Genomic DNA, 55,345 nt, shown 5'->3' on the forward strand with positions numbered 1-55,345 from the left:
GGGAGTCGAACCCCTCTTTTCAGAATGAAAATCTGACGTCCTAACCGATAGACGAAGGGCGCGTGCGCTTGTGGTGTGGCGCCCTTATAGTCAGGCTCCGGTTGGTCCGCAAGCGGAAAAATTGATTTTTCTTGCTTCGTGACGAGTTTTTTTATGGAGGCCGGAAGGGCTGTGGAAAACTGCGCCCGAACTGGCCAAGGCCTTGACATATCGCCCCTATCGCTGCGCGTCAGTAATGTCCCATGCCTTGCGGGAGGGCCGGGGACACAGTTTCCCAACCCTTAGCTGGCACAGGCTGCCGGCTGGATGAAACGGATGCTGTGGTCGGCTGAAGGGGAAAGGCAAGCCGGTCGATTTGCCTGTTGGCGTTTCGTCCGGCTTGCCTTCCATCGGGGGGACAGCACTCTAACGTGCCCGGCGGGAATCGGTTCCGGCGCATTGAACACGCGTGACGAATTTGCGAGTTGATGCGATGTGGTCATATTTTGAAGGGGGAGAACACGAAGGCAAGTGGCACGCCCTAGGGGAGTCGAACCCCTCTTTTCAGAATGAAAATCTGACGTCCTAACCGATAGACGAAGGGCGCGTGCGCTTGTGGTGTGGCGCCCTTATAGTCAGGCTCCCGAAGGTCTGCAAGCGGAAAAATGCATGATTTGACAAAAAAATGACATGGGCCGCCAGAAGCCCTGAAAAACAAGGATTCCTGTTTCGTAACAATTGGTTAAACTGCGACGCCGGGCCCATTTTTGTGCTCTTGGCGTCTCGAGAGCGGTGGAATCACGGAATCGAAATCGTCGCGCTCGTGCATGGAGATAAAGATTTCAGCAGGTCTCCGGAAACGAAAACGGGGCCGAAACGGCCCCGCTCGATATAGTTGTCGATCGCAGTCTCAGTGCAGAATCTGGCTGAGGAACAGACGGGTGCGCTCGTGCTGCGGATTGTCGAAGAATTCGGCGGGCGAGTTCTGTTCGACGATCTGGCCCTGGTCCATGAAGATGACGCGGTTTGCCACCTGGCGGGCGAAGCCCATTTCGTGGGTTACGCACAGCATGGTCATGCCGTCTTCGGCAAGGCTGACCATGGTGTCGAGCACTTCCTTGACCATTTCCGGGTCGAGCGCCGACGTCGGCTCGTCGAACAGCATGATCTTCGGCTTCATGCAGAGCGAGCGGGCAATCGCCACGCGCTGCTGCTGGCCGCCGGAGAGCTGGCCGGGATATTTGTTCGCCTGCTCGGGGATCTTGACGCGCTTCAGATAGTGCATCGCCACTTCTTCGGCTTCCTTCTTGGGCATCTTGCGAACCCAGATCGGCGCCAGCGTGCAGTTTTCGAGGATCGTCAGATGCGGGAAGAGGTTGAAGTGCTGGAACACCATGCCGACTTCACGACGCACCTCATCGATCTTCTTCAGGTCGTTGGTGAGTTCGATGCCATCGACATTGATCGTACCCGACTGATGTTCTTCAAGCCGGTTGATGCAGCGGATCATGGTCGATTTGCCCGACCCGGAAGGACCGGCGATGACGATGCGTTCGCCCTTCATGACCTTCAGGTTGATATCGCGCAGCACGTGGAAGTCGCCATACCACTTGTTCATGCCGATGAGTTCGATCGCCACGTCCGTTGTCGAGACGGTCAGTTTTTTTGCTTGGGTTTCTGCCATTTGAGCGTCCCTTATCGTTTATGCCCGGTGTCGAGGTGCCGTTCCATGAACAGCGAATAACGCGACATGCCGAAGCAGAATATCCAGAATACGAAGCCTGCGAAAATATAGCCAGTCATGGCGGTGACGGGCGTGGCCCAGTTCGCATCCGATTGGTTGAGTGTGACAATGCCGAGCAGGTCGAACATGCCGATGATCGAAACCAGCGACGTGTCCTTGAACAGCCCGATGAAGGTGTTGACGATGCCCGGAATGACGAGCTTCAGCGCCTGCGGCAGCACGATCAGTCTCGTCTTCTGCCAGTAGTTCAGGCCGAGCGAATCCGCACCTTCATATTGTCCCTTCGGAATGGCCTGCAGGCCGCCGCGGATCACCTCAGCCATATAGGCCGAGGAGAACAGCGACACGCCGACGAGCGCGCGCAGGAACTTGTCGAAGGTCCAGCCGTCGGGCAGGAACAGCGGCAGCATGATGCTGGCGAAGAACAGCACGGTGATCAGCGGAATGCCTCTGATGACTTCGATGAAGAGCACGCAGAGCATCTTGATCACCGGCAGGTTCGACCGCCGGCCGAGCGCCAGAAGAATGCCGAAGGGGAGCGACACCGTGATCCCGAAGAACGACAGGATGAGGGTCACCATCAGGCCGCCCCAGAGCTGCGTTTCCACCTTCGGCAGGCCGAAGACGCCGCCGATAAGCAGGAAAAACGCAATGAAGGGCAGGATGATGAAAAGCGCCAGCGCATTCAGTCGCTTGAACGGCGCTTTTGGAATCAGCATCGGTATCAGCAGGATGGCGAACGCCACCATCACCAGGATGGGACGCCAGCGTTCGTCGATCGGATAGCGGCCGAAGACGAATTGGCCGAGCTTCGCCGAAACGAAGGCCCAGCACGCACCGGACTGGCCGTCCGGCAGCGCGCCGCCCTGCGAAGCGGTCAGGCAGGCGATACGATCGCTGCCGGTCCATACCGCGTCGATGAACAGCCACTTGATGATCGGCGGCACCAGATAGGCGAGCAGGGCAAGGGCGATAACCGTGAGAACGGTGTCCTTCGGCGTGGCGAAAAGTTTGGTGCGCAGCCAGTGGCCGAAGCCGACGGCGCTCGAGGGCGCGGGTTTGGCGTCCTCGATGGTCTGTCGCACGAATGCGTGATTGCTGATCGTCATCGTTATCGCTCCACCAGGGCCATTTTCGCATTGAACCAGTTCATGACCACGGCCGTGAGCAGGGACAGCGAGAGATAGATGACCAGCCAGATTGCAACGACTTCGACTGCCTGTCCCGTCTGGTTCAGGATCGTGCCGCCGACCGAGACGATGTCGGCGAAGCCGACAGCGACCGCAAGCGAGGAGTTCTTGGTCAGGTTGAGGTACTGGCTCGTCAGCGGCGGGATGATGATGCGCATCGCTTGCGGAACGACGATCAGGCGCGTCGTGGTGCTGGAGCGAAGTCCCAGTGCATCCGCAGCTTCCGTCTGCCCCTTCGCCACGGCCTTGATGCCGCCGCGAACGATTTCGGCGATAAAGGAGGCGGTGTAGAAGGAAAGCGCCAGGAACAGCGACATGAATTCAGGTGCGACGACCGCGCCGCCCGAGAGATTGAACCGCCCTGCAATCGGATAGTCGAATGTCAGCGGTGCCCCGAGCGCCAGAAATGTCGCCAGCGGCAGGCCGATGATGAGAAGCGTCGCCGTTATTCCGGTGCGGAACTGCTGTCCGGTTCTTTCCTGTCTGGCCTTCGCCCAGCGGTAAACGAAGACGCTGAGAACGATGGCGACGAGGAAAGCGAGCGGCACGAGCCAGGTGCCTTCTCCCCACAGCGGCTTGGGAAAGAAGAAGCCGCGATTGTTGAGGTAGGTTCCAAGCGGAAGCTCGAGCGACTCGCGCGCCTGCGGCAGAACCGAGATGACGCCCTTGTACCAGAAGAAGATGACGAGTAGCGGCGGGATGTTGCGGAAGATTTCCACATAGGCCTGCGCGAGTTTCGAAATCAGCCAGTTGTTGGACAGCCGGGCGATGCCGACGATGAAACCGATGATCGAGGCGGCGATGATGCCGAAAAACGCAACCTGGATCGTGTTGAGAATGCCAACGAGCAATGCCCGGCCATAGGTCGCGTCGCTGGTATAAGCGATCAGCGACTGGCCGATATCGAAACCGGCTCTTCCGTTGAGGAAGCCGAAGCCGGACGAGATGTTTGACCGTTGAAGATTGGTGATCGTATTCGTCACGATGATCCAGACGAAGGCGGCCAGGACGACGACTGTCAGGACCTGATAAAAAATGCCGCGTATGCGTGGATCGTAGATAAGTGACGACGCGCTTTGCGCGCGCGATCGTTGCGAACTGACCGCGTTGCCTGCCATAGGCACCTTTCCCTTTTATGTGCTCTTTGCGAGCTTATTTATATAATTTGAAGTGGAGGCCGGGCGTCGCCCAGCCTCCTTATGATCTAGCCGGTAATGGGGCCGATCAACGGACCGGCGGTGCGTATTGCAGGCCGCCCTTGGTCCACAGCGCGTTCTGGCCACGCTCGATCTTCAGCGGAGAGCCAGCGCCGACGTTGCGGTCGAAGACTTCGCCGTAGTTACCCACCAGCTTGATGATGTTGTAGGCCCAGTCGTTGGTCACGCCGAGATCGGTACCGATCTTGGTGCCTTCTTCCGTGCCGAGCAGGCGCTTCACGTCCGGATTGGCGCTGTTCTTCTGCTCATCGACATTCTTGGAGGTGACGCCAAGCTCTTCGGCGTTGACCATCGCATAGTGAACCCAGGTCACGATGTCGAACCACTGGTCGTCACCCTGGCGAACGGCCGGGCCAAGCGGCTCCTTGGAGATGACTTCCGGCAGAACGACGTTTTCGTCCGGGTTCTTCAGCTTCAGACGGATTGCATAGAGACCCGACTGGTCGGTGGTGTAAACGTCGCAACGGCCCGAATCATAGGCAGAGGTTGCGTCGGATTCCTTTTCGAAAACGACCGGGTTGTACTGCAGATTGTTGGTCTTGAAGTAGTCGGCCAGGTTGAGCTCGGTGGTCGTGCCGGTCTGAACGCAGACGGCGGCGCCGGAGAGCTCGAGAGCAGACTTCACGTTGAGGCTCTTCTTGGCGATGAAGCCCTGGCCGTCATAATAGTTGACGGTGCGGAAGTTGAAGCCGAGCGACGTGTCGCGGCTGATCGTCCAGGTGGTGTTACGGGTCAGAACATCGACTTCACCGGACTGGAGAGCCGGGAATCGGTCCTTGCTCGAAAGGGCGACGAACTTGGCTTTCGAAGGATCACCGAAAACCGCGGTGGCAATACCACGGCAATAGTCCACGTCGATACCGGACCATTCGCCCTTGTCATCGGGATTGGAAAATCCCGGAATGCCCGCGCTGACGCCGCAGGTGACGAAACCTTTTCCCTTCACATCCTGAAGCGTCGCAGCCGAAGCGACCGAGGCTCCTCCCAAAACTGCTGCGCCGATGGCGGCTGACAGAATTGCCTTTTTCATTTTTCCCAACCTTTGTTTGTTATCGTCACTTGGAAGGGGACCGGCATGTTTGTCTTCCCCAGCTCCCCCTTCAGCGAGATCTTTTTCGATCCGCTTTTTCTATCACAATCACAATTGGCAGCGGGGTCAAGACGTGCGGGCAATAATTGTGCCTATAAAACGGAATTTTCCAAATTTTGGTCGGGAAGTGTGCAAAGGGTGAAAATATAAGCATATTTTTGCGGAAATTTGCACTTGCACAGTATTTGTATACTTCTTGTATTCTGATTGGCGATGCGTCAATCCGACCTGCTCAGGCGTCCCTGCGGGACTTGACCTTGCGTTGCGCTCTTAGCATTGTCGCACGCGTCAATGTTCCTTCGAAAGCTGATCTGAAATGACCAAGACAAATGACCTGCTTTCCGCCGCAGGTGTGAATACGCGCCTGACCCATGGCGGCAACGATCCCGCGGACTGTTTCGGTTTCGTCAATCCGCCCATCGTGCGCGGTTCGACCGTGCTTTTTCCCGACGCGGAGACGCTTTCGACCGAAAACCAGAAATATACCTATGGCACCCACGGCACGCCGACGACGGATGCTTTGTGCAATCTCGTCAACGAGCTGGAAGGGTCTGCCGGAACCATTCTCGTGCCCTCGGGCCTTGCGGCCATCACCGTGCCGTTCCTTGCCTATCTCGGCGCTGGCGACCATGCGCTGATCGTCGATTCCGTCTATTTTCCGACGCGCCGTTTCTGCAACACGATGTTGCGGAAGCTCGGTGTCGAGGTGGAATATTACGACCCGGCAATCGGGGAGGGCATTGAGGCTCTCATCCGGCCGAACACCAAGCTGGTGCATCTGGAAGCGCCGGGCTCCAACACCTTCGAGATTCAGGATGTCAGGCTGATCACGGATATCGCTCACCGGCATGATTGCGTGGTGACGATGGACAATACCTGGGCGACGCCGCTTTATTTCAAGCCGCTCGATTTCGGCGTCGATGTCTCCATTCACGCCGCCACCAAATATCCTTCGGGTCATTCGGATGTGCTGATGGGGTTCGTTTCGGCCAATGAAAAGCACTGGAAGGCGCTTTATCAGGCCAATACCAATCTCGGCATCTGCGTCACCTCTGACGATGCCTATCAGATCCTGCGCGGCATGCGCACCATGGGAATAAGGCTGGAACACCACCAGAAAAGCGCGCTCGATATTGCCACATGGGTGGAGAGCCGTGACGACGTCGTCCGTGTGCTGCATCCGGCGCTGCCGAGTTTTGCCGGGCACGAACTCTGGAAACGCGATTTCAAGGGCGCAAGCGGTGTCTTCTCCTTCGTGCTGAAGGCGGAAGAGGGCAAATACAAGCAGGCGGCGGCGGCCTTCCTCAATGCGCTGACCTTCTTCGGGCTCGGCTATTCCTGGGGCGGATACGAATCGCTGGCCGTTTCGGTTTCGCTTGTCGACAGAACCATTGCCAAGGGCCCGTCGGAAGGGCCGGTCATCCGCCTGCAGATCGGGCTCGAGGATATCGCCGATCTCAAGAAGGACCTCGAGGCCGGATTTACGGCTGCGGCCGGGGTTTGACCTCAGCCTTTGGCGCGATAGCCGTAGAGCCAGTCGAAGTCCTTCAGGAAGGCGTCGGTGGGGCGCGTGGAAAACACGAAGTCCCGCGCAATACGCACCGGGCCTCTCGCGTGATAGGCAAAACGATTGAGAGAGGCCCGCTTGCGGGCCTTTTCTATGCGCGGCAGGCGCAGGGCCTCAAAGCTGGCAAGGGCCTGCGGCAAGGGCAGGGGCTTTTCGGCATTGCCGCCTGCCGTCGCTCCCGCAAGTTCGAAAGCATCCTCTATCGCCATGGCCGCGCCCTGTGCGGCGAAGGGCATCATGGCATGCGCCGCATCGCCGATCAGCACCGTGTCGCGGCCATTGTGCCAGCGGCCCGGGCCGGCCTGATAGAGCGGCCAGAAGGTGGGATTTTCAGACGAATCGAGCAATCGGACGATATCCGGGCTGAAACCGCGAAACTGCTCCAGCAGCATGGCTTTCTGCCGCCCGCTCGATTCCGCCCGCCAGGTTGCGCCGGGATCGGCACCGAGCGCGATGGCGACAATGTTGAAACCACCGACTTCCTTCAGCGGATAGGCGACGATATGGCCGCCGGAACCGAGATAGGCGGTCACCGCGCTCTTGTTGATGGCTGACGGCACATCGTTTGCGGCAACGGTGAAGCGCCAGGCTATATTGCCGGAGAAGGTGGCTGTGGGGGCGGAAGGGACCGCGAAGCGGGCCGCCGACCAGACACCATCTGCGCCGACGATCAGATCATGGTCACGGAAGGTGGTTGCGGCAATCAGGTCCACCGTCGCGTTTTCAATGCGCTTGCCGAGATGCAGGCGGCAGAGCGGGTTGCGTGTCACCGCCTGCAGAAGCGCATTCTGCAGCGTCGAGCGGTGAAGCACGCCATAGGGTGCGCCCCAGCGTGTGTGCGCCACCGCGCCCATCGGCAGGGAGAGCAGCGTGGCGAGCGATTTTCCGGAGGCGAGTTCGACGCTGACCGGTTCGGTCCAGCGCGCTTCGATTTCCGGCAGCACGCCGAGTTCGGCGAGAATGCGGGCGGCATTGGGCGAGAGTTGCAGGCCTGCGCCCACTTCCGTCAGCTCACCGGCCTGTTCGATGATGTCACAGTCGATACCGTGCCGGGCAAAGGAAAGGGCAGCGGTGAGACCGGCGATGCCGGCACCGACAATGGCTACGGATTTGATGGGCATTGGTGCGCCCCGATCAGGAAAAGTGGAAGGTCAGGCGGCCTTCACATGGAAGACGCAGCCCGGAGGATTGGTCTGCTCTGCCTTCAGCGACGGATTGTAGCGGTAAAGGGTGGAGCAGTAGGAACAGACCTTCTCGTTGTCGTCGCCCATATCGATGAAGATATGCGGATGATCGTAAGGAACGGAAGCGCCGGTGCACATGAATTCCTTGACGCCGATCTCGATCATGCGGTGTCCGCCATCGTTCTGGAAGTGGGGAATGGAATGCCCGGCCATGTTCGTCTCCAAATGCAATATCGTTATCGAGCCGCAATCCGTCTTCGCGTGCCGGCTCGTCGTTGCGGATATGTAGCCTCAAACGCATTGCATCTCCATAAAAATCGTCAGCAAAACATGTTCAACATTGCTAATTCCTGCCATATGGTCCGGCAAAAAGGATGTCCTTGATGAATCTCAACACGCCGCAGTTTTCCGATTTTTCCCATGACGGCCTTCGCCTTGCCTATTTCGACGAGGGCGATCCGGCGGGCGATCCGGTTCTGCTGATCCACGGCTTCGCCTCCAGCGCCAATGTCAACTGGGTGCATCCCGGCTGGTTGAAGACGCTAGGGGAAGCGGGCTACCGGGTGATCGCCATCGACAATCGCGGCCACGGCGCAAGCGACAAGCCGCACGATTCCGAAGCATATTATCCTCCGGTCATGGCCGGGGATGCGGTGGCGCTGCTCAACCATCTCGGCATCGCCGAAGCGCATGTGATGGGCTATTCCATGGGCGCGCGCATTTCCGCCTTTCTGGCCATGGCGCATCCGGAGCGCGTGCGTTCGCTGGTCTTCGGTGGGCTCGGCATTGGCATGGTCGAAGGTGTCGGCGACTGGGATCCGATTGCCGAGGCGCTTCTCGCACCTTCGCTCGATGTCGTCACCCATGAGCGCGGCCGCATGTTCCGCGCCTTTGCCGACCAGACGAAAAGCGACCGGCTGGCGCTGGCCGCCTGTATCGAGACGTCGCGGGTTCTCGTCACGCGCGAACAGGCTGAGAAAATCGATGCGCCAACGCTGATCGCGGTCGGAACGAAGGACGATATCGCCGGTTCCGCTGCGGAGCTTGCCGCGATCATGCCGCATGCGCGGGCAATCGACATTCCCGGCCGCGACCACATGCTGGCCGTCGGCGACCGGGTGTTCAAGGCGGCGGTGCTGGAATTTTACCGCTCGCTTTGATCGGGAGCATTTTCAGGAAAAGCGGAGCCCGGTTTTCCGTCCGGAAATGCGGCAACGCTGAGGGCACGGTAAGAAACGGTTTTTCATGCTGCATGAAGAAAAACTGAAGCCTTGCCGCCTTTAAAGTCGTCATTCGAATCCCATTTCTAATGCACGTCTTTTTCTGTATAAAGAACGACCACTGCAAATGAGGAGACCATTCATGGTCGCACGTACCGAGGCCCGTCAGCCCGAACAGCTGGCGATCGTCGATCCCATCTGGGGCAGCCTGCTCAATGAAGCCCGCAGCGCCGCGGCGCAGGACCCGCTGCTTTCGGCCTTCCTTTATTCGACGATCCTCAATCACCGGTCTCTCGAAGAATGTGTGATCTATCGCATCTGCGAACTCCTCGATCATCCCGACATGCAGGCCGTGCTGCTGCGCCAGACCTTCCAGGACATGCTGGATGACTGGCCGGAATGGGGCAGCGTGCTGCGCGTCGACATTCAGGCCGTTTACGACCGCGATCCCGCCTGCACGCGCTTCATGGAGCCGCTCCTCTATTTCAAGGGATTCCAGGCCATCCAGACCCACAGGCTCGCCCACTGGCTGCTGCAGAAGGGCCGCAAGGACTTCGCGTTTTATCTGCAAAGCCGCTCCTCGAGCATCTTCCAGACCGATATCAATCCGGCCGCGCGCATCGGCAAGGGCATCTTCCTCGATCATGCCACCGGGCTGGTCGTCGGCGAGACGGCCGTGATCGGCGACAACGTCTCCATCCTTCACGGCGTCACGCTCGGCGGCACCGGCAAGGAAGGGGCGGACCGCCATCCGAAGATCGGAAACGGCGTGATGATCGGGGCTGGGGCGAAAATCCTCGGCAATATCGAGATCGGCAGCTGCTCGCGCATCGCTGCCGGTTCGGTGGTGCTGAAGCCGGTTCCGCCCAAGACGACCGTTGCCGGCGTGCCGGCGCGTGTGGTGGGAGAAGCAGGGTGTTCCGAACCCTCGCGCCTGATGGACCAGCTTATCGGGGCCGATATCTGACCGGCCCCGCCGCGCTCCGATGGGGCCGGCATTTTCACGGTCGTCCGTGTGGAAGACACGGATGACTTGCCGCTTTCACTTTACTTTGGCCTTTGTCCCATGCCAAAAGCGGGCCAACGCGAACCGCACAGGAGAATAGTGGTGAAAGCCGACGAAATCAAAAAACTCGACGCCTATTTCAAGCGCACCTTCAACCCGACGATGGTGGTCAAGGCGCGTCCGCGCAAGGACGATTCCGCCGAAGTGTATCTTGGCGAAGAGTTTCTCGGCGTCGTTTATATCGATGACGAAGACGGCGACCGCTCCTACAACTTCTCCATGGCGATCCTCGACGTCGACCTCTGATCGTCACCATCCGGTGACGGATGGAGTTTCGCACTGAACCAGTCGCTCGTGGCGGTTACGCCGCGGGCGATTTGTTTTTTCGGCTGCTGACCTGCATCATCAGGCGGTTTTCCGGACGCAGGGTAACCCGCATCAGCGGCTCGGTATCTGCCGGGCCTTTATTTTTGAGGCGAACGTCCTGCAAAAGCACGGCAAGGATTGCGACAGCCTCCATCATGGCAAAGGCATTGCCGATGCAGACGCGCGGACCGGCGCCGAAGGGCATATAGGCATAGCGGTGGCGCGCCTTGACCTTTTCGGGCTCGAAGTGTGACGGGTCGAAGCGGTCGGGTTCTTCCCATAGTGTTGTGTGCCGGTGGACGGCGTAGATCGGCACATAAAGAACGGTGCCGGCCGGGATATCGTGTTCGCCGAGCCTGAAGTCCTGCAATGCCGTGCGTGTCACGACAGGGGCGGGCGGGTAAAGCCGCATCGCTTCCGAAAATACCTGTCTGGTATAGGTCAGGCGGGCGATATGTTCGGCCGCCACCGGTTCACCGGCGGTAACGGTTTCGATCTCGTCGATGACCTTGCGCTCCACGTCGCTGTTTTGCGAAAGCAGATGGAAGGTCCAGGCAAGGCCGAGGGCCGTGGTTTCATGACCGGCCGTGATGAAGGTCAGGAGATTATCGATGATTTCCGTGTCGCTCATCATGCGTCCGGTTTCCGGGTCTTTCGCTTCGAGCAGCATGGAAACCAGATCGTTCCTTTCGATCGGATTCTGCCGTCTTTCGGAAATGACGGTCGCAAGGCTGGAACGAAGATAGCCGACCGCCGCGCGGGCCTTGCGCCGGCCCGGATGCGGGAGCCATTCCGGTGCGCCCAGCATGGCGAGTGCGAAGGTCCAGCCCGTGGGTTTCAGATAATCGGTGATGCTTTGCTCGACGCGGGCTATATCGATCCCATGGCCGCCGGACATCATGGTTTCGACGATGATATGGAAGGTCGTCCGCATCATCTCATGGCCGATATCGATGTCGCCGGCAGGAGATGCGTGCCAGCGCTCTTGCGTGCGGCGCGCGGCGTCGATCATGACCGGCAGCAGTTCCAGCAGCTTCTCGTGCCGGAACGCTGCGGCGACGGATTGTCTTTGCCACTTCCAGTGATCGCCATCGGCTGTCAGAAGCCCCTGGCCGAGCGCGGGGCCGAGGGCGCGGCGCACATCTTCGCCCTTGCCGAGCAGATGGGCGTTCTTGACCAGCGCCTCATGGATAAGCGTAGGGTCGGCAAGATGAACCCGCATGACGCCGCCGAGACGGGTAAAGACCGCCGGCTCGCTGAAAATTTCCGGTGGCAGAGCCTTCAACGGATTGCGGATGAGCGACAGCGCGACGCGGGCTGTTGCGAATTTGGAGACGGGAGCGATTCCGGGCGTATCCGGGGAGGCGGTGCGAAGGTCGGTTCCGGTCATTTACAGGTCCTTTGTCCGCGTTGAACACTTACATTTCCTGTTAAGGTGTATACCTTATTGTGGATATTTAAGGTGCATACCTTAGATTTCAATGGTCGGGTTCGAAATCAATGAAGAAAAGCAGTACCGGGCGGACGGCGGCACGCCCCACACGCCATAGAATTCTCGACGCCGCTCTCACTCTGTTTAACGAGCGCGGGCCCGACCACGTGACGACCGCCGAAATCGCAAGGGCGGTAGAGATCAATGAGGGCAATCTCTATTATCACTTCCGCACCAAGGAAGCGCTGGTTCTGGCGCTGTTTGCCCGGTTCGAAGCCGATGCGCTGGCAATTGTCGGAAAGATTGACGGGGCCGATGAGGGAGCGGCGGCAACCTATGCCGGTTTTCTGCGGCTCTGGTTTTCGCTGGTGTGGGACTACCGGTTCCTGTTTCGCGATCTGGTCGGTCTTGTCTCTTCCGCCCCGGCGCTGGTGGAGCCCGTGCGCACCATAAGCGCCGCGATGCGCCTTGCCGTCGGCGATATCGTCGCGCGCATGGAGAAAGCGGGCCTCGCCGCGATACCCGAGGAAGAGCGGCCTGCCGTTCTGACGAACCTCTGGATCGTCTCCACCTATTGGGCGTCCTATCTCAACCTTCAGGAGGGTATCACAGAGTTCGGTCCGCCGCAGCTGGACTGGGGATTGAAGCAGGTCTCAAGCCTGTTCAGACCCTATCTCTCCGCGGAAGCGAAAGCCGAGCTGGAAGCGCTGCTGGTAGGGGAGCCGTAAGTTTCACCGGGTAGTGACAGAGCCGGAAAACAGCGACGCCCGCGACGATATCCGTCGCGGGCGCTTTTACGATTATCAGCCATACGCCGCTGAAGTATCAGGCGGCCTTCAGCAGATCGCCATGCGGATCGAGAACGAACTTGGTGGCCGCGCCCTGATCAAAGCTTTCATAACCCTGCACCGCATCGTCGAGCGCGATGATCTTGGCGTTGACGATATCGGCAATCGGCAGGCGGTCGTGCAGGATCGCCTGCATGAGCTGGCGGTTATATTTCAGCACCGGCGTCTGGCCGGTGTGGAAGGATTGCGCCTTTGCCCAGCCGAGGCCGAAGCGTAGCGACAGGCTGCCCTGTTTCGCCGCCGCATCCACCGCGCCGGGGTCTTCGGTGACATAGAGGCCCGGAATGCCGATGGAGCCGGCGGCGCGGGTGATTTCCATCATCTGGTTGAGAACGATGGCCGGCTGTTCGCCGCCCGCATGGCCGCGCGCTTCGAAGCCGACGGCGTCGATGGCGCTGTCGACTTCGTTGGTGCCGACGATTTCGGCGATCATGTCGCCCAGCCGGTCGCCCTTGGAAAGATCGACGGGTTCAAAACCGACTTTTGCCGCGTGCGCAAGACGATCCTTGTTGAAATCGCCGATCATGACGACCGCAGCACCCAGAATGCGGGCGGATGCGGCGGCGGCAAGGCCGACCGGGCCGGCGCCCGCGACATAGACCGTGGAGCCGACGCCGACGCCCGCCTTGACGGCGCCGTGGAAGCCGGTCGGCAGAATGTCGGACAGCATGGTGAGGTCGCGGATCTTCGACATCGCCTTGTCGCGGTCCGGGAACTTCAGCAGGTTGAAATCGGCATAGGGGATGGTGACATAACGGGCCTGTCCGCCGATCCAGCCGCCCATATCGACATAACCGTAAGCGCCGCCGGCGCGGGACGGGTTCACCGTCAGGCAGACGCCGGTATCCTGCGACTTGCAGCAGCGGCAGCGGCCGCAGGCGACGTTGAAGGGCACCGAGACGATATCGCCGATTTCCAGCATCTCGACATCGACGCCTTTTTCGATGACTTCGCCGGTGATTTCATGGCCGAGGACGAGGCCCGGCATCGCCGTGGTGCGGCCGCGCACCATATGCTGGTCGGAGCCGCAGATATTGGTGGAAATCACCTTGAGAATGACGCCGTGCTCGATACGGCGTCCATCCGGCGCCTCAAGCTTCGGGTCGTCGATGTCGCGGACTTCGACCTGACCCGGCCGCATGTAGACGACGCCTCTGTTCCTGCTCATATCCATCTCCTCCATGGTTTGAACACCGTACCTGTCCGCTCCTCCGCAGACAGGTGACTCCATGGGTGCAGCAAACCATGTGAGGGGAGATGTGGCGTTCGGGAATACGACACGCGGTGTGGTCGTAACGACACCGCGTTTCGCCCGATGTCACGGTGGCGTTATCTGTCGAGCGGTTTTCTGAGGCGGCCGGCGGCGTCCTGAATATATTGCCAGGCGACACGGCCCGAGCGGCCGCCGCGCGTGGTCGCCCATTCCAGCGCCTCGTGATGCAGCGTTTCGCGGTCCAGACCCAGATCGAAATGCGCCGCATAGCTGTCGATCATCGTCAGGTAATCTTCCTGGCCGCATTTGTGGAAACCGAGCCACAGGCCGAAACGGTCCGAGAGCGAAACCTTCTCCTCCACCGCTTCCGAAGGGTTGATGGCGGTGGACTGCTCGTTTTCCATCATGTGGCGCGGCAGAAGATGGCGGCGGTTGGATGTCGCATAAAACAGCACATTGTCCGGCCGGCCTTCGATGCCGCCGTCGAGCGCCGCCTTCAGCGATTTATAGGCCGTATCGTCATGGTCGAAGGAGAGGTCGTCGCAGAAGACGATGACGCGATGGCCGGAGGCTTTCAATATGTCGAGCAAAGCGGGCAGGGTGTGGATGTCCTCGCGGTGCACTTCCACCAGTTTCAGCGAAACGCCGCTTGCCGCGCGCACATCTTCGTGAACGGCCTTGACCAGCGAGGATTTGCCCATGCCGCGCGCACCCCACAACAGCACGTTATTGGCGGCAAAACCCTCCGCGAAACGCAGCGTGTTTTCGTGGAGAATGTCGCGGACATGGTCAACACCACGGATGAGCTTCAGGGCGATGCGGTTGGGGCGGGGAACCGGCTGGATAAAGGAGTTGACTGGCGCCCAGACGAAACAATCGGCCGCATTCCAGTCGTTTACGGCGGGCGCCGGCCCGGCCAGACGTTCCACGGCGATGGTGAGCCGGCGCAGTTCTGAAAGAAGCAGGGAGGCCGTTTCTTCTCGAATCATGGTGTTTCTTCCGCTTGTCTGGTGTTCAAAACTCTGTTTTGCGCCCGGCCTAGCATGGCGTTTCAGGCCCATAAAGGTTAAGAGGTCCGGAATCGGTACGGCGTGGGCCCTGCATCTGTTGCAATCCCGGCGTTCCCCACTATATTCCGGCGGCTTGAAAGCTGGGGCGGCATCCAAGGTCGTGCCGTAATTCTGAGGAGTTTTATATGTTCATTAGTCAAGCTTTTGCCCAGGACGCAGCGGGCGGCGCATCGGCCTTCGGTTCCGGCCTTGAAATGCTTTTCCTGTTTGCGCCGCTCATGGTGGTCTGGTACTTTTTCCTTATCCGCCCGCAGCGCGCGCAGATGAAGAAGCGCCAGGAAACGCTGACCAATATTCGCCGTGGCGACCAGGTCGTTCTCGGCGGCGGCATCGTCGGTAAGGTGACCAAGGTCATCGATGACAATGAACTCGAAGTCGAAATCGCCGAAGGCGTGAAAATCCGTGCCGCCCGTGCCTACATTGCCGAAGTGCGTGTGAAGGGCGAAGTGGTCAAGACGGAAGCCGCTTCCTGATCCTGCCGGATTATCGAATGCCCGATTGCGAATTTTGACGGGTTGCGCAAAGCGCGACCCCAACCCTGACCGAGATCGAAATGCTTCATTTTTCCCGTTGGAAAACAGTCTTCATCTGGCTGCTTGTGCTGGCAAGCGTCTTCATCGCCTCTCCCAACCTGTTTACGGACAAACAGCTGGAGGGCATGCCTGCCTGGTACAAGGACAACAAGGTAACGCTCGGTCTCGACCTTCAGGGCGGTTCGCACATCATGCTCAAGATCGAGCGTTCCGACATCGTCAAGGAACGGCTTGAAACGATTGTCGGCGATGTGCGCACACAGCTTCGCGACGCCAACATCCGCTATTCGGGGCTCACCGGCAACGGCCAGCAGATTCAGGTCCGCATCAGCGATCCCGCTCAGGTGGAAGCCGCCAAGAACGCGCTTCGCGACCTGACGCAGCCGGTGTCCGCCGGCACGCTGGTCGGCGGCTCCATCACCGAAGTGACGATGAATGACGGCGGCGACAATCTGCTCAGGCTCAACCTGACGGATGAAGGCATCGACTACCGCCTGTCATCCGCCGTTTCGCAGTCCATCGAAGTCGTGCGCCGTCGCGTTGACGAAGTCGGCACCACCGAGCCGCTCATCCAGCGTCAGGGTTCTGACCGCATCATCGTGCAGGTGCCCGGCCTTCAGGATCCGCAGCGCCTGAAGTCGCTTCTGAACCAGACGGCAAAGCTCTCCTTCCGCATGGTCGATACGACGATGCCGGTACAGGAAGCCATGAACGGCCGTCCGCCCGCGACCTCCGAGGTTCTCTATTCGCAGGACGATCCGCCGGTTCCCTATCTGGTGGAACGTCGCGCGCTCGTTTCCGGCGACAATCTCGTCGACGCGCAGGCAAGCTTCAACCAGCAGACCAACGAACCCGTCGTTACCTTCCGCTTCGACAGCCGCGGTGCGCAGCGCTTCGCGCAGGCGACGCAGCAGAATGTCGGCAAGCCTTTCGCCATCGTGCTCGATAACCAGGTCATCTCCGCGCCTGTCATCCGCGAGCCGATCATCGGCGGTTCGGGACAGATTTCCGGTAACTTCTCGGTGCAGGGCGCCAACGATCTCGCGGTTCTGCTGCGCGCCGGCGCGCTGCCGGCCACGCTGACCGTGGTTGAAGAACGCACCGTCGGCCCGAGCCTCGGTAACGACTCCATCACCGCCGGCCTGACGGCAAGCGCCATCGGCGCGGTCGGCGTCCTCATCTTCATGTTCGTCTTTTATGGCTTCTTCGGCCTGCTGGCGAATATCGCCCTCATCGTCAACGTCGTAATGCTGCTGGCGGTGCTGAGTGTGATCGGATCGACGCTGACCTTGCCGGGTATTGCCGGTATCGTCCTGACCATCGGCATGGCCGTGGATTCGAACGTTCTGATCTATGAGCGCATACGCGAGGAGGTGAAGAGCGGCAAACCGCTGATCCAGTCACTGGATAACGGCTTCACCCGCGCATTTGCGACCATTATCGACGCCAACCTGACGACGCTGATCGTGGCAAGCGTGCTGTTCTACATGGGCACAGGCCCGGTGAAGGGCTTCGCAGTCACTCTGGCCGTCGGTATCATCACCACCGTCTTCACGGCCTATACGCTGACGGCATGGATGTTCGGCTACTGGGTTCGCCGCAGCCGCCCGAAACACCTGCCGAAGGGTGTCCGCACCGCCATGTTCGACGGTCGCGACATTCCCTTCATGCGTTATCGCCGCGTGGTGTTCATGATCACCGGCGCCATCATGCTCGCCTGCGTCGGCGGTTTCGTGGCCAAGGGTCTGAACCTCGGCATCGATTTCCAGGGCGGTTCGGTCATCGAAGTGCGCGCCAAGCAGGGTGAAGCCGATCTCGCCGATATTCGCGATCGTCTGAACCAGCTCAATCTGGGTGAAATCCAGGCGCAGAATTTCGGTACGCCGCAGGATGTTCTCATCCGTATCCAGGCGCAGGACGGCGGCGAAAATGCTGAGCAGTCCGCCATCACCATGGTGCGCGGCGAGCTTGAGGACAAATACGACTTCCGCCGTGTGGAAGTCGTGGGTCCTGCCGTTTCCGGCGACCTGACCGTTACCTCCACCATCGGCGTTATGCTCGCCATGGCGGCGATCATGGTCTACATCTGGGTTCGCTTCGAGTGGCAGTTTGCACTCGGCGCGGTCATCTCCATGGTGCACGACGTGGTCTTCACTATCGGCCTGTTCGTCTTCCTTGGGATAGAGTTCAATCTGACCAGTATCGCGGCGATCCTTACGATCATCGGATATTCGCTGAACGATACCGTGGTCATCTACGACCGTGTCCGTGAGAACCTCAGGCGATACAAAAAGATGCCGCTTTCCATGATCATCGACGTGTCGCTGAACCAGACTCTGTCGCGTACGATCCTTACCGGTCTGACCGTACTTCTGGCACTGCTGGCACTGTATCTCTTCGGCGGCGAGGTCATCCGTTCCTTCACCTTCGCCATGCTGTTCGGTGTCGGTATCGGCGTGTTCTCCTCGGTCTACATCGCCGCTCCGGTGCTGATCGCCTTCAAGCTGCGTCCTGATAGCAAGGATGCGGAAGACGAGAAGGACGACAAGAAAGAAAACAACACCGGCGCCATTGGCGGCAAGCCTGCCGTCTGATGGCCGGCGGGATTGAAATACGCCCGGCCCATTTTCCCGGCCGGGCGCCCATCGATGCCTATGGCAATGGCGGGTTCCGTTTTGCCGACATGTCGCATCGCGGTTCGCTTCTGCTCCTGCCTTCGGGCATCTACGGGTGGGAGCCTGTCGATGCGAAAGAACTGACGGTCGGACATTTCGAAAAGGTTCTGGCGGAAGCGCAGGATATCGAAGTGCTGCTGATCGGGACGGGCGACGGCATGCGGGTTCTGCCGAAGGAATTGCGCGCCGCCTTCAAGGAGGCGGGCATTTCGGTGGATCCGATGAGCACGGGTGCTGCCGTGCGCACCTATAATATCATGCTGTCGGAATCGCGCGCCGTGGCCGCGGCGCTGATCGCCGTCGAAGGCTGACAGGACGTTTCGCGCGGGGAACCATGGCACCCACAGAAAATCTCGACGTCTGCCTCGCGACGCTGCGCGATACCGATCGCGACCGCTATCTCGCCTGTCTTCTGTCGCCTGCCGACAGGCGCAATGCGCTTGCCGCGCTATACGCCTTCAATGCCGAAATTGCCCGCATCCGCGATTCCGTGCGCGAAGCGCTGCCCGGCGAGGTGCGCATGCAATGGTGGCGCGATCTTCTCGACGGTAATCCACATGGCGACAGCCAGTCGCACCCGGTGGCCGCAGCGCTTTTGACGACGATCAAGCACTATCGCCTGCCGCGCCCGGTTCTGGCCAATATGATCGAGGCGCGTATCTTCGATCTCTATGACGACCTGTTCGAGGATCGCAATGCACTGGAAGGTTATGCCGGAGAGACCGCATCCGCATTGATCCAGCTTGCAAGTCTCGTGCTTTCCACTGAAGACGCCGCATCCAGCGCGGAAGCGGCAGGTCACGCGGGCGTGGCGCAGGCCATGGCGGGCATGCTGTTGCTCATGCCGCTGCACCGGCGTCGCGGGCAGGTCTATATTCCCGCCGATATGCTGGCTGCGGCCGGGCTCGACCGCGAAACATTTCTTGAAGGGCAGGACAGGCAGCGCATCGGCATCGCCATCGAAATTTTCGCGGCCCATGCGCTGGATCATATCGAGAAGGCGAGACGCGCGAAGATTTCGAAAAATGTCTTTGCCGCCTATCTTCCCGTCGCCCTGTCCGGGCCGGTCATCGCTGCCGCGAGAAAGGCGGGGAGCGGCGTATTCGACGGCGACCTTCAACTGTCGCAGCTTCGCCGGCAATGGCTGCTGGCAAAGGCTTCCTTCCTCAAGCGTTTCTGATGGCACGGATCGCGCCAGGCGGCGAAACGACGTCGATCCCGCAAAGCCACACTTCACACAAGCCTCGGTCTATATGAACCTGAACCGGGTTCGCATCGTTTCGATTCGCGAATCTTGATGTTTCGATGCTGAGGGAGCGTCCCGGATGAGTATTGCGATCTGGATTATCGTTTTCGTGCTGCTTTCGGTCTTCGCTGTTTATGCCTGGCGCATGACGCGGGCGACGGATGAGGATAACAGTCATGATGTGGGGCAGGCGATCATGGATTTCGCCCGCGCCTTTCCCAATGAGGCGATCAGAAGTCTGCATATGACGGCGGATGGCGGCGCAGCCTTCGTGCGGCTGCACGACAACAAAGCCGGCTTCATGCGCAATATGGGATCGCATTATGTGTGCGTGATGATCGATCCCGAGCGCATCCGGGTCGAAAGTCTTGAAAGCGGCGACGGTTTCGTCGTCACCTTCTTCGATATGCCGAAATATAGCGGCTCATACCGGTTCAAATCGGCCGGAGAGGCGGCCGAGGTTTCCCTCTGGCTGCTCGGCAGTCTCGTGGAGGCGCAGGACCATCACGACGAAGGCCCGCTGCCCTCGAACGGTTGAGGCACGTCAGGTGTCGGCTGTCACTGCCCGTCAAGCGGCGGGACCGCACCGGCCTGCTGGCGCTCGCGCCAGATGATGAACAGGCCGGATGCGACGATGATGAGAATGCCGAGCCATTTCGACGGCGTCGGGAAATCCGAAAACAGCGCATAACCGAGAATCGTCGCCGAGATGATCTCGAAATACTGGAATGGCGCCAGCAGAGAGAGCGGCGCCAGCCGGAAGGCCCTGACAATCAGCAGGTGCATGTAGCCGGATATCGATCCCAACAATACGAGCAGGGCAAGGGCGAAGCCGGATTGCGGCAGCGAGACGGCAAAATCCTTGTCGCCAAGTGCGTCGCCGGCGAGGAGTGCGGCCCCCATGAACACGGTTCCCGCAATGCCGGACATTGTCTGCATGACCAGCGGGCTGTCGGCATCGCCGATGGCGCGGTTCAGGAAGAGGTAGAGCGTATAAAGAAAGGCGCAGGCGACCGGCAGGAGCGATGTCCAGCCGAAGATTTCGAAACTCGGCTGAATGACGATCAGCGCGCCGCCGAACCCGACCGCAATCGCCGTCCAGCGCTTCCAGCCCACCTTGTCGCCGAGGAAGAGGGCCGACATCATCGTCAGCATGAAAGGCTCGACGAAATAGATCGCGAAGACATCGGCGAGCGGCATGTATTTGACGGCGGCGAAGAACATCAGGCTGGCCGAGGCGTGCAGGACGCCGCGCAGGCAGTTCATCCACGGCCGTCTGGCGCTGAACAGCGCCCTGGGTGACACCACGAGCAGCAGCGGCAGGGTGCAGAGCACCTGGAAAAAGAAGCGGTAGAAGGTCACCTGCGCCGGCGACATGCCGCCGCTCACCGCCATATATTTGGCAATCGCATCCATGACCGGCAGCACCAGCATGCAACCCGCCATGATGGTCATGCCCTTGGCGATATCGTTGAAACCGGTCTGGCTGGTCATGGATCGGGGAGTCATGGGTCAGGCTGCGCTTTCGACCAAAAGGTCCGACGGGAGAGGGGACGCCCGCAAGGTCGCCCCCCTTCCGGGGTCAGGCGGCCTTCTGGCGCGGCAGGCTCTTCATATCAATGACGAAACGATAACGCACATCGCTTTTTATCATGCGTTCATAAGCGTCGTTGATCTGATCGATATCGATCATCTCGATTTCGGCGGCGATGCCTTTTTCGGCGCAGAAATCCAGCATTTCCTGCGTCTCGGGAATGCCGCCGATCATCGAGCCGGCAAAGGTCTTGCGGCCGGGAATGAGGCTGAAGGCCATAACCGAGAGCGGCTTTTCCGGCGCGCCCACCTGCACCAGCGCGCCGTCACGTTTCAGCAGCGCCAGATAGGCGTTGATGTCATGATCGGCGGCCACGGCGTCGATGATGAGATCGAGGCTCGAAGCGGCGTTCTTCATCTGCTCGGCATCGCGCGAAACGATCACCTCGTGTGCGCCAAGCTTTTTCGCATCTTCGGCCTTGCCCGGCGACGTCGTGATCATCACCACGGTTGCGCCCATGGCGTTGGCGAGCTTGACGGCCATATGGCCAAGACCGCCAAGACCGACGACGCCGACACGCTTGCCGGGTCCGGCATTCCAGTGACGCAGCGGCGAATAGGTGGTGATACCCGCGCAGAGCAGGGGTGCTGCCGCCGCCGGATCGAGGCCTTCAGGAATGTTGAGGACGTAACGGTCATCGACGACGACGTGGGCGGAATAACCGCCGAGCGTATGCGCGCCGCCGCCCATCGCCTTGTCGGGCGAATTATAGGTGCCGGTCATGCCGTTTTCGCAATATTGCTCCAGACCCTCGGCGCAGCTTGCGCATTCCCGGCAGCTATCGACGATACAACCGACGCCGACGCGGTCGCCCGCCTTGAACCGGGTGACCTGTGAGCCCACCCGCCCGACGCGGCCGATGATTTCGTGGCCGGGAACGCAGGGATAGAGGGAACCCGGCCATTCGCTGCGGGCAGTGTGGATATCGGAGTGGCAGACGCCACAGAATTCGATCTCGATTTCGACATCGCGCGGGCCGGGATCGCGACGCTTGATGGTCGCGAGCTTCATCGGCGAAGAGCCGTCATCGCAGGCATAGGCGGACGTAGTGAACATGATCGTTCCTCCTCTTGTGGTGATCGATGCTGGAAACACCGGCCTGCGGCAAAGGTTGCGGTGGGATCAGCCGCTTGCGCCGGTTTCGGGCACTGCCTCGCCAAACACCTCCTCAAAGGCCTCGCGCAGCAGAACGTCGACGTCGCCGATCATAACCGGCAATCCAAGATCGACAAGGCTGGTGACGCCATAGGCGCTGATGCCGCAGGGAACGATGCCGGAAAAATGCGAGAGGTCTGGATCGACATTGATCGAGAGCCCGTGGAAGCTCACCCATCTGCGCAGCCTGATGCCAAGCGCCGCGATCTTGTCCTCGGCCATGCCGCCATCGGGAAGCAGCGGTTTTTCCGGCCGCCGGACCCAGACGCCGACGCGGTCCTCGCGCCGCTCGCCACGCACATTCATCTTGTCGAGCGTGCGGATGATGACATCCTCCAGCGCCGCCACATAGGCGCGGACATCCTGCCGCCGCCGCTTCAGGTCGAGCATCACATAGACGACCCGCTGTCCCGGCCCGTGATAGGTATATTCACCGCCACGACCCGTGGCGAAGACGGGAAAACGCTCCGGTTCTATAAGATCGGCGGCATCGGCGCTGGTGCCGGCGGTATAGAGGGGCGGGTGTTCCAGAAGCCAGACGAGCTCGTCTGCTTCGCCGCTGGCGATGGCGGCGACTTCACGCTCCATTTCCTCAATCGCCTGCTCATAGGGGACGAGGCCTTCCGAGATTCGCCAGCGAACGGGCGGCGAACCGGGGGCGGGCAGCATGTTTGTCTCGATATCGGTGCGTGTGAGCATGAAAAAGTCCTTTCCACAGCCTTCTCGCAAAATGGCGACAAGGCCGCAACCCCAGCATTTCCGGGCTTCCTGCATATAGGATGGTGCGGTGCGATTTTTAATTTCAAAAAACTGTCACGACGCTCTTGTGCACCGAAAATCCTTTTGCTACATGCACCCCCGTCGGCGCAAGTCGACGCCTACCACGATGCGGTCGTGGCGGAATTGGTAGACGCGCAGCGTTGAGGTCGCTGTGGGGCAACCCGTGGAAGTTCGAGTCTTCTCGACCGCACCAAAGAAACCCGCTTCGGCGGGTTTTTTCTTTTTTAGCCAGTCGTTTAGCTTGCTCTCTGTTTTCTGTCCCCGGTTCGTTGGACCGTATTGGATGTGTCCCAAACCACACCAATCTGCTTTATCCCGCAGCCAGAGCGCCATGAATTAACGGCGGCAAATTATCGACCTGCCGCCGTTCAAATTGAATGGACGAGGTGGATCAGCGTCGGTTGCGCTGGCCGTCACCGACACGGTAGGGGTCACCATCCATGACCTGATCCATGCGCCACTCGTTTCCACGATATGGACTATGCCACGTCTGGCACCCGGCCAGAAAGACGGTTGCGGTCAGCAATCCGAAAGTGAGGGCGGCTCGCACCATATTGAACTCCTTCGACATCTCATCACAAGCCATGTAGGCGCAGGCAGGTGATTTTGCGATGCCTCTTCGAAATTTATCGTCCATTTCGGAACCCTGGAGCACGTCCGGTCAAAACGGAATCGTGGGGCGTGCTCTATCACTTTGTTTTCTCGCATTCCCAGACGTAAGACCGCTACGCACTTTTACTGGAAATGCTCTAGCTGGATTCGGTCATCGTCAAATTTCGGTGGATATCGATGCACGCTGCAGTAGCCGTGCGGTTCCCCCCACAAAAACGAGGGGTGGAATATTAGAGGTCCGATGTTAGCTTTTGTCAGGAAAATATGTCTGGGGGTTTTCGTGCAGGGGGACAAGACGGATTCAGACAATGCGCTTGGCTATTACATGTGGAGTATTTCCGATAACAGGCTGATCATGGATGCGGTCACCGCGGAATGTCATGGGTTTTCGGAGCCAGTTGCGTCGCGTGGGGTGACGATCGAGGAGATTCTCGAAAGAATCGATGTCGAGATGCGCGATCAGGTGGCGCAGGCCATTTTTGAAAGCATCACTACCGGTGTATTTTTCGACCAGTGCTACAAGGTCAATCTGCCGGACGGGTCGGACCGGTGGATCGTGGCGAAGGGCAGAGCGATTTTTGATGCCGACAATACGCCGTTTCTGGGTATTGGCAGCGTTCGGGATATTACCCTGAAAAAAACCTATCAGTTCGAGCCTCGGCAATAGCGACCGGACGGGTGAAAACCGTGCATAAAAAGAGGCGGCTTTCGCCGCCTTTTTTCGTCTGCACCGTGCGGGGACATCAGAAGACGGCGAGATATTTCAGCAGCGAAATAATGCCGATGATGATGACGATCACCTGTGCGATCTGTTTCGCACCGCCGCCGACCGGCAGTCGCGCGATAAGCCACAAGACGAGCACAATCACCAGGAAGGTGATCAGAATGCTGACGAGCGTAGATGTAACCATATGTCCCAGCTCCCTTTTCAATCAATACTCAACGGTCGTTCACCGTTGCGTGAGTAAAAGCGCGAGGCTAATTTTGGTTCCATCGGGTGAAATCGCGGTGTGAGGTCGGGCATGAAACAGTTCAGGGTTAAAAAGCGGCCGACGGGGGCTGTCGTCACTCTTGGCCGTCTTGGGCATCCCGATGTCGTCACCGCCACCGGAGGCGCCCTGACGGTGGTGACGGCGGCCTCGGAGCCGGGTTTCAATCCGCTCGATCTTCTTTATTCGTCGCTGTCGGCCTGTCTGGCGCTCAGCGCCCGGATTGCGGCGAGCCGCATGGGCGTGCTCGACCGGTTCGAAAAGGTCACGGTGCATGTATCCGGCGAAAAGGCTGAGGAGGAGCCGTCGCGGATCGTGCGTTTCGATGTCCGGATCGAGATAAAGGGGGATTTCGATGAGGCCACGCGCAGCGCCATCGCCCATATGGCCGAGGATATCTGCACCGTCAGCAACACGCTGAAGGGCGATGCGGAGTTTGCGCTGTCGATTACCGGCTGACCATCAGGATTTCCGGGATTTTTCCCATTTTTTCACCAGCCGGTCGCGCTTGAGCTTCGAGAGGCGCTTCAGCCAGAAAATGCCGTCCAGCTGGTCGATCTCGTGCTGGATGCAGATGGCGTGAAATCCCTCGGCGGTCTGTCGGTGTTCGCCGCCGGCTATGTCCTGAAATCTCACCTCGATTTCGGAGGGCCGCTCCACTTCCTCGGTAAAGCCCGGCATGGAGACGCTGCCCTCCATATGCCGCATGGTGTGCGTGGATTGGCCGACGACTTCAGGGTTGATGTAGGTAAGCACGGTTCCCGGTGTCAGCTCCAGCACGAAAACGCGCTGTTTGACGCCGATATGGGCGGCGGTGATGCCGACGCCGGGTGCGGCGCGCATCGTGTCGATCAGGTCTGTCACCAGCTCCTGCAATTGCCCGTCGAAAGCCGTGACCGGCGCGCAGATTTCGGACAAACCGGGATGGGGGTAGGGCAGGATCGGCCTGATTGCCAAGGAATGCTCCGTTCGTTTCAAATCCGCAGGGACGCCGCCGCAAGGGCCTGTCCTTCTTCGGTTGCCTCCAGAAAGCTGCGCTGGGTGCGGGCATCGCGTTTTGTCACCCGCACGAAACGTGGAGACAGGGCAGTGATTTCGCGCAGAATGAGGGCGTGCGCAAGCCCCAGCCGGTTGGCGATGCTGCGGCTGTCAGCGGCGATGTTCAGATAAACCGAAAGAAGGATCGCTGCACCCGTGCCGGTCAGCGCCTGTGAGGCGCTTTCCTGAACCCGCTCCACCGCCGCCATGAACGCCGCAGTGGATTGCTCCTCTTCCATCAGGAGGCATCCCGGCGCAGGCGAACGGAGACGAGCACCGATTTCGATGTCGGCGTGAAACTGCCTTCGCCATAGCTCGACAGCGGCACCAGCACGTTCAGTTCCGGATAATAACCGCCGACGCTGCCCTGCGGGATATTATAGGGCACCAGCCGAAAATTCTTTGCGATGCGTTCCACGCCGTCGCCATATTCGCCGATGACATCGACGCGCTGGCGGGAATGGGCGCCGAGCGATTCCATGTCCTTCGGATTCATGAAGATGACGTGGCGCTCGCCATAGACGCCGCGATATCGGTCATCCATGCCGTAGATCGTGGTGTTATACTGATCGTGGCTGCGGAAGGTCTGCAATACGAACAGGTCATCGCGCGTGAGCGCCTGCTGGTGTTCAGTCTGTTCGGGCAGCGGACCGCTATAGAAGGTGGCCTTTTTCGCCGGCGTGTTCCATTCCCGTTCGGCCGCCGCATTGCGCAGATGAAAACCGCGCGGCACGCGGACGCGCTCGTTGAAATTATCGAAACCGGGAATGACCCGCTCGATCATGTCGCGGATGAGATCGTAGTCATCGGCAAGCGCCTTCCAGTCGACATGGGCATTGCCAAGCGTCGCCTCGGCGATGCCGGCGACGATGGCGACTTCCGAACGCAGTTCATCCGAGGCCGGCGGATTGATGCCGCCGGAACCGTGCACCATGCTCATGGAATCTTCGACCGTGACGATCTGCGAGCGGCCGGCCGAATTGCGGTCGATTTCCGTTCGGCCGAGACAGGGCAGCACGAAGGAGGTTTCGCCCGGCACCAGATGCGAATGGTTGAGCTTGGTGGCGATGTTGACGGTCAGCTTCTGCTTTTCGAAAGCCTTGACGATCAGCGGGCTGTCGGGCGTTGCGCGCATGAAATTACCGCCGAGCGCGATGAAAGTCTGAGCCTCGCCGTCCAGCATCGCAGCGACGGCTTCGACGGTATTGTGGCCGGGCTTGCGCGGCATGGGGACGCCGAGTTCCTTTTCCAGCGCGTCGAGAAGCGCTGGCGGGGCCTTTTCGTCGATACCGACGGTGCGGTCCCCCTGCACGTTGGAATGGCCGCGCACCGGGCAAAGGCCGGCGCCCGGACGGCCGATATTACCGCGCAGCAGCATGAAATTGGTGATCTCGCGAACGATGATGACCGAATGCTTGTGCTGGGTGACTCCCATGGCCCAGGTGGCGATGACGGAACCGGCATTCATGTAGATACGGGCGGCGTCCTCGATTTCCGCGCGGGTGAGGCCGGACTGGTCGAGAATGCTTTCCCAGCTCGTCGCATCGACGGCAGCGCGATAGGCCTCGAACTCCGCCGCATGTTCGGAAATGAAGTCGTAATCGATGATGGCGGGTTCGCCCGCTGCCCTTGCAGCATCGTCGGCGGCGAAGACCGCCTTGCTCATGCCGCGCACGGCCGCCATGTCGCCGCCCTGGCGCGGCTGGTAATAATTGGTGGCGATGCGGGTGCTGCCGCCGGTAATCATTTCCACCTTGTCCTGCGGGTCGGCAAAGCGCTCCAGCCCCTTTTCACGGATGGGGTTGAAGACGGCGATGCGGGCGCCGCGAAGGGCGGCGCGGCGCAGGTCGCCCAACATGCGGGGATGGTTGGTGCCGGGATTTTGCCCGATGACGAAAATGGCGTCCGTCTGCTCGAAATCCTCAAGCAAAACGGTGCCCTTGCCGACGCCGATCGAAGCCTTCAGGCCGACGCCGCTCGCTTCGTGGCACATGTTGGAACAGTCGGGGAAATTGTTGGTGCCGTAAAGCCGGACCATCAATTGATAGAGGAAGGCAGCCTCGTTGGAGGCGCGGCCGGAGGTATAGAACTCCGCCCGGTCCGGGCTGTCGAGACTGTTGAGGATGCGGCCGATTTCGGCGAAGGCATCGTCCCAGGAGACGGGCAGATATTTGTCGCTCGCCCGGTCATAACGCATGGGATGGGTGAGGCGGCCCTGTTTTTCCAGATCGTAGTCGGACCAGCTGCTCAGTTCGGAGACGGTGCGGCTGGCGAAGAAATCCGGCGGCACTCGGGCTTCCGTCGCCTCCCATGACACCGCCTTGACGCCGTTTTCGCAGAACTCGAAAGAGGAGCCATGTTCCGGGTCGCCCCAGGCGCAGCCCGGGCAGTCGAATCCGTCCGGCTGGTTGGTCTTCAAAAGCGTGCGGGCGCCGGAAATAGGGGCGCCGGATTCGAGAAGGCGTTTGCCGACGCTTTTGAGTGCGCCCCAGCCGCCTGCGGCGGTCGATGCCTTGCCAATGAAGTCCGTCTTGCTCATGGTCCTGATTCCCGGAATCTGTCTTCTCGTGCCCGCCTGTCGGCGTTTGCCGTTTGTCAAATGCCTATCCAGAAGCGCCGTTCCACGCTGCCTGTCAATGTCTTAATTGTGCATTGCGGCGAAACCTTTGTTCGCCCGTTCGACATTTGAAACGGGAACGGCGTAAAGGGGGTGGGCGTTGTCGCAAAACAAGCTGCAAAGCCTGGCTAAACATGTCTATAGCCGCTCGCCGTAGCTAAGTCTGCGAACCGGAAGAGGAATGTTGAATGGATTTTTCGCCGCAGCCGGAGAGCTTGTTTATTTGCCGCTATCCGGTTGTTGACAATAAACCTTTTAACGCCATTCTGCCTGCGCATCCGTGCACTGCGGCATTTGAATACAAGGGGACGCCAGATGACAGACCGTGACGACGATCCTGTCGCGCCCGAGGACATGAAGCCTGCGGAAGCGCCCTCCGATATTTACGCAGAAGACGGGTCCGTCCGCTCGGATTTTCTGACGATGGTGGGCGCGGCGATCGCTGACCGCGATCTGCTTTTCCTGCGCAAGAACGTGGCGCGGCTGCACGAATCCGAACTCGGCGACCTGCTGGAATCCATCCTGCCTGAACAGCGCCATGCGCTGGTGCGCCTTCTCGGTTCCGACTTCGACATGACGGCGCTGACAGAGGTGGATGAGGGCATCCGTCTCGATATCGTCGACCAGATGTCGAACGAGCAGATCGCCGCCGGTATCGGCGAGCTGGATTCGGACGATGCCGTCTATATTCTCGAGGATCTCGACGACGAGGACCGCGAGGATATTCTCTCGCAACTGCCGTTCACCGAACGTGTGCGGCTGATGCGGGCTCTGGATTATCCGGAGAGTTCGGCCGGCCGCCGCATGCAGACGGAATTCGTGGCCGTGCCGCCGTTCTGGACCGTGGGGCAGACCATCGATTATCTGCGCGAGGAGGAGGAGCTGCCGGATTCCTTCACGCAGATCTTCGTCATCGACCCCACCTTCAAGCTGGTCGGTGCGCTCGATCTCGACAAGGTGCTGCGCGCCAAGCGTCAGGTGAAGATCGAAACGATCATGCACGAGACCAACCACTCCATTCCGGCGGAAATGGACCAGGAAGAGGCCGCGCAGCTTTTCGAGCAATATGACCTTCTCTCCGCCGCCGTGGTCGACGACAACGGCCGACTGGTGGGTGTCCTGACCATCGATGACGTGGTGGACGTCATTCAGGAAGAGGCCGAAGAGGATCTGCTGCGCCTTGGTGGTGTCGGTGACGAAGAACTGTCGGACTCGATTGCCAGCACGTCCCGTTCACGTGTGCCCTGGCTTGCGGTCAATCTCATCACCGCCTTTCTCTCCGCCTCCGTCATCAGCCTGTTCGATGCGACGATCCAGCAGATCGTCGCGCTGGCGATCCTGATGCCGGCGGTGGCCGGCATGGGCGGCAATGCCGGATCGCAGACCATGACGGTGTCGGTGCGGGCACTTGCCACCAAAAGCCTCGATATTCACAACGCCGCGCGCATCATCCGGCGCGAGGCGGGTGTGGGTATCCTGAACGGCATGCTGTTCGGCTGCGCCATCGGCATTGTTGCCGGCATCTGGTTTCAGGATATCCATATCGGCGGCATCATCGCCACGGCCATGTGCCTCAACATGCTGGCGGCGGCGCTGGCGGGGATTCTCATTCCGCTGGTGCTCGACAAGTTCGGGGCGGACCCGGCGGTCTCTTCGGCGGTCTTCGTCACGGCGGTCACCGATATTGTCGGCTTTTTCGCCTTTCTGGGGATCGCGACCTGGTGGTACGGTATTTCCGGGTAAGGCCAGGCGGGCGAAAATTGACTTTTACGTGAAGGTCAAATAATATCATCCGGTTATGAATCGGATAGGCCCTTGGACAAGTATTATAGCATAACCGAACTGACACGCGAATTCGGTGTTTCCACCCGTACCTTGAGATTTTACGAGGACGAGGGGCTGATTCACCCTGAGCGTCGCGGGCGCACACGGCTTTTCAGGGCTGCGGACCGCCGCCTCATACAGGAAATCCTGCGCGGCCGCCGTATCGGTTTCACGATCTCCGAAATTCGCGAAATCATCCACGTCTACAAGGAACCGCCGGGCGAATCGGGCCAGTTGGTGCTTCTGATGAAGAAGGTCGATGAAAAGCGCGCCGAGCTTCGGCAAAAACGCAAGGACATCGAAGAGACGCTGGCGGAACTCGACAATGTCGAAGAAGCCTGTCTGACGCGGCTTGCCGAAATTGGCGTGGGGACGTGAACGAAATTTCGGGCGATATTCGCGCTGGGTCATCGTTTAAGAATTAATATGTCTCCTCCGTCATCCTCGGGCCTGTCCCGAGGATCTGCTACGGTTCAATTTTTGGAAACGGGGATAGGTCCTCGGGATAAGCCCGAGGATGACGCCGAGTGCGGATGGGAACGCTCGAAAACGTCGGCTCGATTTGGCCCACTCGTACCTACTGCGCCTCAACCGTGCACTGCTGCGCCACCTCGCTTACCTTCGTCTGCTGATCGGCGCTGAGCTTGCCTTCCATCATCGTGTCGAACAGGTTTTCCGCCTGCAGCTTCTCCAGCGTGCAGCCGCAGAAACGCTGGCACAGTTCCAGCCCGTTCGCCTGCTCGACGCAGCTCTTTTCACAGCTCGATTTGTAAAGCTCGACCTGATCGACAGGCGGGGGCGGGGCGATGAGTGACAGCGTGTAGACGAGGCCGATCAGCACCGGTTGGTGGATCAGGTAAAAGGCAAGGCTGTGACGGCCGGCGCCTGCGATCAGGTTGCGAGGCGAACTCGGGCTTCGAAAGCGGTCGAGCCAGTCGCGCGGTGTGACGAATTGCGACACCGCAAGTCCGGCGAGGAAGGGCGCAAGCCAGGGCAGCAGCGGCACATAATCGTTCGAGCGGGGCGGCATGGTGGAAAAACCGATCCAGGCCAGCCATTTTGCGTTGAACAGTTCCGATTGCAGATAGTGGGGCAGGATGAAAGCAAGCACTGCAAAAAGCAGCGTCACGGCCGCGGGTGCTCGCAGGAACAACAGCCCGACAAGGCTTGCGGCGGCGATATTGTGCAATATGCCGAAGAAGATGAAGCTGTCCGGAAAGGCGAAATAGGTGGCGACGGTAATGAGCAGGGCCGAACCGGCCACCATTGCAAAACGCTTACCGAAAGACGGCCAGTTCAGACCCTTGCCATGGGCGAGAAACAGGCTGAAGCCGGCCAGAAACAGAAACGAACTGGCGATGCCGCGCGCATAGAGCTTCCACAGGCCGGTCGTCGCCGTGCCGGGTTCGAGATAGCCGAAATATTCCAGATTCCACGTGAAGTGGTAGGACGCCATGGCGATGAGGGCCAGCCCGCGCAGGGTGTCGAGACCGCCTATGCGGCCTTTGCGGCGGTTTTCGTTTGCGGCTGCGTTCGTGTCCATGGTTTCCGTTTTTCAAGCTTTCGGGGAGGCCGGTATCACGCTGGGCTTGGCCCTTGAAGTGCGGCTATTTCAAGGCCTGTTTTCTTCCATGATGGCGCGTCGCGCTTCGGAAAAGAACTGGCGGCGTAATAGCGCCACGATGATGATGACCGTGCTGGCGATGAAGACATAGGGGCTGATGAACCAGCCGAGATAACCGATGGACAGAAAGATGGTCCGCAGGCCGTCGTTGAAGTTCTTAGCAGCGATGATGTTCATCTTTATGACGTTTTCGGCCGCCCGCTCCGCCGCCTCGCGATCGGCGCCGACATCGTGGACCATGGGAATGGCGCCGAACAGGATGGTGCAATAGTTGAACAGGCGATAGGACCAGCCGAATTTGAAGAAGGAATAACCGAACAGGCAGGTCAGCCCGATGACCTTCAGTTCAAAGGCCGTGCGCCCGGCATAATGCACGAAAGGCATGTCGCGAAACACCGATTCGACCTGTTCGGTCGCGCCCAGAAGGGCGAAACATCCGCCGATGGCGAAGATGGAGGTGGAAGCGAAAAAGGCGGTGCCGTTCTGCAGGCCGGCCATGATCTGCGTGTCGATCATCTTCAGGTCGCGCTTCAGCGAATTCATGATCCAGTCGCGGCGGCGCTCGGCCATGGCCTGATTGAGGCTGGCTCTCGAAAACAGCCGCGTTCCCGTCGTGACATGGGTATAGACGGCCCATAACAGGATGAAAACGACGATCGAGATATAGTCCATGACGGTCATCATGGGCAGGCCACCTTGCTGTTTGCGAATCTTCGAAAGCATATTGATTTGAAGGCCATGGCAAGGCAATGGCGGCGGCTGCCGTCACTCCATATTCTCCTTTGGCGTTGCGGTTTCATCATTCGGTTTTTCGCTAACTTTCCGGTAACCAAGTCGCTTTATCAATCCAGTCGCGGACGACAGGTCTGCCGGTTCCGGATTAAGGTTTTGCGTCCCGGTTCCGCTTGGTTCTTTGCTAACGGCAGGGACCGATTGACAGGATGGCCGTTCGCACCTAGCCTTTCATCAGGACCGGTGTTTCCGGTATCCGGAGTCGCCAAGGCTGATATGCCCCGCATCCTGCAGGCAGGTCTTGTTTTCTCCGGCCCGGTATCAGCGGCAGTCCGGCATGAGCAACCGGGGGACGCCTTTTTCTACGAATCGTTCCCTTCGTGTCTGCCTGTCCCTGGCTTGCGACACGGCGAAGATGCCGGTCCGCTTCATTCTCTTCCTTCAGGTTTTAGATGACAGATAAAAACCGCTCCGTTTTCATTCTTGGCGGCGCGCGCTCCGGCAAGTCCCGTTTTGCGGAGGAGCTTGCGGGCAAGTCCGGTGGAAGCCTGCATTATCTGGCCACCGGCCGGGCATGGGATGACGAGATGCGCGACCGCATCGTCCATCATCAGGCGCGGCGCGGCGGCGAATGGACCACGCATGAAGCGCCCGTCGATATTGCCGCCGTGCTGGAGCAGCTCGACGCGCCGGAAAATGTCGTTCTCATCGATTGCCTCACCCTGTGGCTCACCAATCTGATGATGGAGAATGCCGATATCGAGGCCGCCTTTGCGGCGCTTGAGGCGGCGATTGTATCGGCTCGGGCGAGGCTGATTTTCGTCTCCAACGAAGTCGGTCTCGGCATCGTCCCGGAAAACCGCATGGCGCGGGAATTTCGCGATCACGCCGGACGCCTGCATCAGCGAATCGCCGCCATTGCCAGTGAGGTCTATTTTGTCGCCGCCGGTCTGCCCCTGAAGATGAAGGGCTAATCGTGCTTAGAACTTCATGGTGAGGGACGCTTTGAATGTCCGTCCTGGACCCGGCATCATGCTGAGCGACAGGGGATCGATGTAGTAGCGGTCGAACACGTTTTCGATGCTGAATCCGGCGGTGGCGTTTTCGCTTATCTTGTAGGATGCGGATAAATCGAAGAGCGTCACCGGCTGGTAGAATAGCTGTGTCGCGACGCCTCCGAAATTGTTCCAGGGCTTGTCCAGTTTCGTGATCGGCGCGCTCGTGTGGGTCACTCTGGTTGCGATTTCCAGAGCCTCATCCAGGAAACGCGCTCCGAAGGTTCCGGTCAATGTGTATTGGGGCGGGTTTTGCGCGTTCGTGAAGGAGCCGGAGAACCCGCCATCGACGCATCCGGGTATGTTTTTCAGCCTGCTGTCGGAGGACATTGTCCTCATGAATTGCGCTACATCGGGTGCGCATGTTGTGGCTGAGAGATTGTATGTGGCCGAAACATCCGTGAAGAACGCTCCATTGTCGTATGTCGCCTGGAGTTCCAGTCCCTTCACGGTAAAGGAATCGGCATTATAGAACGCATTATTGTACTGGCGCGCCAGTCTCCTGAGCGCCGGATCTCTGTAGGAGCCCTCATTATAATATTCGTGTCGGGTGATGTAATCCTTGGTTTTGTTATTGAAGTAGGAGAGGCGGGCCATGAAACTGTCGCCGCCTTCCAGAAGATTTTCCATTTTGGTCGACACGCCGAATTCGAGGTTGCGGGCCTGTTCTGGTCTCAGATCGGCAGGCACCGCGGCCGAAGCGTTGCCGACCATGGATTCCGTGAGGCTCGGCATGCGAATCCCGTGGGTATAGGCCGCGTGAAGCTTCCAGCCATCGAAAACTTCGTAGCTGCCGCTGAGACTGGGCGCAAAGCCTGAGTTGCGACGCCGCAGATTGTCATAATATATGGTTCTTTTACCCTCGCTGGACCATTGATCACTCTCGACCAAAGTGAGACTGTCATCATAGTCCAAAGAAGAAAGAGATGTTATTTCACTGTCATCCCCCGCATGTCCAACGGGATATCCTTTGCCATCGGGCATTTTTCGCGGATCGGTGGCATCGGTATAGTTCCCTTCGGCATCGGAATACCAGAACGCATTGCCGCGCGGCACTGGGCGTGTCTCTAGCGGAAGAGAATAATCATACAGGTACCAGCCGTTGCCGTCCGGAACCAGGTTGCCGTCGCCATCGACCAGGAAATCATACTCGGTTTCGTTTTTGTAAAAATAGAGCGATTTACGGTTGATCGTATAAGTCTCTTCTTCACGTCTTTTGTTATGATCGTAGGTCTTGAATTTGGTGAACCTGCCGCCGAGGCTGATGTCCAGGCGCTCGTCCGGTTCCCAGGTCACTGTGCCGAAGCTGTCGAACTGCTCACGGTCCGCCTGCTGATGAAAGTTTCCGCTGACCTGTCTGCCATTGGTTTCGCTGGGGGCGTCCGAGGGCGGGAAAAGCTTCTCGAAGCGCAGCGCCGCACCATAGTTGATTTTGAACTGTCCAATCTCGGTGTCGACTTTGGATGTGTTGGCGATATCAACCGAAGTCGTCTCCATGATACGTGACGCGCCGTAAAAGCGTTTGTAGCACCGCTCCGAGAAAGGATCGTCGTTGCATGCGGGCCGATCGCTGGGCGTCTGGCTCGATAGCGTCAGATAGCCGTCATAGGCCAGATGCGAATAGGCGAAATTGGCTGTCAGATCGATGAGGTCGTTGTCTTGCGGGTTCCACCTGTATCGTGCCGTTACGCTATCGCTGTTGACCGTCGAGGGATCCCATTGCGGGATGGAGCCTGTTGAGTTTCGCAATATTTGCGAACTCATGATCTCGCCCATGCGACCATTGAAATAGCGATAGCCGAGATCCAGTGTGTGATCCTCGAGCGGACGCAATGTCAGCTTGAACAGGGCGGATTCCGTCTGGCTTGAGGTATTGAACACCTCGCCGCCATCCGGGTAGAGCTTTGCGACCGAGTTTTCCTCTCTTCCATCCTGGAATATTCGATATTTGTCGCGGCCCTTGCTGCCGGCGAAGTAATTGCCATTGTGACGTTTGGCATAGGCGCCGACCACGTCGAAGTTTTCCTGGCTGAGTGCGAAGGCAGCGCTTCCATTGCCCGTTTGCGGTTCGAAAAACGAGTTTCTGTCGGTATTTTCCGGCGCATTGAAAGTATCGGGCAAAGACGCGCTGTTGGAAGCGACGCTTCCCCTGAGCCTCACGCCGATTTCGTTGCCCTCTATCAGAATATCCTCCGGCCGGATCGTCGACATGGCTATGGTGCCGCCGATGGCGTCAAGGGCGGGAGAGGGGCCTTTGAAGACGCTGACCGAGCTTATCAAATCCGGATCGATATAGTTTCTTTCCTGACGCCCGGCATAACCGCGATAGACATCGATGCTGTTTTCCGCACCGTCGACGGTCACCTTGACCCGCTTTTGCCCTTGCAGGCCGCGAATATTGGGATCGATGCCTCCGCCTGTCCGCGCTTCGCCGGTATAGACGCCCGGAATTCCTTTCAGAATATCGGAAGGGCTGGAGCCGGTCATCCGGCTGATCGTTTCCTCATCCACGAAGTAAGCGCTTTGCGCCTGATCGTAGGCCGCGGTTTTTTCCCCGTTGAAGCGGCCAAATCCTGCGCCTGACACAATGATTGGTTCGAGTTCCGTGCCTTCCGCCTCTACCGATGCCTGGGGTGTGGCGGTGATGGTGACGACCCTGTCATTCAGGAAACGGTATTGAAGTCCGGTGCCCCGCAAAAGGCGGCTTATGGCTTGCGAGGGTGTGAAGGAACCCGAAAGGCCGGATGTGGTTCTTTCTCTGACGAGCGAAGCTTCGATGCCGATCTGTAAGCCGAGGCGTGCTGCCAGCGCGTTGAGAGCCGTGGATAGTTTGCCGGCGGGAATTTCGACTGTTATGGCTTTACTTGGCGTTTGCGCGGTCGCAGGCGGCATCACGCACAGGCTCGCGCCGCTATAGAGGGCCGCAGCCAGCATGCCGCGCATAACGATCTTTCTCTTCATATCCCCAATCCCCAGCAAATCCGATAAAAAAGGTTTGTCGGGGAGCTAGACGAATGAGCATCGGGGTTTCTGCAGTCCGGTGAAGAAAAACTAGTAAATTATAGTCAGGAATTTACCGGTCCGGGCGATCCGCAGACCGAAAGCATCGGCGAAATCGTCAAGTGCGCGGTTTCCATCCGTCAGATTGAACGAACCGGTTATCCTTTTCCTGTTTAGGCGGGGATCGAGCGTAATGACGCCGCCGGGTATATGACGGAATATCTGAGTGACCACCTCCGATAGCGGGCGATCGTCGAAGACGAGGCGACCGTTGCGCCAGGGTGTCTGGAACTCCGCTGGAACCGTTTCCTCAGGTCCGATGCCCGCGTCATCGACGATGATACGTTTTCCCGAATCCAGAACGACCCTTTGCTTCGTGGCGTCGGAATGGACGGCGACCCTGCTTTCTGTCACCGTTACCTCAAAGCCGCTCCCCAGAAGATTGACGTCGAAAGCCGTTCCGAGCGCCGTGACGACGCCCTCCGGCGTGGCGACTTCGAAAGCGCCGAGCGTATCGGACCGCGCCACCTCGAAATAGGCTTCGCCTTTCAGCAAGTCTATCCTTCGGCGTCCGTTGGAGAAGGAAAGTGCAATCGCGGTATCGGAATTCATATGTATCGTCGAACCGTCCGGCAGCTTTTCGGTTCGCAGTTCCGTCTTCGCCGTCATCAGGTCGGCCCTGAGCTGGGTCGGAACATCCAAGACGGCAATGAGGTTACCTGAAACCGTCAGCAAAAGGACGGCCACGATTATTTTGCCAGGCCCTTTGCCGCGGCGAAATGCCTTCCTTGTGAAAGCCGGCTCTTTCGCAAGCGCGATATGCGTCTGATCAAGCACCGCCGCGACGCGACGATAGGCTTCCGCATGCGCGGGATCGGCCGCGAGCCACCGGTCGAATTCTTCCTTTTCGGCCGGGCTTGCGGTTTCCGAAAGACAGAGCGCCCAATCCACCGCTTGTTGCCGGATGCGCTTACTGTTGTCTGTCATGCTTTCACGTTTCCATCGCGTTCAATCGGGGTTGCGGAATTGGGCGCCGAATGCGGCTAGTCGAACTGATCCATCTTTTCCAGACAATGGAGCACGGCATGTCGCAAATGCCTGTCCACCGATCCACGTGTGATGCCCATGGCGGCGGCGATATCCTCGCGCGGTATTTGTCCCACCCTGTGTGCTATGAACACCCGGCGGCATGTCGGCGGCAAAGCCTGGATTGCCTCGCGCAATGCCGCAAGCCGCTTGCGGAGATCAAGATTTTGTCCGGGGGCGTGCTGCTGGGTGGCGATTGCTTCTGCGGATCGGTCAAGCTGCGCGAAAAGCCGTGTTTCGAAAGCGGCTCTCCTCATCCTGTCGAAACCGAGATTGACAGCCGCCCGAATGAGAAAGGCTTTTATACTGGATTTATGTTCCAGCCGATGGTCACTGGTTGCAAGCTTTATATAAAGATCATGCACGACATCGTGCGACAGGGCCTGATCGATACCTTTTCGACTGACAGCCTGAATTATCTCCCTGTAATAACGTTCAATAGACATGTCCAGCGGACGCCTTTCGTCGGAAAAACGTTCTGGAGATACTTCGAGCGGCGGCTTCGAACTCATTATAATCTGTTGCCAATCCAGTTAAAACCGCAGTTTCCCAGACGAAATAGCATTGCCGCATGAAAAGGCAATAAAAACATGACTGTATTATTCATATTTTTTTCCGGGTTCTTTTTCTTGATCTGGATCAAGGTGGCGTTGCCCTGCCGGTGGCAATGCTCCAACCGACGCAAAGGCGCGTTTCCGCTCTCCCAGGCGCGTGCCGTGCCTTTCGTCGGTCGGCTTGCACGTTGGGGGAAACCAACAATGAATTACACGTTAGAAACCGCGATCGTGGCGCTCGGCGCCTTTCTCGCGTTGCTTGGGGCAGCATTTGCCCATGACAGTCTTTTCGCCGCCCATATGTGGGTGCTGTTCTTTACGCTTCTGGTCAGCACGGTGCTTCTGCTGCGCCGTGTCTCCTTCGCGCCTGTCGATTCAGCCGCGCGTGCCCGCCTCAATTCGGAATATTTCGACGAGGTGGTGAAATACGGCGTCATCGCCACCGTGTTCTGGGGTGTCGTCGGCTTTCTGGTCGGCGTCGTGGTGGCGCTTCAGCTCGCTTTTCCCGATCTCAATATCGCGCCCTATTTCAATTTCGGCCGGATGCGGCCGCTGCACACATCGGCGGTGATCTTCGCTTTCGGGGGAAATGCGCTGATCGCCACCTCCTTTTACGTGGTGCAGAGGACCTGTCGGGCGCGCCTGTTCGGCGGCAATCTCGGCTGGTTCGTGTTCTGGGGCTACAACCTCTTCATCGTCATGGCCGCCACCGGCTATCTGCTCGGCATCACGCAGGGCCGCGAATATGCGGAGCCGGAATGGTATGTAGACATCTGGCTGACCGTCGTATGGGTCGCCTATCTGCTGGTGTTCCTCGGCACGATCCTCACGCGCAAGGAGCCGCATATCTATGTGGCGAACTGGTTTTATCTGAGTTTCATCGTCACCATCGCCATGCTGCATATCGTCAATAATCTGGCGGTGCCGGTGTCCTTCCTCGGGATCAAGAGCTATTCGGCCTTTTCGGGCGTGCAGGACGCGCTGACGCAATGGTGGTACGGCCATAACGCCGTCGGCTTCTTCCTGACGGCCGGCTTCCTCGGCATGATGTACTACTTCATCCCGAAGCAGGTGAACCGCCCGGTCTATTCCTACCGCCTGTCGATCATCCACTTCTGGGCGCTGATCTTCATGTATATCTGGGCCGGCCCGCACCATCTGCATTATACGGCGCTGCCGGACTGGGCGCAGACGCTCGGCATGGTGTTCTCGGTGATGCTGTGGATGCCCTCGTGGGGCGGCATGATCAACGGTCTGATGACGCTTTCGGGCGCATGGGACAAGATCCGCACCGATCCCGTCGTGCGTATGATGGTGATGGCGGTTGCCTTCTACGGCATGGCGACCTTCGAAGGCCCGATGATGTCGATCAAGGCCGTCAACTCGCTCAGCCACTATACCGACTGGACCATCGGCCATGTTCATTCCGGCGCACTCGGCTGGAACGGCATGATCACTTTCGGCGCGATCTATTACCTGACGCCGAAACTGTGGGGCAGGGAGCGTCTCTATAGCCTGCAACTGGTCAACTGGCACTTCTGGCTCGCCACGCTTGGCATTGTCGTCTACGCCGCCGTTATGTGGGTCGCCGGCATCCAGCAGGCGCTGATGTGGCGCGAATATGATGCCCAAGGCTTCCTCGTCTATTCCTTCGCGGAATCGGTCGCCGCGCTGTTCCCCTATTACGTGATGCGTGCATTGGGCGGCCTGATGTTCCTCAGCGGCGCGCTGATCATGGCCTACAACGTCACGATGACCATCCTCGGTCATCAACGCGAGGAGGGCGCCAGCAAAGGCGCGGCACCCTCGCTGCAGCCTGCTGAATAAGGAGCGGCCCCATGTCCATTCTTGACAAACACGCCGTCATCGAACGCAACGCGACGCTGCTTCTGGTCGGTTCCCTGCTGGTCGTCTCCATCGGCGGCATCGTTGAAATCGCACCGCTCTTCTATCTCGAAAATACCATCGAGAAGGTGGAGGGCATGCGGCCCTACACACCGCTCGAACTGGCCGGGCGCAACATCTACATCCGCGAGGGATGTTACGTCTGCCACAGCCAGATGATCCGGCCGTTCCGCGACGAGGTGGAACGTTACGGGCATTACAGCCTGGCGGCGGAATCCATGTACGACCACCCGTTCCAATGGGGTTCCAAGCGCACGGGGCCTGATCTTGCGCGCGTCGGCGATCGTTATTCGAACGAATGGCATGTGCAGCATCTGGCCGATCCGCGTTCGGTGGTGCCGGAATCGATCATGCCCTCCTATGCGTTCCTGAAGACCACGACGCTGAAGATCACCGACGTTTCCATGGAGCTGAAGGCCAACCGCGCCGTCGGTGTGCCCTATAGCGATGAGATGATCGAAAAATCCGCCGCCGATCTTGCCGCCCAGGCTGACCCGAATGCGGATTCGTCGGAACTCCTGGCGCGTTATCCGAAGGCGAAGGTGGGCGATTTCGACGGCGATCCGGCCAGGCTTACCGAAATGGATGCTCTGGTCGCCTATCTGCAAATGCTCGGCACGCTGGTCGATTTCTCGACCTATGACGATGCCGCCGGATACCGGTGAGGAGGTGTGAGCCATGGAAACCTACACGGCCATGCGCCACTTCGCCGATAGCTGGGGCCTGCTTGCCATGACCCTGTTCTTTGCCGGCGTCGTCGTTTTCACCCTTCGCCCCGGCTCCAGACAAGCCGCGGACGATGCCGCCAGCATTCCGCTCAAGGAGGACTAGGATATGTCCGAAAAACACATTGATGACATCAGCGGCGTCGAAACCACCGGCCATGAATGGGACGGTATCCGCGAGCTGAACAATCCCATGCCGCGCTGGTGGGTCTGGACCTTCTATGCAACGATCCTCTGGGCGATTGGCTACACCATTGCCTTTCCGGCATGGCCGCTGATCAATGGCGCGACGCAGGGCTTGCTCGGCTGGAGCAGCCGTGGCGAGATCGCGGCCGACATGGCCGAAGCGAAACAGTCGCAGAGCGTCTATGTCGACAGGATCGCCAACTCGTCGCTTGCTGAAATTCAGGCAGATCCGACCCTGAGGCAATTTGCCCTTTCCGGCGGCGCTGCCGCTTTCAAGGTCAATTGCATTCAGTGTCACGGTTCGGGCGCTGAAGGCGGGCAGGGCTATCCCAACCTCAACGATGACGACTGGATGTGGGGCGGCAGCGTCGACGACATCTATACGACGGTGAAGCACGGCATTCGTTTTGCCGACGATGCGGATACGCGCGCTTCGGAAATGCCGGCCTTTAGCGATATTCTCCAGTCGAATGAAATCCGCGAGGTTGCCGCCTATGTCGTCAGTCTCACCGGCACCCCCTCCAACCCGGCGCTGGTGGAGCCCGGCAAGCAGCTCTTTGCCGACAATTGCGCCTCCTGCCACGGGGAAGACGCCAAGGGCAACCGCGAATTCGGCGCGCCCAATCTTGCCGATGCGATCTGGCTAAAGTCGCAGGGCGAAGAGGGGATTGTCTCGCAGATACGGTCGCCCAAGCACGGGGTCATGCCCGCCTGGGGTGAGCGTCTCGGTGATACGACCGTCAAGCAGCTGGCAATCTTCGTGCACTCCCTTGGTGGGGGCGAATGAGGCAAGTAGAATATAACGAAGGGCGCCGGGGAGGCGCCCTTTTTTATTGTTCAGATTAGGCGTTTTCCGCCCGTCCATCCGGATATTCGGCTGGTCCCTTCAACTCGATCTTGTTGCCGAAGGGATCACGGAAATAGAACGAATGTCCCATTCCTCTCGCGCCGCCGTGAAAGGCTTCCTGTTCTATCGTGACGTTAAATTTCGCCAGATGTGCGCGAAGCGCATCATGGTTCAGAGGACCGGTCGCTATGCAGATGTGATCGACATTACGACCTCCGGCGACGGGCGGAGCGGCCTTTGTGCCACCGGCGTGCGTGACATCCCACAGCACAATCAGGGCATTGCCGCACCAGACTTGTTCCATCCCGAGAGCAGGGTAAGAGTAACCATCCCTACACCCCAGCGCGTTCCGGTAAAAATCGAGCGCCCGCGTCATGTCGTCGACGATGAAGACGATATGATCGATACCGACCAACGAAAAAGGCGGTGTTGTCAAAGTCATGGCGGGCTCCTGCCGATCAGTTTTTCGACCAGACGGCCAGTTCATACCCGTCCGGATCGGCGAAATGGAAACGCCGGCCGCCGGGAAACTCGAAGATCGCGACGCTGATCTCCCCGCCGGCGGCTTCAACGCGTCGCTGCACATCCTCGATATCGGCGGCGTAGAGAATGACGAGCGGTCCGCCCCTGGCCGAGACCGGCGCCGTGGTGGTGAAACCGCCGGTCAGCCGGCCATCGGAAAACTCGCAATATTGCGGACCGTAATCCTTGAAGGACCAGCCGAAGGCGCCACCGTAAAATTCCTTGCTGCGCTCGATATCGGCGACGTTGAATTCGACATAGTCGATCCGCCGGTCGTTCGTATTCGTGGTCATGCTTCCTCCATCAATCCTTTTCGAGCAGCGCCTTCAGCGTTTCGAGATCGGCCGTGACCGCTTTTGCATCCTGCTCGAAATCCTCGTCCGTCATGCCCTGAAGGCGAAGCAGGGTGAAACTCACCTCCGTGCCGCTGCCGTTCGGCGTTACCCGTAGCGCGTTATAAACCTTCACGCCATCCGGCAAGGTCACGACATGGTCGATGACGCCGAACTCGTTTGCGGGCGCGAAATTGACGCGTACTTCGCCAAGCGGGCCGCCCTCGGCGATCCAGTCCTCGCCGTCCGGTGTGAGGCCGCCCGCAAGGCCTGCGGCCCAGTGCGGCATGTTCTGCGGGTTGGAGGCGAAGTCATAGACGTGGCTCCAGGGTTTTTCGACCGACAGATGAATGATTCTCGACTGCATGACAGGCATTTCATCCTCCCTTGGCGGCGCGTTCCCATACTGCGCCACTTTGTCGTCACTTGATGTAAGTCAAGGATGTTTCACCGGGGAGATGGGAGAAAGCAAGGAGATAAAAACGGACTCCTATCATGAACATCTATCGCGCCGGACAGGACCGCCCGCAACAGCCTGTCGAAAGGCTGGAGGCGGAAGCCGTCAATTCCGCAAAAACGCGCAAACCGCTCTACGAAGCACGCAGGAAGATTTTTCCCAAGCGCGCCGAGGGGCGGTTCCGGCGGTTCAAATGGCTGGTGATGCTGGTCACGCTCGGCATTTATTATCTGACGCCGTTCCTGCGCTGGGATCGCGGTCCCTATGCGCCGGATCAGGCGGTGCTGATCGATATCGCCAACCGGCGCTTTTATTTCTTCTTCATCGAAATCTGGCCGCAGGAGTTCTTCTTCGTCGCCGGATTGCTGGTCATGGCCGGGCTTGGGCTGTTTCTCGTCACTTCCGCTGTCGGGCGCGCATGGTGCGGTTATACCTGTCCGCAGACCGTCTGGGTCGACCTGTTTCTGGTGGTCGAACGGGCGATAGAGGGCGACAGGAACGCGCGCATGAAACTGGATGCCGCGCCCTTCACATTCGGCAAATTGCGCAAGCGGGTGCTGAAACATGCGATCTGGCTGGTGATCGGCGTTCTGACCGGTGGCGCCTGGATTTTCTATTTCGCCGATGCGCCGACGCTGGCGATGCAGTTCATGACCGGGCAGGCGCCGATGATCGCCTATTCCACCGTCGCCATCCTCACCGCCACGACCTATGTCTTCGGCGGGCTGATGCGAGAACAGGTCTGCACCTATATGTGTCCCTGGCCGCGCATTCAGGCGGCGATGCTGGATGAGAACTCGCTTGTCGTCACCTATAATGACTGGCGCGGCGAACCGCGCTCGCGGCATGCCAAGAAGGCTGCGGCGGCAGGGGAGAGCATCGGCGACTGCGTCGATTGCAATGCCTGCGTCGCGGTCTGTCCCATGGGCATCGACATCAGGGACGGGCAGCAGCTGGAATGCATCACCTGCGCGCTCTGCATCGATGCCTGCGACGGGGTGATGGACAAGATCGGCAAGCCGCGCGGGCTGATCGCCTATGCGACCCTTTCCGAATACCAGTCCAACATGGCGCTGGCGACCGGCAATGGTGAGCATGCCATCCGCCCCGCCAATGTGCGCGAGGAGGACGGCAGCTTCAGGAAGAGCATCCGCCACTTCAACTGGCGCATCGTTTTCCGGCCGCGCACGCTGCTCTACACGGCCATATGGTCGGCGGTCGGCATCGGCATGCTGTTTGCGCTGGTGACGCGGGAGCGGCTGGCGCTGAATGTGCTGCATGACCGCAATCCGCAATATGTGCTGGAATCGAACGGCTCCATTCGCAACGGCTATACGGTGCGCATTCTCAACATGGTGCCGCAGCCGCGCACAATGAACCTGACCATCGAGGGCATTCCGAATGCGGTGATGAAGATCAACGGCATGCCGGACATGGCCGCGCGCACCTTCGAAGTGACGGTGGAGCCGGACGAGGCGACGACGCTGAAGGTCTTCGTCACCCTGCCGGGCGAGGATGTGGCGCGTACGGCGGAAAATTTCGAATTCATCGTCAGCGATACGGGCGGCCATGAGACGGCCCGCTACGATGCTGTCTTCAACGCTCCGGGAGTGAAAAAATGACCGTGAACAATCGCCAGACGTCCGGTTTCACGTTCACCGGCTGGCATATGCTGGGTGTCATGCTGCTGTTTTTCGGCACCGTCATCACCGTCAACATGGTGATGGCCTGGAACGCGGTCAACAGCTGGAGCGGGCTCGTCGTGCCCAATACCTATGTGGCCAGCCAGCAGTTCAACGCCAAGGCGGAAGCCGCCAAGGCAAGGGCTGCGACCGGGATCAAGGGCAAGCTCATCGTGGATGAAAAGACGGTGCGTTACGAGGTGTTTCATCCCGATACCGGCCCGGTCGACACCGATAAGGTGACGGCGCATTTTCGCCGGCCTGTGGGGGAACGCCAGAATTTCGACATGGAACTGACCCCGGTTTCCACCGGTGTCTTCACCGGCCTGCATGACATGCTGCCGGGCCAATGGATCGTCGAGGTTACCGCCGTCAAGGACGGCCGGATCATCGTTCATGAGGGCACGCGGATTGCCGTCATCAGGGGGCGCAAATGAGCTGCTGCGCACCGGGAACGGAAGGTTCGCTACAGCTTGGCGAGCCGGTCAATCCACCATCGTCGGAGGAATTGCTGCTGGCAAGCCGCGATCTGGGGCAGGGGCTGCGCCAGACCGATCTCAGCGTGCCGGATGTGTATTGCGGCGCCTGCATCGCCACCATCGAGACCGCGCTCGGCCGTCTTGGCCAAGTGGAACGGGCGCGGGTGAACCTGTCGTCCAAACGCGTGGCCGTCGTCTGGAAAGAGGAAGTCGACGGCGTCAGGACCGATCCCGCCGAGATTGCCCGCGCCATTCTTGCGACGGGATATCGCACGCATCTTTTCGCCAGCGGGCAGGATGCCTCGGACGCCTTGCGTTCGCAGCTGATAAGGGCGGTGGCGCTGTGCGGCTTTGCTTCCGCCAATATCATGCTTCTGTCCGTCTCCGTCTGGTCGGGCGCGGATGCGGCGACGCGCGACATGTTCCACTGGATTTCGGCGATGATCGCCGCGCCGGCACTGATCTATGGCGGGCGATTTTTCTATCAATCTGCCTGGAACGCGCTGAAACACGGCCGCACCAATATGGATGTGCCGATCGCGCTTGCCATCACGCTCTCCTATGCCGTTTCGCTGTGGGAAACGATCCATCACGGTGAGCATGCCTGGTTTGATGCGACCGTATCGCTGCTGTTCTTCCTGCTGATCGGCCGGACGCTTGACCATATCATGCGCGACAAGGCGCGCTCGGCCATTGCCGGGCTTGCCCGGCTGTCGCCGCGCGGGGCTACCGTTATCGGTGAGAATGGAACGCGGGAGTATCGGCCGCTTGCCGATATCCAGCCGGGAATGTCGATTGCGATTGCGGCCGGGGACCGTGTGGCGGTGGATGCCGTGGTCGTCTCCGGCAGCAGCGATCTCGACATGTCCATCGTTAATGGCGAAAGCGCACCGCGTCGCGTTACGGCAGGCGACAGCCTTCAGGCCGGCACGCTCAATCTTACCGGTTCGCTCACTGCGCGGGTGACGGCATCGGCGAAGGATTCCTTCCTTTCGGAAGTGATCGGGTTGATGGAGGCGGCCGAAGGCGGGCGGGCGCGTTACCGGCGCATCGCCGACCGTGCCGCGAGCTATTATTCTCCCGTGGTGCATCTTCTTGCGCTGGTGACGTTTCTCGGTTGGGGCATTTTCGGCGGTGACTGGAAACAGGCGATGCTGATCGCCATTGCGGTTCTCATCATCACCTGCCCCTGCGCGCTTGGCCTTGCCGTTCCCGTCGTGCAGGTGGTGGCCGCCGGAAGGCTCTTCCGGCACGGCATCATGGTCAAGGAAGGCTCGGCGATGGAGCGGCTGGCCGAAATCGATACCGTGCTGTTCGACAAGACCGGCACCCTGACTATCGGCAAACCGAGATTGGTCGAGACCGGCGATGTGAAGCCTGCCACCATGGCGATTGCGGCGGGGCTTGCCGCCCATTCGCGGCATCCCCTGTCGAAAGCCCTGCATGCTGCCTATAGCGGCGCTGTGCCGGCCTATGAGGCGGTGCGGGAAATTCCGGGCTCCGGCGTCGAGGCGGAGACGGAAGCCGGAACCTACCGGCTGGGCAATCGCCGTTTCGCGTGCCCGGATGAAGCAAGCGTCGATAATGGCGATGCGCGGTCGGAAGTGATGCTGTCCCTCGATGGCCGACATCTGGCGAGCTTCGGTTTCGAGGATAATCCGCGCGCAGGTGCGGTTGCGGCATTGTGCAGCCTGTCGGTGCGGGGCCTGATGCAGGAAATCATCTCGGGTGACCGGGCCGCCGCCGTCAGCGCCATGGCGCAGCGGCTGGGGATCGGCAAGTGGCGTGCGGATCTGTCGCCGAAGGACAAGGCGGCGCGCTGCACTGAGCTTGCCGGCGAAGGGCGCAGGGTGCTGATGGTGGGAGATGGTATCAACGACGCGCCGGCGCTCGCTGCCGCGCATGTGTCCATGGCGCCCGCCACCGCCGCCGATATCGGCCGGCAGGCCGCCGATTTCGTGTTCATGCAGGAGGATCTCGACGCCGTGCCTTTCGCAATCGAGACATCGCAGCGGGCAGGACAGCTCATCCGGCAGAACTTCGCGCTTGCCATCGGCTACAACATCATCGCCGTGCCGATTGCGATTGCCGGTTATGCGACGCCGATGATTGCGGCCATCGCCATGTCGACGTCCTCGCTGATCGTTGTCGCCAATGCCCTGCGGCTTGCCGGTGCGGCTGAAACCGTCCGTCCTCAGAGCCAAGCGAAGACCGGATTTGCAGGCGAGGGGGCGCAACTGGCATGAACATGCTGATCTATCTCATTCCCGTCGCGCTGTTCTTAGGAGCGCTTGGCCTTTTCGCCTTCCTCTGGTCGGTGCGCTCGGGCCAATATGAGGATATGGACGGGGCCGCCTGGCGGGCGCTGGATGATGGTGACGACCGGCCCCGACGATCATAAGAGGCGAGGCGGGTTTGGCGTTTTGAACCGGCCTCGACCTGTCGCAAATATGCAAAGCTGATTTGCGTCATCAAAATTTAATCGTTTCAGTCGCCCCCAGCCTTGCCGTTTGTTCATTACAGTGCCACAACACGACCACCTAAAAGCAAGATGGAGGCACATCCGTGGAACAGGCAGAAATCGGTTTGATCGGTCTCGGCGTCATGGGCTCGAACCTGGCGTTGAACATCGCTGAAAAGGGCAACAAGATTGCCGTATTCAACCGAACCCCGGAAGTTACACGAAAATTCTACGCCGATGCAGGCGACCTGCAGGGCCAGATCATTCCCTGCGAAACCATCGAGGAATTCGTCGCCGCCATTCGTCCTCCGCGCCCGATCATCATCATGATCAAGGCCGGCGATCCGGTCGACCAGCAGATGGAAATCCTGAAACCGCATCTCGCCAACGGCGACATCATGATCGATGCCGGCAATGCGAATTTCCGCGATACGATCCGCCGTTTCGACAATCTGAAGGATAGCGGCCTGACCTTTATCGGCATGGGCGTTTCCGGCGGTGAAGAAGGTGCGCGTCATGGACCGTCGATCATGGTCGGTGGCACCGAGGACAGCTGGAAGCGCGTCGAGAAGGTGCTGACTTCCATTTCCGCCAAGTACAACAACGATCCGTGCGTGGCATGGCTCGGCAATGACGGCGCCGGCCATTTCGTCAAGACCATCCATAACGGCATCGAATATGCCGACATGCAGATGATCGCCGAAATCTACGGCATCCTGCGGGACGGCCTGAAGATGAGCGCCGTCGAAATCGCCGATGTTTTCGCAGAATGGAACAAGGGCCGCCTGAATTCCTACCTGATCGAAATCACCGAGAAGGTTCTGCGCGCCGCCGATCCGATCACCGGCAAGCCGATGGTCGATCTGATCCTCGACAAGGCCGGCCAGAAGGGCACCGGCAAGTGGTCGGTCATCGAGGCGCAGAACATGGGCGTCGCCGCTACCGCCATCGAAGCCGCCGTGGCTGCCCGTATTCTCTCTTCGCAGAAGGACGAGCGTGAAGCTGCCGAGAAGATCTTCGGCCTGCCGACCGTTGCCCCGGCGCCCGCCGACAAAAAAGCCTTCATCGCCGATCTGGAAAACGCGCTTCTGGCTGCCAAGGTCGGTGCTTATGCGCAGGGCTTCGCCATCATGTCGGCCGCTTCCAAGGAGTTCAACTGGAACCTGCCGATGCCGACGATTGCCCGCATCTGGCGCGCCGGTTGCATCATCCGCTCGGAATTCCTCGATGAGATCACGTCGGCCTTCACCAAGGACCCGCATGTGGCCAACCTCATCGTGACGCCTGCCTTTGCGGGCATCGTCAAGGATACCGACGCGCCGCTGCGCCGTGTTGTTTCCTATGCCGTTCTCTCCGGCCTGCCGGTTTCGGCGCTGGCTTCGGCGCTCGGTTATTTCGACGCCTATCGCCGTGGCCGCGGCAGCGCCAACCTCATTCAGGCGCAGCGCGACTTCTTCGGCGCCCATGGTTTCGAACGCACCGACGGTGTGGACAAGCCACACGGCCCGTGGGGCAGCGGCGCCGACATTTTTTGATCGGCTGAAACGACAAACGACAAAAGGCCCGCGCGAGCGGGCCTTTTTCATTTCATCGATGCCTGGATTAGCGGGCGGCGGCGAGGCCGACGATCAGGCCGCTGACGGCGTTGATGAGCAGGAACTGGTTGTCGACGCGGACCCAGCGCTGGTCGCGGCGCGGTTCTGCGAGGTGGTAACGGCGGTAGTCACGACGGTCTACCATGTTGCGGCGCTCACGGGCCGAAAGGCGCTGGCCGCGATCCCAGCGGTGCTTCTTGACGATGACCTTCTTGGTGGTGACCTGACGCTCGACGGTAACGCCGCGATGGCGATCGTCGTGGCGGCTTTGGGCCTGAGCCATCGGAGCGGCGAGAACGGTAGCGGCCAGAAGAATGGTGACGAACTTTTTCATGGAAGTTTCCTCTCGTGTTTCGATGAGGAGAACTTACGAATAAACGAATGAACGGAAACTGAATTTAAAATTACATTTATGTAATGGTTATTAACGGTTAGGGGTGGGAGTTAATCTTTTGTTTTGAGGTTTTTGGCCCGGCTTTTGCAGTGTGCAGACCGCCCGGCGAAACCGGGCGGTCTCTCCTCAGTCAGACGCGTTCGGCGGATTTTGCCCAGAGGTTGATATCCGCTTCTTTGGCGTAACGGTCGATTTCCGCAAGCTCTTCGGCCGTGAAATCCGGCTTGTCGAGCGCCTTCACGCAATCCTCGACCTGTTCGACACGGCTTGCGCCGATCAGCGCCGAGGTGATGCGGCCGCCGCGCAGAACCCAGGCAATCGCCATCTGCGCCAGCGTCTGGCCGCGCCGCTCGGCAATGCTGTTGAGTGCACGGATGTTTTCGACATTGCGCTCGTTGAGGAAGGCCGGGTTCAGCGACTTGCTCTGCGATGCGCGGCTACCCTGCGGCACGCCGCCGAGATATTTCGTCGTCAACATGCCCTGCGCCAGCGGCGAAAAGACGATGGAGCCGATGCCCAGTTCTTCCAGCGTGTCGACGAGACCGTCTTCCTCGATCCAGCGGTTGATCATCGAATAGCTCGGCTGGTGGATGATGCAGGGCGTGCCGAGGTCCTTCAGGATCGCGGCGGCCTCACGGGTGCGCTTCGAATTGTAGGACGAGATGCCGACATAAAGCGCCTTGCCCGAGCGCACGATCTGGTCCAGCGCGCCGCAGGTTTCCTCAAGCGGCGTATTGGGGTCGAAACGGTGGGAGTAGAAAATATCGACGTAGTCCAGGCCCATGCGCCTCAGGCTCTGGTCGCAGGAGGAGATAAGATATTTGCGGCTGCCCCATTCACCGTAAGGGCCGGGCCACATGTTGTAACCGGCCTTGGAGGAGATGATCATCTCGTCGCGATACCCTCTGAAATCCGTCTTCAGGATTTCACCGAAGGCGGTTTCGGCACTGCCGGGCGGCGGGCCGTAATTGTTGGCGAGATCGAAATGGGTGATGCCGAGATCGAAAGCGCGGCGGCAAATGGCCTGTTTGGTCTGGTGCGGCGTGTCGTTGCCGAAATTGTGCCAGAGCCCGAGCGAAATCGCCGGCAGCTTCAGGCCGGTCTTGCCGCAATGATTATATTTCATGGACGCATATCGGTTTTCGGCCGGTTGCCAAACCATGGGTCTTCCTCCGCTTGCTGATGACTGGCTGCCGGAGAACCCGGCAGCCTTTTGAACTGATGAAGACAGGCGTGGGTTCACCTGTCATTCCCGAGAGGGATGGTTATGCCTTTCTCCGCATGCTTTCAATGCCGGGATTGGGCGAGGATTGGCAGGTATGAAGATCGAAGATGCGGAAATGCGGCTGGGGGCCGTCCGCTTTCGGGGTGAAGATGATACGGCGCGTTTCGCCGGCGGCGAGATCGAAGAGGTTGTCGGAATAACGTCCGGGCTGATCTGCCTCCAGCATGACGAAGAGGGCGAGACCGGTGGCGGTGACATCGATTTCGAACTGGCCGTTTTTCAATGTGCTGGTGGTGAATGTCAGGCCTGCTGGCTGAAGCTCCAGCGCCTTGTAGCTATCGCGCACATGGTGCCCTTCGCCGGTCATGCCGTTGGAAGCGATGAAATTCCAGGCGAGGACGGCGCCGTCAGGCAGGCTGTCCATGTCGATATCGGTCAATATCGCAGCCCTGTCGGTCGCGCAGGTGCCGTTGGCGGATTTCAGCGGCACGCGGTTGCCGTCCATGGTCAGGGCGACGATGTTCATGTCGATTTCCACATCCTCCGCCGTGTCGTTGACCATGGAGAAGCTCACCCGGCGTCCATCTTCTGAAGGGAAGGCCGAGACCGTGACCTGCTGGAAGAAACGGCGGGCGGCATAATGCAGCGCTTTCCAGCCGCCGCCATAATCGAGGCTCGACCATGAGGCGACCGGCCAGGTGTCGTTCAGCTGCCAATAAAGCGTGCCCATGCAATGAGGCTTGAGCGAGCGCCAGTAATCGACAGCCGTGCGGATCGCCAGCGCCTGCTGGACCTGACTGAGATAAACGAAATTCTCGAAATCCTTCGGGAAGCGGAAATAGCGGAACATGGTGCCCGCAATCCGCTCATTGCCGCCGACATTCTTCTGGTGCAGCTCAATGACCGGGGAGGCGATGTTCATGTCCCGGTCTTCCGCGTAGGTGCGGATGACGGGCATGGATGTATAGGACTGGAACCCGAATTCGGAGCAGAAGCGCGGTTTCACCGAACGATAATTGTCGAACGACTTGTTCTCGTGCCAGACGGACCAGTAATGCATGTCGCCGGAACCATCAGCATGCCAGGCATCGCCATAATCGAGATAACCGGAGGCGGGGCTCGATGGCCACCAGTGCGCTTCGGGAGCGGCTTTTTTCAGGGCCCGTTCGATGGTGCGGTTCAGGCGGTCATAGGCCACGAGATAACGGTCGCGATTGTTGCGGGATTCATCGAACCATGTCAGCGCACCCACCAGCTCGTTATCACCGCACCAGAGCGCGATGGAGGGATGGGAGGAGAGGCGTTTCACCTGATAATCGACCTCGTGTTCGACATTGTCGAGGAAATCCTCGCTGCAGGGATAGAGATTGCAGGCGAACATGAAGTCCTGCCAGACCAGCAGGCCGAGACGGTCGCAGAGATCGTAGAACCAGTCTTCCTCATAGAACCCGCCGCCCCAGACGCGGATCATGTTCATATTGGCCTCGACCGCGGAGCAGAGAAGGTCTTCGGTCTTTTCCCGGCTGGCGAGCGAATAAAGCGCATCGGCGGGGATCCAGTTGGCGCCGCGGCAGAAGATTTCCCGGCCGTTGATGCGGAAGGCAAAGCGGCTGCCGGCCTCGTCCTTGTCCGTCAGAAGCTCGATGGTTCTGAAGCCGATCTGCCGGGTCACGGTCTCATCGGGCAATTCCACCGTCAGCTCGTAGAGCGTCTGTTCGCCACTGCCGGCTGGCCACCAGAGCTCCGGATTTTCCATGAAGAAGACGTGACGCACCACCGTTTCGCCGGCGCCGACGCCGCAATCGAGCCTGAGCCTCTCGTCATTCAGCGACAGATAGACCGGTAAGCTCGCGGGGCCTTCGGCAAACAGCGTGACGGCCACATGCAGTTCCACACCGCCTTCGACATGGTGCTGTGACGTGACGACATGTTCGATGCGGGCTGTATCGAGGCGCTTCAGCAGGATTTTGCCGTAAAGGCCGAGCGGGGCAATCGCGATATTCCAGTCCCAGCCGAAATGGCATTGCGGCTTGCGCAGCATGTTGCCATTGGCAATCGGCGAATTGCCTGGGTGATAGGGAATATAAAAAGGCTGGCGCGCCTGCCGTTCCGCGCCGGCCGCGATGTTGGAATGGAAATGGATGCGGATGGTGTTTTCACCCGGCCGCACAGCCCGCGAAACATCCGGGCGGTAACGGCGGAAACAATTGTCGGCGCTCAGGACCGGAATGTCGTTGACGAAGACGATGGCGACGGTGTCGAGGTAATCGATATCGAGATACCAGCTGGCATCCGCCTCATCGAGAATGAATGTGCGCTCGAGGATCCAGTCCTGCTGTGCGACCCATTGTACCGCCTTCTCATTGGCGCCGTGATAGGGATCTGGAATGATGCCCGCAATTTTGAGCGCGGTGTGAATATCGCCCGGTACGGAAAGCTGGGTGGCGTGGTCTCCTTCCACCGAGGTCAAGCGCCAGGACCCGGCCAGATCGATGACGGTTTCGGGCGAGGAAGAAGAAATCATAATCGGACCCTGCATAATATGAATTCGAAGAAGACTGGCCTGCATCATGGTGCAGGCTTGTGTCAGAATCTGGGGAGAATGGATGCTCGCAAAGCGGCTGCCTCACATTTATCCGGCTTTGCGATTTCCTCCCTTCGGCAACGTTACCGTAAAACAATCGTTCCGTCATTCCTTTGAGTGACAATCTGTAACATGAAAAATTCCGGGGGAGGCCGGGTCTTGATAATGACGTTTTCTCGCTCAGTAATTCGTGAGTTTTTTCATTTTATATTAGTATTTTATGTAAGTTTTTTAATCTTCAAAATGAGGATTTTTATCCCATGATATTCGGACTTTTGGCCCCGTAAGAAAAGGATCGCAGTCGGGAAATATTTTCCGGACCTATATCGTTTTAGCTGAATTGGCGGATAGCCGGACAAGACCCGCCTTAGACCGCAGACCTTTGCCTTTGCAACGGAGCAAAAGCTATCTATGATTATCGTTCGGTAAAGCGTGGCGAAATGACATGAACGATACTGGTAAATCCGGCAGGGACGACATACCCGCGACCACGGGCGAGCGTCCGACCTTGAAGACAATCGCCTATATGACGGGTCTCGGCATCACCACCGTCTCGCGCGCACTGAAGGATGCGCCCGATATCGGCGCTGAAACCAAGGAGCGCGTGCGGCTGATCGCCCGGCAGATCGGTTACCAGCCAAACCGCGCCGGGGTGCGCCTTCGCACCGGCAAGACCAATGTGATTGCCCTTGTGCTGAGCGTCGATGAAGAACTGATGGGTTTCACCAGCCAGATGGTCTTCGGCATCACCGAGGTTCTTTCCACGACACAATATCATCTGGTCGTGACGCCCCACATCCATGCCAAGGATTCCATGGTGCCGATCCGCTATATTCTCGATACCGGTTCGGCGGATGGAGTCATTATTTCGAAGATCGAGCCCAACGATCCGCGCGTTCGTTTCATGACCGAGCGCAACATGCCCTTCGTCACCCATGGGCGGTCCGATATGGGCATCGACCATGCCTTTCACGATTTCGATAACGAGGCCTATGCCTATGAGGCGGTCGAGCGGCTGGCGCAATGCGGGCGTAAAAGGATCGCCGTCGTCGTGCCGCCATCGCGGTTTTCGTTCCACGATCACGCCCGCAAGGGATTCACGAGGGCGATCAGGGATTTCGGCCTTAGCGAATTTCCGCTGGATGCCATCACCATCGAAACGCCGCTCGAAAAAATCCGCGATTTCGGCCAGCGGCTGATGCAATCCGATGATCGTCCCGACGGCATCGTTTCGATCAGCGGCAGCAGCACCATTGCACTGGTGGCGGGTTTCGAAGCGGCAGGTGTAAAAATCGGCGAAGATATCGATATCGTCTCGAAGCAGTCCGCCGAGTTTCTGAACTGGATCAAGCCGCAGATCCACACCGTCAATGAGGATATCAAGTTGGCGGGCAGGGAGCTTGCAAAGGCCCTTCTGGCGCGCATCAACGGCGCGCCGCCGGAAACCCTGCAGAGCATCAGCAGCCCTGTCTGGTCTTCAATGGCACCGAAGCCGTAACGAGCCGCTTTGCGATTGATGGCGCGACGTCTCCACCCAGCGATTGTCGCGCCTCGTTTCCTTATGCGGTACTTTATATTTCAAGCGCAAGTAACTGGTTTGAAATATGTATTATTCCGATCATTCGCGCTTCGGCCGCATTCCGGTTCAAAACCGGAATGACGGAACCGTGGCGTTAGGGGCGGCAATGTGCATCAGGACAGGCAATCCTTC

At 59.3% G+C, this 55,345-nt stretch carries 54 protein-coding genes and 2 tRNA genes (1 of these 56 running past the window's edge); 26 read left to right on the forward strand and 30 right to left on the reverse strand.

The annotated features are described in order from the left end of the window. Positions 1–511 precede the first annotated feature (511 nt). The 5 genes from ACQZ5G_RS02165 to ACQZ5G_RS02185 form a co-directional block, all read right to left on the reverse strand. A tRNA-Glu gene (locus ACQZ5G_RS02165) sits at positions 512–586 on the reverse strand. Positions 587–889: 303 nt separating this feature from the next. After that, positions 890–1,663 carry an amino acid ABC transporter ATP-binding protein gene (locus ACQZ5G_RS02170; protein ID WP_003524857.1) on the reverse strand — a complete coding sequence of 258 codons (774 nt, stop codon included), beginning with the start codon at positions 1,661–1,663 and terminating at the stop codon, positions 890–892. 11 nt (positions 1,664–1,674) lie between these two features. Further along, positions 1,675–2,832, reverse strand: coding sequence for an amino acid ABC transporter permease (locus ACQZ5G_RS02175; protein WP_003524858.1), 1,158 nt, complete (start codon positions 2,830–2,832; stop codon positions 1,675–1,677). 2 nt (positions 2,833–2,834) lie between these two features. Further along, a complete protein-coding gene (locus tag ACQZ5G_RS02180; RefSeq protein ID WP_003524861.1) occupies positions 2,835–4,031 on the reverse strand; it encodes an amino acid ABC transporter permease in 1,197 nt (398 codons plus the stop codon). Between the two features lie 106 nt (positions 4,032–4,137). Further along, complete coding sequence (locus ACQZ5G_RS02185; RefSeq protein ID WP_003524863.1) at positions 4,138–5,160, reverse strand: amino acid ABC transporter substrate-binding protein; 1,023 nt, start codon at positions 5,158–5,160, stop codon at positions 4,138–4,140. 376 nt (positions 5,161–5,536) lie between these two features. Here ACQZ5G_RS02185 and ACQZ5G_RS02190 point away from each other — a divergent pair, with 376 nt between their 5' ends. Next, positions 5,537–6,724 carry a cystathionine beta-lyase gene (locus tag ACQZ5G_RS02190; protein WP_448736842.1) on the forward strand — a complete coding sequence of 396 codons (1,188 nt, stop codon included), beginning with the start codon at positions 5,537–5,539 and terminating at the stop codon, positions 6,722–6,724. 2 nt (positions 6,725–6,726) lie between these two features. Here ACQZ5G_RS02190 and ACQZ5G_RS02195 read toward each other — a convergent pair whose 3' ends face one another. Next, a complete protein-coding gene (locus ACQZ5G_RS02195; protein ID WP_448736843.1) occupies positions 6,727–7,908 on the reverse strand; it encodes an FAD-dependent monooxygenase in 1,182 nt (393 codons plus the stop codon). A gap of 30 nt (positions 7,909–7,938) precedes the next feature. Further along, the gene (locus ACQZ5G_RS02200; protein WP_035261222.1) at positions 7,939–8,184 is read right to left on the reverse strand and encodes a zinc-finger domain-containing protein; all 246 of its coding nucleotides are present in this window, start codon (positions 8,182–8,184) and stop codon (positions 7,939–7,941) included. A 170-nt stretch (positions 8,185–8,354) separates the two neighbouring features. On the opposite strand from ACQZ5G_RS02200, the gene ACQZ5G_RS02205 reads away from it, so the two are divergent. The 3 genes from ACQZ5G_RS02205 (at position 8,355) to ACQZ5G_RS02215 (ending at position 10,503) form a co-directional block, all read left to right on the forward strand. Next, positions 8,355–9,131 (forward strand): alpha/beta fold hydrolase, encoded by a 777-nt coding sequence (locus ACQZ5G_RS02205; RefSeq protein WP_448736844.1) that lies wholly within the window; start codon positions 8,355–8,357, stop codon positions 9,129–9,131. Positions 9,132–9,333: 202 nt separating this feature from the next. Further along, positions 9,334–10,158: a serine O-acetyltransferase gene (cysE, locus tag ACQZ5G_RS02210; protein ID WP_035261225.1), complete on the forward strand. Its 825-nt coding sequence runs from the start codon at positions 9,334–9,336 to the stop codon at positions 10,156–10,158. Positions 10,159–10,299: 141 nt separating this feature from the next. Beyond that, on the forward strand, positions 10,300–10,503 hold the full coding sequence (locus ACQZ5G_RS02215; RefSeq protein ID WP_003524869.1) for a DUF3126 family protein: 204 nt from the start codon (positions 10,300–10,302) through the stop codon (positions 10,501–10,503). Positions 10,504–10,558: 55 nt separating this feature from the next. On the opposite strand, the gene ACQZ5G_RS02220 is transcribed toward ACQZ5G_RS02215, so the two are convergent. Further along, positions 10,559–11,953: a cytochrome P450 gene (locus tag ACQZ5G_RS02220; RefSeq protein WP_448736845.1), complete on the reverse strand. Its 1,395-nt coding sequence runs from the start codon at positions 11,951–11,953 to the stop codon at positions 10,559–10,561. A 110-nt stretch (positions 11,954–12,063) separates the two neighbouring features. Between ACQZ5G_RS02220 and ACQZ5G_RS02225 the strand changes: the two genes are divergently transcribed. Then, a complete protein-coding gene (locus tag ACQZ5G_RS02225; protein ID WP_448736846.1) occupies positions 12,064–12,723 on the forward strand; it encodes a TetR/AcrR family transcriptional regulator in 660 nt (219 codons plus the stop codon). Between the two features lie 97 nt (positions 12,724–12,820). Here ACQZ5G_RS02225 and fdhA read toward each other — a convergent pair whose 3' ends face one another. Then, positions 12,821–14,011: a formaldehyde dehydrogenase, glutathione-independent gene (fdhA, locus tag ACQZ5G_RS02230; protein WP_003524961.1), complete on the reverse strand. Its 1,191-nt coding sequence runs from the start codon at positions 14,009–14,011 to the stop codon at positions 12,821–12,823. A 161-nt stretch (positions 14,012–14,172) separates the two neighbouring features. Further along, positions 14,173–15,045, reverse strand: a complete 873-nt coding sequence (locus ACQZ5G_RS02235; RefSeq protein ID WP_003524963.1) for an ATP-binding protein — start codon at positions 15,043–15,045, stop codon at positions 14,173–14,175. A 206-nt stretch (positions 15,046–15,251) separates the two neighbouring features. Here ACQZ5G_RS02235 and yajC point away from each other — a divergent pair, with 206 nt between their 5' ends. From yajC to ACQZ5G_RS02260, 5 genes are all read left to right on the forward strand, one after another. Further along, entirely contained in the window at positions 15,252–15,599 is a 348-nt protein-coding gene (gene yajC, locus ACQZ5G_RS02240; protein ID WP_003524964.1) for a preprotein translocase subunit YajC, read from the forward strand. Between the two features lie 80 nt (positions 15,600–15,679). Beyond that, the gene (gene secDF, locus ACQZ5G_RS02245; RefSeq protein ID WP_269827690.1) at positions 15,680–18,253 is read left to right on the forward strand and encodes a protein translocase subunit SecDF; all 2,574 of its coding nucleotides are present in this window, start codon (positions 15,680–15,682) and stop codon (positions 18,251–18,253) included. Then, positions 18,253–18,645, forward strand: coding sequence for an Mth938-like domain-containing protein (locus ACQZ5G_RS02250; RefSeq protein WP_003524967.1), 393 nt, complete (start codon positions 18,253–18,255; stop codon positions 18,643–18,645). Before secDF ends, ACQZ5G_RS02250 begins: the two co-directional genes overlap by 1 nt. Positions 18,646–18,668: 23 nt before the next feature. After that, positions 18,669–19,514: a phytoene/squalene synthase family protein gene (locus ACQZ5G_RS02255; RefSeq protein WP_448736847.1), complete on the forward strand. Its 846-nt coding sequence runs from the start codon at positions 18,669–18,671 to the stop codon at positions 19,512–19,514. 145 nt (positions 19,515–19,659) lie between these two features. Continuing rightward, entirely contained in the window at positions 19,660–20,118 is a 459-nt protein-coding gene (locus ACQZ5G_RS02260; RefSeq protein WP_003524973.1) for a hypothetical protein, read from the forward strand. Between the two features lie 20 nt (positions 20,119–20,138). Here the strand turns inward: ACQZ5G_RS02260 and ACQZ5G_RS02265 are convergent, their stop codons facing one another. The 3 genes from ACQZ5G_RS02265 to lipB form a co-directional block, all read right to left on the reverse strand. Next, positions 20,139–21,074 (reverse strand): DMT family transporter, encoded by a 936-nt coding sequence (locus ACQZ5G_RS02265; RefSeq protein ID WP_448737071.1) that lies wholly within the window; start codon positions 21,072–21,074, stop codon positions 20,139–20,141. An 88-nt stretch (positions 21,075–21,162) separates the two neighbouring features. After that, positions 21,163–22,230: an NAD(P)-dependent alcohol dehydrogenase gene (locus ACQZ5G_RS02270; protein ID WP_448736848.1), complete on the reverse strand. Its 1,068-nt coding sequence runs from the start codon at positions 22,228–22,230 to the stop codon at positions 21,163–21,165. A 66-nt stretch (positions 22,231–22,296) separates the two neighbouring features. After that, positions 22,297–23,028 carry a lipoyl(octanoyl) transferase LipB gene (gene lipB, locus ACQZ5G_RS02275; RefSeq protein ID WP_448736849.1) on the reverse strand — a complete coding sequence of 244 codons (732 nt, stop codon included), beginning with the start codon at positions 23,026–23,028 and terminating at the stop codon, positions 22,297–22,299. A gap of 189 nt (positions 23,029–23,217) precedes the next feature. On the opposite strand from lipB, the gene ACQZ5G_RS02280 reads away from it, so the two are divergent. Further along, positions 23,218–23,302, forward strand: a tRNA-Leu gene (locus ACQZ5G_RS02280). Positions 23,303–23,500: 198 nt separating this feature from the next. On the opposite strand, the gene ACQZ5G_RS02285 is transcribed toward ACQZ5G_RS02280, so the two are convergent. Then, positions 23,501–23,746 (reverse strand): hypothetical protein, encoded by a 246-nt coding sequence (locus ACQZ5G_RS02285; RefSeq protein WP_448736850.1) that lies wholly within the window; start codon positions 23,744–23,746, stop codon positions 23,501–23,503. Between the two features lie 216 nt (positions 23,747–23,962). Between ACQZ5G_RS02285 and ACQZ5G_RS02290 the strand changes: the two genes are divergently transcribed. Next, complete coding sequence (locus ACQZ5G_RS02290; RefSeq protein ID WP_448742656.1) at positions 23,963–24,388, forward strand: PAS domain-containing protein; 426 nt, start codon at positions 23,963–23,965, stop codon at positions 24,386–24,388. Between the two features lie 76 nt (positions 24,389–24,464). Here the strand turns inward: ACQZ5G_RS02290 and ACQZ5G_RS02295 are convergent, their stop codons facing one another. Beyond that, positions 24,465–24,632 carry a Thivi_2564 family membrane protein gene (locus ACQZ5G_RS02295; RefSeq protein ID WP_003502827.1) on the reverse strand — a complete coding sequence of 56 codons (168 nt, stop codon included), beginning with the start codon at positions 24,630–24,632 and terminating at the stop codon, positions 24,465–24,467. 111 nt (positions 24,633–24,743) lie between these two features. On the opposite strand from ACQZ5G_RS02295, the gene ACQZ5G_RS02300 reads away from it, so the two are divergent. Further along, entirely contained in the window at positions 24,744–25,169 is a 426-nt protein-coding gene (locus ACQZ5G_RS02300) for an OsmC family protein (protein WP_448736852.1), read from the forward strand. A gap of 3 nt (positions 25,170–25,172) precedes the next feature. Here the strand turns inward: ACQZ5G_RS02300 and ACQZ5G_RS02305 are convergent, their stop codons facing one another. Genes ACQZ5G_RS02305 through ACQZ5G_RS02315 form a run of 3 tightly spaced genes read right to left on the reverse strand, consistent with a single transcriptional unit; the run spans position 25,173 to position 28,287 of the window. Then, positions 25,173–25,667 (reverse strand): peptide deformylase, encoded by a 495-nt coding sequence (locus ACQZ5G_RS02305; protein ID WP_448736853.1) that lies wholly within the window; start codon positions 25,665–25,667, stop codon positions 25,173–25,175. Positions 25,668–25,684: 17 nt separating this feature from the next. Continuing rightward, entirely contained in the window at positions 25,685–25,987 is a 303-nt protein-coding gene (locus ACQZ5G_RS02310; RefSeq protein ID WP_448736854.1) for a hypothetical protein, read from the reverse strand. Next, positions 25,987–28,287, reverse strand: coding sequence for an FdhF/YdeP family oxidoreductase (locus ACQZ5G_RS02315; RefSeq protein WP_448736855.1), 2,301 nt, complete (start codon positions 28,285–28,287; stop codon positions 25,987–25,989). The genes ACQZ5G_RS02310 and ACQZ5G_RS02315 overlap by 1 nt, the downstream gene beginning before the upstream one ends. A 393-nt stretch (positions 28,288–28,680) precedes the next feature. Between ACQZ5G_RS02315 and mgtE the strand changes: the two genes are divergently transcribed. Then, a complete protein-coding gene (gene mgtE, locus ACQZ5G_RS02320; protein ID WP_003524988.1) occupies positions 28,681–30,108 on the forward strand; it encodes a magnesium transporter in 1,428 nt (475 codons plus the stop codon). Between the two features lie 72 nt (positions 30,109–30,180). Then, positions 30,181–30,567, forward strand: coding sequence for a MerR family transcriptional regulator (locus tag ACQZ5G_RS02325; protein WP_003524989.1), 387 nt, complete (start codon positions 30,181–30,183; stop codon positions 30,565–30,567). A gap of 199 nt (positions 30,568–30,766) precedes the next feature. Here ACQZ5G_RS02325 and ACQZ5G_RS02330 read toward each other — a convergent pair whose 3' ends face one another. Both ACQZ5G_RS02330 and ACQZ5G_RS02335 read right to left on the reverse strand, forming a co-directional pair. Further along, entirely contained in the window at positions 30,767–31,732 is a 966-nt protein-coding gene (locus tag ACQZ5G_RS02330; RefSeq protein WP_448736856.1) for a heparan-alpha-glucosaminide N-acetyltransferase, read from the reverse strand. Between the two features lie 69 nt (positions 31,733–31,801). Then, positions 31,802–32,494 carry a DUF599 domain-containing protein gene (locus tag ACQZ5G_RS02335; RefSeq protein WP_003524993.1) on the reverse strand — a complete coding sequence of 231 codons (693 nt, stop codon included), beginning with the start codon at positions 32,492–32,494 and terminating at the stop codon, positions 31,802–31,804. A gap of 503 nt (positions 32,495–32,997) precedes the next feature. Here ACQZ5G_RS02335 and cobU point away from each other — a divergent pair. Then, positions 32,998–33,519, forward strand: a complete 522-nt coding sequence (gene cobU, locus ACQZ5G_RS02340; RefSeq protein ID WP_448736857.1) for a bifunctional adenosylcobinamide kinase/adenosylcobinamide-phosphate guanylyltransferase — start codon at positions 32,998–33,000, stop codon at positions 33,517–33,519. Between the two features lie 6 nt (positions 33,520–33,525). Here the strand turns inward: cobU and ACQZ5G_RS02345 are convergent, their stop codons facing one another. From ACQZ5G_RS02345 to ACQZ5G_RS02355, 3 genes are all read right to left on the reverse strand, one after another. Further along, the gene (locus ACQZ5G_RS02345; protein ID WP_448742657.1) at positions 33,526–36,561 is read right to left on the reverse strand and encodes a TonB-dependent receptor domain-containing protein; all 3,036 of its coding nucleotides are present in this window, start codon (positions 36,559–36,561) and stop codon (positions 33,526–33,528) included. A gap of 90 nt (positions 36,562–36,651) precedes the next feature. After that, positions 36,652–37,587, reverse strand: a complete 936-nt coding sequence (locus ACQZ5G_RS02350; RefSeq protein ID WP_448736859.1) for a FecR family protein — start codon at positions 37,585–37,587, stop codon at positions 36,652–36,654. A 56-nt stretch (positions 37,588–37,643) separates the two neighbouring features. Then, entirely contained in the window at positions 37,644–38,198 is a 555-nt protein-coding gene (locus ACQZ5G_RS02355; protein ID WP_448736860.1) for an RNA polymerase sigma factor, read from the reverse strand. 246 nt (positions 38,199–38,444) lie between these two features. Here ACQZ5G_RS02355 and ccoN point away from each other — a divergent pair, with 246 nt between their 5' ends. From ccoN to ccoP, 4 genes are read left to right on the forward strand one after another with little or no spacing between them, the layout of a single operon-like run. Further along, on the forward strand, positions 38,445–40,067 hold the full coding sequence (ccoN, locus tag ACQZ5G_RS02360) for a cytochrome-c oxidase, cbb3-type subunit I (protein WP_448736861.1): 1,623 nt from the start codon (positions 38,445–38,447) through the stop codon (positions 40,065–40,067). Between the two features lie 11 nt (positions 40,068–40,078). Beyond that, positions 40,079–40,810 (forward strand): cytochrome-c oxidase, cbb3-type subunit II, encoded by a 732-nt coding sequence (gene ccoO, locus ACQZ5G_RS02365; RefSeq protein ID WP_080851993.1) that lies wholly within the window; start codon positions 40,079–40,081, stop codon positions 40,808–40,810. Between the two features lie 13 nt (positions 40,811–40,823). Next, the gene (locus ACQZ5G_RS02370; protein WP_003525003.1) at positions 40,824–40,976 is read left to right on the forward strand and encodes a CcoQ/FixQ family Cbb3-type cytochrome c oxidase assembly chaperone; all 153 of its coding nucleotides are present in this window, start codon (positions 40,824–40,826) and stop codon (positions 40,974–40,976) included. A gap of 3 nt (positions 40,977–40,979) precedes the next feature. Then, positions 40,980–41,843, forward strand: a complete 864-nt coding sequence (gene ccoP, locus ACQZ5G_RS02375) for a cytochrome-c oxidase, cbb3-type subunit III (RefSeq protein WP_035223371.1) — start codon at positions 40,980–40,982, stop codon at positions 41,841–41,843. Positions 41,844–41,898: 55 nt separating this feature from the next. Here the strand turns inward: ccoP and ACQZ5G_RS02380 are convergent, their stop codons facing one another. Genes ACQZ5G_RS02380 through ACQZ5G_RS02390 form a run of 3 tightly spaced genes read right to left on the reverse strand, consistent with a single transcriptional unit; the run spans position 41,899 to position 43,133 of the window. Next, positions 41,899–42,345, reverse strand: coding sequence for a VOC family protein (locus ACQZ5G_RS02380; protein WP_448736862.1), 447 nt, complete (start codon positions 42,343–42,345; stop codon positions 41,899–41,901). Positions 42,346–42,361: 16 nt separating this feature from the next. Then, entirely contained in the window at positions 42,362–42,718 is a 357-nt protein-coding gene (locus ACQZ5G_RS02385; RefSeq protein ID WP_448736863.1) for a VOC family protein, read from the reverse strand. Positions 42,719–42,728: 10 nt separating this feature from the next. Continuing rightward, positions 42,729–43,133, reverse strand: coding sequence for an SRPBCC family protein (locus tag ACQZ5G_RS02390; RefSeq protein ID WP_448736864.1), 405 nt, complete (start codon positions 43,131–43,133; stop codon positions 42,729–42,731). 119 nt (positions 43,134–43,252) lie between these two features. Between ACQZ5G_RS02390 and ccoG the strand changes: the two genes are divergently transcribed. The 5 genes from ccoG (at position 43,253) to gndA (ending at position 49,371) form a co-directional block, all read left to right on the forward strand. Next, positions 43,253–44,836: a cytochrome c oxidase accessory protein CcoG gene (gene ccoG, locus ACQZ5G_RS02395; protein WP_448736865.1), complete on the forward strand. Its 1,584-nt coding sequence runs from the start codon at positions 43,253–43,255 to the stop codon at positions 44,834–44,836. Then, positions 44,833–45,333, forward strand: coding sequence for a FixH family protein (locus ACQZ5G_RS02400; protein ID WP_448736866.1), 501 nt, complete (start codon positions 44,833–44,835; stop codon positions 45,331–45,333). Before ccoG ends, ACQZ5G_RS02400 begins: the two co-directional genes overlap by 4 nt. Continuing rightward, complete coding sequence (locus tag ACQZ5G_RS02405; protein ID WP_448736867.1) at positions 45,330–47,621, forward strand: cation-translocating P-type ATPase; 2,292 nt, start codon at positions 45,330–45,332, stop codon at positions 47,619–47,621. The genes ACQZ5G_RS02400 and ACQZ5G_RS02405 overlap by 4 nt, the downstream gene beginning before the upstream one ends. Then, a complete protein-coding gene (ccoS, locus tag ACQZ5G_RS02410; protein ID WP_003502794.1) occupies positions 47,618–47,776 on the forward strand; it encodes a cbb3-type cytochrome oxidase assembly protein CcoS in 159 nt (52 codons plus the stop codon). The genes ACQZ5G_RS02405 and ccoS overlap by 4 nt, the downstream gene beginning before the upstream one ends. A gap of 164 nt (positions 47,777–47,940) precedes the next feature. Further along, entirely contained in the window at positions 47,941–49,371 is a 1,431-nt protein-coding gene (gndA, locus tag ACQZ5G_RS02415; protein ID WP_448736868.1) for an NADP-dependent phosphogluconate dehydrogenase, read from the forward strand. A gap of 67 nt (positions 49,372–49,438) precedes the next feature. Here the strand turns inward: gndA and ACQZ5G_RS02420 are convergent, their stop codons facing one another. The 3 genes from ACQZ5G_RS02420 to ACQZ5G_RS02430 form a co-directional block, all read right to left on the reverse strand. After that, on the reverse strand, positions 49,439–49,765 hold the full coding sequence (locus ACQZ5G_RS02420) for an RcnB family protein (protein ID WP_003525025.1): 327 nt from the start codon (positions 49,763–49,765) through the stop codon (positions 49,439–49,441). Between the two features lie 190 nt (positions 49,766–49,955). Beyond that, positions 49,956–50,987, reverse strand: a complete 1,032-nt coding sequence (gene mgrA / locus ACQZ5G_RS02425) for an L-glyceraldehyde 3-phosphate reductase (protein WP_448736869.1) — start codon at positions 50,985–50,987, stop codon at positions 49,956–49,958. A 103-nt stretch (positions 50,988–51,090) separates the two neighbouring features. Further along, entirely contained in the window at positions 51,091–53,589 is a 2,499-nt protein-coding gene (locus ACQZ5G_RS02430) for a beta-mannosidase (protein WP_448736870.1), read from the reverse strand. A gap of 490 nt (positions 53,590–54,079) precedes the next feature. On the opposite strand from ACQZ5G_RS02430, the gene ACQZ5G_RS02435 reads away from it, so the two are divergent. After that, entirely contained in the window at positions 54,080–55,132 is a 1,053-nt protein-coding gene (locus ACQZ5G_RS02435) for a LacI family transcriptional regulator (protein WP_448736871.1), read from the forward strand. 194 nt (positions 55,133–55,326) lie between these two features. On the opposite strand, the gene znuA is transcribed toward ACQZ5G_RS02435, so the two are convergent. Further along, positions 55,327–55,345, reverse strand: partial view of a zinc ABC transporter substrate-binding protein ZnuA gene (gene znuA / locus ACQZ5G_RS02440; protein WP_448736872.1) — the 3' portion only. It continues 974 nt past the right edge of the window; only the last 19 of its 993 coding nucleotides appear in the window; the start codon falls outside the window, past its right edge; it ends in the stop codon at positions 55,327–55,329.

It is taken from the genome of Agrobacterium sp. 22-214-1 (assembly GCF_053522465.1).

Excerpts from the sequence above, each read along its gene's own strand:
- ACQZ5G_RS02170 (WP_003524857.1), bottom strand. The coding sequence starts at position 1,663 with ATGGCAGAAACCCAAGCAAAAAAACTGACCGTCTCGACAACGGACGTG.
- ACQZ5G_RS02175 (WP_003524858.1), bottom strand. The coding sequence starts at position 2,832 with ATGACGATCAGCAATCACGCATTCGTGCGACAGACCATCGAGGACGCC.
- ACQZ5G_RS02180 (WP_003524861.1), bottom strand. The coding sequence starts at position 4,031 with ATGGCAGGCAACGCGGTCAGTTCGCAACGATCGCGCGCGCAAAGCGCG.
- ACQZ5G_RS02185 (WP_003524863.1), bottom strand. The coding sequence starts at position 5,160 with ATGAAAAAGGCAATTCTGTCAGCCGCCATCGGCGCAGCAGTTTTGGGA.
- ACQZ5G_RS02190 (WP_448736842.1), top strand. The coding sequence starts at position 5,537 with ATGACCAAGACAAATGACCTGCTTTCCGCCGCAGGTGTGAATACGCGC.
- ACQZ5G_RS02195 (WP_448736843.1), bottom strand. The coding sequence starts at position 7,908 with ATGCCCATCAAATCCGTAGCCATTGTCGGTGCCGGCATCGCCGGTCTC.
- ACQZ5G_RS02200 (WP_035261222.1), bottom strand. The coding sequence starts at position 8,184 with ATGGCCGGGCATTCCATTCCCCACTTCCAGAACGATGGCGGACACCGC.
- ACQZ5G_RS02205 (WP_448736844.1), top strand. The coding sequence starts at position 8,355 with ATGAATCTCAACACGCCGCAGTTTTCCGATTTTTCCCATGACGGCCTT.
- cysE (WP_035261225.1), top strand. The coding sequence starts at position 9,334 with ATGGTCGCACGTACCGAGGCCCGTCAGCCCGAACAGCTGGCGATCGTC.
- ACQZ5G_RS02220 (WP_448736845.1), bottom strand. The coding sequence starts at position 11,953 with ATGACCGGAACCGACCTTCGCACCGCCTCCCCGGATACGCCCGGAATC.
- ACQZ5G_RS02225 (WP_448736846.1), top strand. The coding sequence starts at position 12,064 with ATGAAGAAAAGCAGTACCGGGCGGACGGCGGCACGCCCCACACGCCAT.
- fdhA (WP_003524961.1), bottom strand. The coding sequence starts at position 14,011 with ATGAGCAGGAACAGAGGCGTCGTCTACATGCGGCCGGGTCAGGTCGAA.
- ACQZ5G_RS02235 (WP_003524963.1), bottom strand. The coding sequence starts at position 15,045 with ATGATTCGAGAAGAAACGGCCTCCCTGCTTCTTTCAGAACTGCGCCGG.
- yajC (WP_003524964.1), top strand. The coding sequence starts at position 15,252 with ATGTTCATTAGTCAAGCTTTTGCCCAGGACGCAGCGGGCGGCGCATCG.
- secDF (WP_269827690.1), top strand. The coding sequence starts at position 15,680 with ATGCTTCATTTTTCCCGTTGGAAAACAGTCTTCATCTGGCTGCTTGTG.
- ACQZ5G_RS02250 (WP_003524967.1), top strand. The coding sequence starts at position 18,253 with ATGGCCGGCGGGATTGAAATACGCCCGGCCCATTTTCCCGGCCGGGCG.
- ACQZ5G_RS02255 (WP_448736847.1), top strand. The coding sequence starts at position 18,669 with ATGGCACCCACAGAAAATCTCGACGTCTGCCTCGCGACGCTGCGCGAT.
- ACQZ5G_RS02260 (WP_003524973.1), top strand. The coding sequence starts at position 19,660 with ATGAGTATTGCGATCTGGATTATCGTTTTCGTGCTGCTTTCGGTCTTC.
- ACQZ5G_RS02265 (WP_448737071.1), bottom strand. The coding sequence starts at position 21,074 with ATGACCAGCCAGACCGGTTTCAACGATATCGCCAAGGGCATGACCATC.
- ACQZ5G_RS02270 (WP_448736848.1), bottom strand. The coding sequence starts at position 22,230 with ATGTTCACTACGTCCGCCTATGCCTGCGATGACGGCTCTTCGCCGATG.
- lipB (WP_448736849.1), bottom strand. The coding sequence starts at position 23,028 with ATGCTCACACGCACCGATATCGAGACAAACATGCTGCCCGCCCCCGGT.
- ACQZ5G_RS02285 (WP_448736850.1), bottom strand. The coding sequence starts at position 23,746 with ATGGACGATAAATTTCGAAGAGGCATCGCAAAATCACCTGCCTGCGCC.
- ACQZ5G_RS02290 (WP_448742656.1), top strand. The coding sequence starts at position 23,963 with ATGTTAGCTTTTGTCAGGAAAATATGTCTGGGGGTTTTCGTGCAGGGG.
- ACQZ5G_RS02295 (WP_003502827.1), bottom strand. The coding sequence starts at position 24,632 with ATGGTTACATCTACGCTCGTCAGCATTCTGATCACCTTCCTGGTGATT.
- ACQZ5G_RS02300 (WP_448736852.1), top strand. The coding sequence starts at position 24,744 with ATGAAACAGTTCAGGGTTAAAAAGCGGCCGACGGGGGCTGTCGTCACT.
- ACQZ5G_RS02310 (WP_448736854.1), bottom strand. The coding sequence starts at position 25,987 with ATGGAAGAGGAGCAATCCACTGCGGCGTTCATGGCGGCGGTGGAGCGG.
- ACQZ5G_RS02315 (WP_448736855.1), bottom strand. The coding sequence starts at position 28,287 with ATGAGCAAGACGGACTTCATTGGCAAGGCATCGACCGCCGCAGGCGGC.
- mgtE (WP_003524988.1), top strand. The coding sequence starts at position 28,681 with ATGACAGACCGTGACGACGATCCTGTCGCGCCCGAGGACATGAAGCCT.
- ACQZ5G_RS02330 (WP_448736856.1), bottom strand. The coding sequence starts at position 31,732 with ATGGACACGAACGCAGCCGCAAACGAAAACCGCCGCAAAGGCCGCATA.
- ACQZ5G_RS02335 (WP_003524993.1), bottom strand. The coding sequence starts at position 32,494 with ATGACCGTCATGGACTATATCTCGATCGTCGTTTTCATCCTGTTATGG.
- cobU (WP_448736857.1), top strand. The coding sequence starts at position 32,998 with ATGACAGATAAAAACCGCTCCGTTTTCATTCTTGGCGGCGCGCGCTCC.
- ACQZ5G_RS02345 (WP_448742657.1), bottom strand. The coding sequence starts at position 36,561 with ATGAAGAGAAAGATCGTTATGCGCGGCATGCTGGCTGCGGCCCTCTAT.
- ACQZ5G_RS02350 (WP_448736859.1), bottom strand. The coding sequence starts at position 37,587 with ATGACAGACAACAGTAAGCGCATCCGGCAACAAGCGGTGGATTGGGCG.
- ACQZ5G_RS02355 (WP_448736860.1), bottom strand. The coding sequence starts at position 38,198 with ATGAGTTCGAAGCCGCCGCTCGAAGTATCTCCAGAACGTTTTTCCGAC.
- ccoN (WP_448736861.1), top strand. The coding sequence starts at position 38,445 with ATGAATTACACGTTAGAAACCGCGATCGTGGCGCTCGGCGCCTTTCTC.
- ccoO (WP_080851993.1), top strand. The coding sequence starts at position 40,079 with ATGTCCATTCTTGACAAACACGCCGTCATCGAACGCAACGCGACGCTG.
- ACQZ5G_RS02370 (WP_003525003.1), top strand. The coding sequence starts at position 40,824 with ATGGAAACCTACACGGCCATGCGCCACTTCGCCGATAGCTGGGGCCTG.
- ccoP (WP_035223371.1), top strand. The coding sequence starts at position 40,980 with ATGTCCGAAAAACACATTGATGACATCAGCGGCGTCGAAACCACCGGC.
- ACQZ5G_RS02380 (WP_448736862.1), bottom strand. The coding sequence starts at position 42,345 with ATGACTTTGACAACACCGCCTTTTTCGTTGGTCGGTATCGATCATATC.
- ACQZ5G_RS02385 (WP_448736863.1), bottom strand. The coding sequence starts at position 42,718 with ATGACCACGAATACGAACGACCGGCGGATCGACTATGTCGAATTCAAC.
- ACQZ5G_RS02390 (WP_448736864.1), bottom strand. The coding sequence starts at position 43,133 with ATGCCTGTCATGCAGTCGAGAATCATTCATCTGTCGGTCGAAAAACCC.
- ccoG (WP_448736865.1), top strand. The coding sequence starts at position 43,253 with ATGAACATCTATCGCGCCGGACAGGACCGCCCGCAACAGCCTGTCGAA.
- ACQZ5G_RS02400 (WP_448736866.1), top strand. The coding sequence starts at position 44,833 with ATGACCGTGAACAATCGCCAGACGTCCGGTTTCACGTTCACCGGCTGG.
- ACQZ5G_RS02405 (WP_448736867.1), top strand. The coding sequence starts at position 45,330 with ATGAGCTGCTGCGCACCGGGAACGGAAGGTTCGCTACAGCTTGGCGAG.
- ccoS (WP_003502794.1), top strand. The coding sequence starts at position 47,618 with ATGAACATGCTGATCTATCTCATTCCCGTCGCGCTGTTCTTAGGAGCG.
- ACQZ5G_RS02420 (WP_003525025.1), bottom strand. The coding sequence starts at position 49,765 with ATGAAAAAGTTCGTCACCATTCTTCTGGCCGCTACCGTTCTCGCCGCT.
- mgrA (WP_448736869.1), bottom strand. The coding sequence starts at position 50,987 with ATGGTTTGGCAACCGGCCGAAAACCGATATGCGTCCATGAAATATAAT.
- ACQZ5G_RS02430 (WP_448736870.1), bottom strand. The coding sequence starts at position 53,589 with ATGCAGGGTCCGATTATGATTTCTTCTTCCTCGCCCGAAACCGTCATC.
- ACQZ5G_RS02435 (WP_448736871.1), top strand. The coding sequence starts at position 54,080 with ATGAACGATACTGGTAAATCCGGCAGGGACGACATACCCGCGACCACG.